Origin of the sequence: Thiothrix lacustris DSM 21227, assembly GCF_000621325.1 — a bacterium.
GTDB lineage: Bacteria > Pseudomonadota > Gammaproteobacteria > Thiotrichales > Thiotrichaceae > Thiothrix > Thiothrix lacustris.
Map to the genome: position 1 here is coordinate 1 of NZ_JHYQ01000013.1, position 55974 is coordinate 55974.

At 51.9% G+C, this 55974-nt stretch carries 61 protein-coding genes (1 of these 61 only partly in view); 42 read left to right on the forward strand and 19 right to left on the reverse strand.

The features are described from left to right. Positions 1-14 precede the first annotated feature (14 nt). Complete coding sequence (locus Q394_RS23060) at positions 15-152, forward strand: transposase (protein ID WP_084260302.1); 138 nt, start codon at positions 15-17, stop codon at positions 150-152. Between the two features lie 187 nt (positions 153-339). On the opposite strand, the gene Q394_RS0106625 is transcribed toward Q394_RS23060, so the two are convergent. Then, entirely contained in the window at positions 340-1113 is a 774-nt protein-coding gene (locus tag Q394_RS0106625) for an ABC transporter ATP-binding protein (RefSeq protein WP_028488587.1), read from the reverse strand. A gap of 278 nt (positions 1114-1391) precedes the next feature. Between Q394_RS0106625 and Q394_RS0106630 the strand changes: the two genes are divergently transcribed. The 14 genes from Q394_RS0106630 to ureG all read left to right on the forward strand — a co-directional run bounded on the left by Q394_RS0106630 (position 1392) and on the right by ureG (position 13074). Next, a complete protein-coding gene (locus Q394_RS0106630) occupies positions 1392-2066 on the forward strand; it encodes a TorF family putative porin (protein WP_028488588.1) in 675 nt (224 codons plus the stop codon). A 224-nt stretch (positions 2067-2290) separates the two neighbouring features. Then, positions 2291-3601: an urea ABC transporter substrate-binding protein gene (gene urtA / locus Q394_RS0106640; protein ID WP_028488589.1), complete on the forward strand. Its 1311-nt coding sequence runs from the start codon at positions 2291-2293 to the stop codon at positions 3599-3601. 105 nt (positions 3602-3706) lie between these two features. Next, positions 3707-5269 (forward strand): urea ABC transporter permease subunit UrtB, encoded by a 1563-nt coding sequence (urtB, locus tag Q394_RS0106645; protein WP_028488590.1) that lies wholly within the window; start codon positions 3707-3709, stop codon positions 5267-5269. 3 nt (positions 5270-5272) lie between these two features. Continuing rightward, positions 5273-6385, forward strand: coding sequence for an urea ABC transporter permease subunit UrtC (gene urtC / locus Q394_RS0106650; RefSeq protein ID WP_028488591.1), 1113 nt, complete (start codon positions 5273-5275; stop codon positions 6383-6385). Continuing rightward, complete coding sequence (gene urtD / locus Q394_RS0106655; RefSeq protein WP_028488592.1) at positions 6382-7173, forward strand: urea ABC transporter ATP-binding protein UrtD; 792 nt, start codon at positions 6382-6384, stop codon at positions 7171-7173. The genes urtC and urtD overlap by 4 nt, the downstream gene beginning before the upstream one ends. Next, entirely contained in the window at positions 7174-7869 is a 696-nt protein-coding gene (gene urtE / locus Q394_RS0106660; RefSeq protein ID WP_028488593.1) for an urea ABC transporter ATP-binding subunit UrtE, read from the forward strand. A 31-nt stretch (positions 7870-7900) separates the two neighbouring features. Then, positions 7901-8119, forward strand: coding sequence for a hypothetical protein (locus Q394_RS0106665; RefSeq protein WP_028488594.1), 219 nt, complete (start codon positions 7901-7903; stop codon positions 8117-8119). Beyond that, a complete protein-coding gene (locus tag Q394_RS0106670) occupies positions 8112-8948 on the forward strand; it encodes an urease accessory protein UreD (protein WP_028488595.1) in 837 nt (278 codons plus the stop codon). Before Q394_RS0106665 ends, Q394_RS0106670 begins: the two co-directional genes overlap by 8 nt. Before the next feature lie 14 nt (positions 8949-8962). Next, positions 8963-9265, forward strand: a complete 303-nt coding sequence (gene ureA / locus Q394_RS0106675) for an urease subunit gamma (RefSeq protein WP_028488596.1) — start codon at positions 8963-8965, stop codon at positions 9263-9265. A gap of 10 nt (positions 9266-9275) precedes the next feature. Next, entirely contained in the window at positions 9276-9584 is a 309-nt protein-coding gene (locus Q394_RS0106680) for an urease subunit beta (RefSeq protein ID WP_028488597.1), read from the forward strand. Beyond that, on the forward strand, positions 9581-11332 hold the full coding sequence (gene ureC, locus Q394_RS0106685) for an urease subunit alpha (protein ID WP_028488598.1): 1752 nt from the start codon (positions 9581-9583) through the stop codon (positions 11330-11332). Before Q394_RS0106680 ends, ureC begins: the two co-directional genes overlap by 4 nt. A gap of 8 nt (positions 11333-11340) precedes the next feature. Beyond that, complete coding sequence (ureE, locus tag Q394_RS0106690) at positions 11341-11787, forward strand: urease accessory protein UreE (protein WP_028488599.1); 447 nt, start codon at positions 11341-11343, stop codon at positions 11785-11787. After that, the gene (locus tag Q394_RS0106695) at positions 11777-12451 is read left to right on the forward strand and encodes an urease accessory protein UreF (protein WP_084260383.1); all 675 of its coding nucleotides are present in this window, start codon (positions 11777-11779) and stop codon (positions 12449-12451) included. Before ureE ends, Q394_RS0106695 begins: the two co-directional genes overlap by 11 nt. Positions 12452-12465: 14 nt before the next feature. After that, the gene (gene ureG, locus Q394_RS0106700; RefSeq protein WP_028488601.1) at positions 12466-13074 is read left to right on the forward strand and encodes an urease accessory protein UreG; all 609 of its coding nucleotides are present in this window, start codon (positions 12466-12468) and stop codon (positions 13072-13074) included. Between the two features lie 3 nt (positions 13075-13077). On the opposite strand, the gene ubiK is transcribed toward ureG, so the two are convergent. Further along, positions 13078-13341, reverse strand: a complete 264-nt coding sequence (ubiK, locus tag Q394_RS0106705; RefSeq protein WP_028488602.1) for a ubiquinone biosynthesis accessory factor UbiK — start codon at positions 13339-13341, stop codon at positions 13078-13080. Between the two features lie 283 nt (positions 13342-13624). Here ubiK and Q394_RS0106710 point away from each other — a divergent pair, with 283 nt between their 5' ends. From Q394_RS0106710 to Q394_RS0106720, 3 genes are all read left to right on the forward strand, one after another. Continuing rightward, complete coding sequence (locus tag Q394_RS0106710) at positions 13625-14293, forward strand: TorF family putative porin (RefSeq protein ID WP_028488603.1); 669 nt, start codon at positions 13625-13627, stop codon at positions 14291-14293. 63 nt (positions 14294-14356) lie between these two features. Continuing rightward, the gene (locus tag Q394_RS0106715) at positions 14357-14695 is read left to right on the forward strand and encodes a P-II family nitrogen regulator (protein ID WP_028488604.1); all 339 of its coding nucleotides are present in this window, start codon (positions 14357-14359) and stop codon (positions 14693-14695) included. 16 nt (positions 14696-14711) lie between these two features. Next, entirely contained in the window at positions 14712-16040 is a 1329-nt protein-coding gene (locus Q394_RS0106720; protein WP_028488605.1) for an ammonium transporter, read from the forward strand. Positions 16041-16115: 75 nt separating this feature from the next. Here Q394_RS0106720 and Q394_RS21345 read toward each other — a convergent pair whose 3' ends face one another. The 9 genes from Q394_RS21345 to Q394_RS0106765 form a co-directional block, all read right to left on the reverse strand. Next, positions 16116-16877: a type II secretion system protein N gene (locus Q394_RS21345; protein ID WP_028488606.1), complete on the reverse strand. Its 762-nt coding sequence runs from the start codon at positions 16875-16877 to the stop codon at positions 16116-16118. Further along, a complete protein-coding gene (gene gspM, locus Q394_RS0106730; RefSeq protein WP_028488607.1) occupies positions 16874-17353 on the reverse strand; it encodes a type II secretion system protein GspM in 480 nt (159 codons plus the stop codon). Before gspM ends, Q394_RS21345 begins: the two co-directional genes overlap by 4 nt. Next, positions 17350-18546, reverse strand: coding sequence for a type II secretion system protein GspL (gene gspL, locus Q394_RS0106735; RefSeq protein ID WP_028488608.1), 1197 nt, complete (start codon positions 18544-18546; stop codon positions 17350-17352). The genes gspM and gspL overlap by 4 nt, the downstream gene beginning before the upstream one ends. Then, positions 18515-19579 carry a type II secretion system minor pseudopilin GspK gene (gene gspK / locus Q394_RS0106740; protein ID WP_028488609.1) on the reverse strand — a complete coding sequence of 355 codons (1065 nt, stop codon included), beginning with the start codon at positions 19577-19579 and terminating at the stop codon, positions 18515-18517. The genes gspL and gspK overlap by 32 nt, the downstream gene beginning before the upstream one ends. Further along, complete coding sequence (locus Q394_RS0106745) at positions 19551-21485, reverse strand: transglycosylase SLT domain-containing protein (RefSeq protein ID WP_038140781.1); 1935 nt, start codon at positions 21483-21485, stop codon at positions 19551-19553. The genes gspK and Q394_RS0106745 overlap by 29 nt, the downstream gene beginning before the upstream one ends. Before the next feature lie 90 nt (positions 21486-21575). Next, the gene (locus tag Q394_RS0106750; RefSeq protein ID WP_028488611.1) at positions 21576-22079 is read right to left on the reverse strand and encodes a hypothetical protein; all 504 of its coding nucleotides are present in this window, start codon (positions 22077-22079) and stop codon (positions 21576-21578) included. Between the two features lie 251 nt (positions 22080-22330). Next, positions 22331-23242, reverse strand: coding sequence for a ribosome small subunit-dependent GTPase A (rsgA, locus tag Q394_RS19375; protein ID WP_051542965.1), 912 nt, complete (start codon positions 23240-23242; stop codon positions 22331-22333). A gap of 41 nt (positions 23243-23283) precedes the next feature. Further along, positions 23284-23562, reverse strand: coding sequence for a c-type cytochrome (locus tag Q394_RS0106760; RefSeq protein WP_028488612.1), 279 nt, complete (start codon positions 23560-23562; stop codon positions 23284-23286). 11 nt (positions 23563-23573) lie between these two features. After that, a complete protein-coding gene (locus Q394_RS0106765) occupies positions 23574-24818 on the reverse strand; it encodes a M48 family metallopeptidase (protein ID WP_028488613.1) in 1245 nt (414 codons plus the stop codon). A 48-nt stretch (positions 24819-24866) separates the two neighbouring features. Between Q394_RS0106765 and orn the strand changes: the two genes are divergently transcribed. Then, positions 24867-25412, forward strand: a complete 546-nt coding sequence (gene orn, locus Q394_RS0106770) for an oligoribonuclease (protein ID WP_028488614.1) — start codon at positions 24867-24869, stop codon at positions 25410-25412. 94 nt (positions 25413-25506) lie between these two features. On the opposite strand, the gene Q394_RS0106775 is transcribed toward orn, so the two are convergent. Further along, positions 25507-26289 carry an Lcl C-terminal domain-containing protein gene (locus tag Q394_RS0106775; RefSeq protein ID WP_028488615.1) on the reverse strand — a complete coding sequence of 261 codons (783 nt, stop codon included), beginning with the start codon at positions 26287-26289 and terminating at the stop codon, positions 25507-25509. A 171-nt stretch (positions 26290-26460) separates the two neighbouring features. On the opposite strand from Q394_RS0106775, the gene Q394_RS0106780 reads away from it, so the two are divergent. Genes Q394_RS0106780 through Q394_RS19380 form a run of 3 tightly spaced genes read left to right on the forward strand, consistent with a single transcriptional unit; the run spans position 26461 to position 30353 of the window. Further along, the gene (locus tag Q394_RS0106780) at positions 26461-27396 is read left to right on the forward strand and encodes an AAA family ATPase (RefSeq protein ID WP_028488616.1); all 936 of its coding nucleotides are present in this window, start codon (positions 26461-26463) and stop codon (positions 27394-27396) included. After that, a complete protein-coding gene (locus Q394_RS0106785; protein ID WP_051542970.1) occupies positions 27371-28351 on the forward strand; it encodes a DUF58 domain-containing protein in 981 nt (326 codons plus the stop codon). Before Q394_RS0106780 ends, Q394_RS0106785 begins: the two co-directional genes overlap by 26 nt. Beyond that, positions 28344-30353, forward strand: a complete 2010-nt coding sequence (locus Q394_RS19380; RefSeq protein ID WP_245606745.1) for a transglutaminase TgpA family protein — start codon at positions 28344-28346, stop codon at positions 30351-30353. The genes Q394_RS0106785 and Q394_RS19380 overlap by 8 nt, the downstream gene beginning before the upstream one ends. Here the strand turns inward: Q394_RS19380 and Q394_RS0106795 are convergent. Further along, a complete protein-coding gene (locus Q394_RS0106795; protein WP_028488618.1) occupies positions 30346-31302 on the reverse strand; it encodes a DUF808 domain-containing protein in 957 nt (318 codons plus the stop codon). The two genes, Q394_RS19380 and Q394_RS0106795, sit on opposite strands and share 8 nt — an antisense overlap. 30 nt (positions 31303-31332) lie before the next feature. Next, positions 31333-32067: a 1-(5-phosphoribosyl)-5-[(5-phosphoribosylamino)methylideneamino]imidazole-4-carboxamide isomerase gene (hisA, locus tag Q394_RS0106800; RefSeq protein WP_028488619.1), complete on the reverse strand. Its 735-nt coding sequence runs from the start codon at positions 32065-32067 to the stop codon at positions 31333-31335. Positions 32068-32125: 58 nt separating this feature from the next. Between hisA and queG the strand changes: the two genes are divergently transcribed. From queG to Q394_RS0106825, 5 genes are all read left to right on the forward strand, one after another. Beyond that, complete coding sequence (queG, locus tag Q394_RS0106805; RefSeq protein ID WP_038140784.1) at positions 32126-33175, forward strand: tRNA epoxyqueuosine(34) reductase QueG; 1050 nt, start codon at positions 32126-32128, stop codon at positions 33173-33175. A 575-nt stretch (positions 33176-33750) separates the two neighbouring features. Then, positions 33751-34386 (forward strand): pyridoxamine 5'-phosphate oxidase, encoded by a 636-nt coding sequence (gene pdxH / locus Q394_RS0106810; RefSeq protein ID WP_028488621.1) that lies wholly within the window; start codon positions 33751-33753, stop codon positions 34384-34386. Next, positions 34383-34847, forward strand: a complete 465-nt coding sequence (locus tag Q394_RS0106815) for a methyltransferase family protein (RefSeq protein WP_051542972.1) — start codon at positions 34383-34385, stop codon at positions 34845-34847. The genes pdxH and Q394_RS0106815 overlap by 4 nt, the downstream gene beginning before the upstream one ends. Positions 34848-34856: 9 nt before the next feature. Next, positions 34857-35684: a DUF3298 and DUF4163 domain-containing protein gene (locus Q394_RS21350; protein ID WP_051542975.1), complete on the forward strand. Its 828-nt coding sequence runs from the start codon at positions 34857-34859 to the stop codon at positions 35682-35684. Between the two features lie 9 nt (positions 35685-35693). Continuing rightward, the gene (locus tag Q394_RS0106825; protein WP_028488623.1) at positions 35694-36350 is read left to right on the forward strand and encodes a precorrin-8X methylmutase; all 657 of its coding nucleotides are present in this window, start codon (positions 35694-35696) and stop codon (positions 36348-36350) included. A gap of 3 nt (positions 36351-36353) precedes the next feature. Here Q394_RS0106825 and uvrD read toward each other — a convergent pair whose 3' ends face one another. Next, a complete protein-coding gene (gene uvrD / locus Q394_RS0106830; protein WP_028488624.1) occupies positions 36354-38585 on the reverse strand; it encodes a DNA helicase II in 2232 nt (743 codons plus the stop codon). A gap of 127 nt (positions 38586-38712) precedes the next feature. On the opposite strand from uvrD, the gene Q394_RS0106835 reads away from it, so the two are divergent. After that, a complete protein-coding gene (locus tag Q394_RS0106835) occupies positions 38713-39171 on the forward strand; it encodes a YaiI/YqxD family protein (protein ID WP_028488625.1) in 459 nt (152 codons plus the stop codon). Between the two features lie 2 nt (positions 39172-39173). Here Q394_RS0106835 and Q394_RS0106840 read toward each other — a convergent pair whose 3' ends face one another. Both Q394_RS0106840 and rrtA read right to left on the reverse strand, forming a co-directional pair. Then, the gene (locus Q394_RS0106840) at positions 39174-39842 is read right to left on the reverse strand and encodes a ComF family protein (RefSeq protein ID WP_028488626.1); all 669 of its coding nucleotides are present in this window, start codon (positions 39840-39842) and stop codon (positions 39174-39176) included. After that, complete coding sequence (gene rrtA / locus Q394_RS0106845) at positions 39839-40438, reverse strand: rhombosortase (RefSeq protein ID WP_051542977.1); 600 nt, start codon at positions 40436-40438, stop codon at positions 39839-39841. Before rrtA ends, Q394_RS0106840 begins: the two co-directional genes overlap by 4 nt. 55 nt (positions 40439-40493) lie before the next feature. Between rrtA and gspG the strand changes: the two genes are divergently transcribed. The 14 genes from gspG to Q394_RS0106915 all read left to right on the forward strand — a co-directional run bounded on the left by gspG (position 40494) and on the right by Q394_RS0106915 (position 55404). Continuing rightward, on the forward strand, positions 40494-40922 hold the full coding sequence (gene gspG / locus Q394_RS0106850) for a type II secretion system major pseudopilin GspG (RefSeq protein ID WP_028488628.1): 429 nt from the start codon (positions 40494-40496) through the stop codon (positions 40920-40922). A 7-nt stretch (positions 40923-40929) separates the two neighbouring features. Next, the gene (gspH, locus tag Q394_RS19390; protein ID WP_038140786.1) at positions 40930-41421 is read left to right on the forward strand and encodes a type II secretion system minor pseudopilin GspH; all 492 of its coding nucleotides are present in this window, start codon (positions 40930-40932) and stop codon (positions 41419-41421) included. Position 41422: 1 nt separating this feature from the next. Beyond that, positions 41423-41812 (forward strand): type II secretion system minor pseudopilin GspI, encoded by a 390-nt coding sequence (gene gspI / locus Q394_RS0106860; protein ID WP_028488629.1) that lies wholly within the window; start codon positions 41423-41425, stop codon positions 41810-41812. Then, a complete protein-coding gene (gene gspJ / locus Q394_RS0106865) occupies positions 41809-42450 on the forward strand; it encodes a type II secretion system minor pseudopilin GspJ (protein ID WP_028488630.1) in 642 nt (213 codons plus the stop codon). Before gspI ends, gspJ begins: the two co-directional genes overlap by 4 nt. A 143-nt stretch (positions 42451-42593) precedes the next feature. Beyond that, positions 42594-43700 (forward strand): efflux RND transporter periplasmic adaptor subunit, encoded by a 1107-nt coding sequence (locus Q394_RS19395; protein WP_051542982.1) that lies wholly within the window; start codon positions 42594-42596, stop codon positions 43698-43700. 32 nt (positions 43701-43732) lie between these two features. Next, positions 43733-47482, forward strand: a complete 3750-nt coding sequence (locus Q394_RS0106875; protein ID WP_028488631.1) for an efflux RND transporter permease subunit — start codon at positions 43733-43735, stop codon at positions 47480-47482. 18 nt (positions 47483-47500) lie between these two features. Further along, positions 47501-48475: a hypothetical protein gene (locus Q394_RS22845; protein WP_051542985.1), complete on the forward strand. Its 975-nt coding sequence runs from the start codon at positions 47501-47503 to the stop codon at positions 48473-48475. Between the two features lie 60 nt (positions 48476-48535). Next, entirely contained in the window at positions 48536-49159 is a 624-nt protein-coding gene (locus Q394_RS0106885) for a nucleotide-binding protein (protein ID WP_028488632.1), read from the forward strand. A 43-nt stretch (positions 49160-49202) separates the two neighbouring features. Then, positions 49203-49925: a tetratricopeptide repeat protein gene (locus tag Q394_RS0106890; RefSeq protein ID WP_028488633.1), complete on the forward strand. Its 723-nt coding sequence runs from the start codon at positions 49203-49205 to the stop codon at positions 49923-49925. 229 nt (positions 49926-50154) lie between these two features. Continuing rightward, positions 50155-50931: a methyl-accepting chemotaxis protein gene (locus Q394_RS21360; RefSeq protein ID WP_051542988.1), complete on the forward strand. Its 777-nt coding sequence runs from the start codon at positions 50155-50157 to the stop codon at positions 50929-50931. Positions 50932-50934: 3 nt separating this feature from the next. Then, a complete protein-coding gene (locus Q394_RS0106900; RefSeq protein ID WP_038140790.1) occupies positions 50935-52374 on the forward strand; it encodes a dynamin family protein in 1440 nt (479 codons plus the stop codon). After that, a complete protein-coding gene (locus Q394_RS0106905) occupies positions 52328-53413 on the forward strand; it encodes an FAD:protein FMN transferase (protein WP_084260375.1) in 1086 nt (361 codons plus the stop codon). The genes Q394_RS0106900 and Q394_RS0106905 overlap by 47 nt, the downstream gene beginning before the upstream one ends. A 294-nt stretch (positions 53414-53707) precedes the next feature. After that, positions 53708-54409: a hypothetical protein gene (locus Q394_RS0106910; RefSeq protein ID WP_156946762.1), complete on the forward strand. Its 702-nt coding sequence runs from the start codon at positions 53708-53710 to the stop codon at positions 54407-54409. 161 nt (positions 54410-54570) lie between these two features. Further along, positions 54571-55404 carry an Lcl domain-containing protein gene (locus Q394_RS0106915; protein ID WP_028488637.1) on the forward strand — a complete coding sequence of 278 codons (834 nt, stop codon included), beginning with the start codon at positions 54571-54573 and terminating at the stop codon, positions 55402-55404. Here the strand turns inward: Q394_RS0106915 and Q394_RS0106920 are convergent. Next, entirely contained in the window at positions 55401-55667 is a 267-nt protein-coding gene (locus Q394_RS0106920; RefSeq protein ID WP_028488638.1) for a FeoC-like transcriptional regulator, read from the reverse strand. The two genes, Q394_RS0106915 and Q394_RS0106920, sit on opposite strands and share 4 nt — an antisense overlap. Beyond that, positions 55624-55974 carry the 3' portion of a Fe(2+) transporter permease subunit FeoB gene (gene feoB / locus Q394_RS19410; RefSeq protein WP_084260376.1) on the reverse strand. It continues 1959 nt past the right edge of the window, so only the last 351 of its 2310 coding nucleotides appear in the window; its start codon lies beyond the right edge, outside the window; the stop codon is at positions 55624-55626. The genes Q394_RS0106920 and feoB overlap by 44 nt, the downstream gene beginning before the upstream one ends.

Consider the following 55974-nt stretch of genomic DNA (forward strand, 5'->3'; position numbering starts at 1 on the left):
CCACCGTCGAACCCGTGTTTGGGAACTTGCGCGGCAACAAACGCCTGCACCGCTTCACCTTGCGCAGCAAAGCCAAAGTGGACGGGCAATGGAAACTGTTTTGCCTGATGCACAACCTCGAAAAGCTGGCACATTACGGGTATGTCGCATGAAGGGGGAAATGATGCTGCCAAACACGCAAAAATGCACCGTATTGAGCGTATCAGGTGGCATTCAGGGCGTTATGGGGAAGCAGGAAGTCGGCAACGCTGAAAAAAACGCCCGGTCGTTTGGGATGTTCAAAAAAATGACTGCCCGATCTGGATGGGATGATCAGATTCGGGTTTTTCTACACCCTCGTTATTTGAGCTGGCTGGCGAGGAATTGCTGGCAGCGTTCGGATATCGGGTTGCCGAATACTTGTTCGGGGCTGCCTTGCTCCTCGATTTGCCCTTGGTGCAAAAAGATGACTTGTGAGGAGACTTCCCGCGCAAAGCCCATTTCGTGGGTGACGACCAACATGGTCATGCCTTCGTCGGCCAGTTGGCGCATCACGCGCAGCACTTCGCCCACCAATTCCGGGTCGAGGGCGGAAGTGGGTTCGTCAAACAGCATCACGGCGGGTTTCATCGCCAGAGCGCGGGCAATGGCAACGCGCTGTTGCTGCCCACCGGAAAGGTGATCGGGGTAACTGTCGGCTTTGCTGGCAATACCGACCTTATGCAGCAATTCCAGTGCGTATTCCTTGGCTTCGGCTTTGGGGATGCCGAGAACATGCACCGGCGCTTCGATAATATTGTCCAGAATGGTGCGGTGGCTCCACAAGTTGAAGCCTTGGAACACCATGCCCAAACGGGTGCGGATGTGGTCAACCTGCTTCTGGCTTTTAGGAATGGTTTTGCCGTGGCGGTCATGGGTCATTTCAATGCGTTCGCCCGTGACGTAAACCTCGCCTTCATCCGGGGTTTCCAGCAAGTTGATGCAACGGAGTAGGGTGCTCTTGCCAGAACCGCTAGAACCCAGCAGGGAGATGACATCGCCCTTGTGTGCGGTCAGCGAGATACCATTGAGGACAGCTAAATCACCGAAGCGTTTTTTGATGTTGTTGACGACGAGGGCATGTTCCGGGGGCATTCAGGCGTTTTCTCGCTAACAGAAGGAATGAATAGATCAAGCAATAAAACAATCAGGGCAAGAAAGCAAGCAATAGCTTGATCCCCATCATGAAATCACTTGAATTCACTGCTGGAAAACAGGCATAAAGGTATGCTGCCTTTTAATAGTGCAGTGCTGGTGAGTGGTGCACATTGATAGCGCTTAATTGTGTTTGTTGCGAATGTGGCACACATTTTGCTTTTATGCTTACCATTATGATAATTTTTTTCTTACTCATTGAATTGTTGAGGTGTCGTATGCGAAATACCCAAAAGATGTTAGCCACTGGTCTGGTTGCCCTGCTCTCCACGACTGTGTTAGTGCCTGCGGCTAGTGCTGGTGGTGGAGTGGATGTGTCGGCTTCCGCTGGTGTTGCCAATATGTATCTGTGGCGCGGTATGGATTTGGGTGATGGTGATGCAGCCATTTCAGGTGATTTGAAAGCAACCCATAATTCCGGTGCATACGCGGGCATTTGGGGATCTTCCGGTGATGCAAGCTGGGGTACTGAGTATGATCTGTATGCCGGTTGGGGTGGTAAGCTCGGCAATTTGGACGTGGATGCCAGCCTCTGGACTTATGCCTACCCGGATAAAGATGATACTGTCGGTGGGAATATTGCACCCGGTGAACTCATGGATGGCGTGGTTTCTGTAGGTTCTGGCCCTGTCAATGTCACCTTGTACGAAGCGCTGAAGGGTGATGATGACAACGCATACCGCTATGTTTCAGCCAAGTACACCAAAGACAAATATTCCGCGATGTATGGTCAGCATATGTATGAGGAAGGTGCTAGCCCCGGTCATATCCAACTTGGCTACCAATACAACGATAACCTGAGTTTTGCGGTTAGTCAGTTCGTGGTGGATAAAGAAGAGATGGATGATAATCCGAAGTTCTTGGTTAGCTATAGCTTGCCATTGACTAAATAACGCGGTTTACCCGTGTTTGAAAAAGGGATGCTACGGCATCCCTTTTTGTTTGCCCGCTGTTTGGCTTTCTGGTGATGCTTATCACGGTTATGGTTCATTTATACAGAAAACGTTGTTTTTTTGCATCAGATTGGTGCGCAATCGCAACAGATACTAATGCTGGCACGTTTTGTGCTTTGTCCTGAATAGGTTGACACGTTTTATCCATTATTCAGGAGTGACCCATGTTGTTTAAAGACGTTTTCAAACAAACCCTGCTAGTTGTAAGTATGGCGACGGCACTTGGTCTGTCTGGCCTTGCATCCGCTGCTGATGACACGATCAAGGTTGGCGTACTGCATTCCCTGTCCGGCACGATGGCCATCAGTGAAACCACCTTGAAAGACACCATGCTGATGCTGATCGACGAACAAAATAAAAAGGGTGGTGTACTGGGCAAAAAGCTCGAAGCCGTGGTGGTGGACCCCGCTTCCAACTGGCCATTGTTTGCCGAGAAAGCGCGTGACCTGATCGAAAAAGATAAAGTGGCGGCAACGTTCGGTTGCTGGACATCGGTTTCCCGCAAATCCGTCCTGCCGGTGTTTGAAGAGAAAAACAGCCTGTTGTTTTACCCCGTGCAATACGAGGGTGAAGAATCTTCCAAAAACGTGTTCTACACCGGTGCTGCACCTAACCAGCAGGCTATCCCCGCTGTTGATTACTTGATGAAAGAAGGTGAAGTGAAACGTTGGGTATTGGCCGGTACCGACTATGTTTACCCGCGTACCACTAACAAGATTTTGGAAGCCTACCTCAAATCCAAGGGTGTTGATGAAAAAGACATCATGATCAACTACACCCCGTTTGGTCATTCTGACTGGCAGTCCATTGTTGCCGACATCAAGAAGTTTGGTGGCGAAGGCAAGAAAACAGCGGTAGTTTCCACGATCAACGGTGATGCCAACGTACCGTTTTACAAGGAACTGGGCAATCAGGGCATTTCAGCGGAAGACATCCCGGTTGTTGCCTTCTCCGTTGGTGAAGAAGAACTTTCTGGTATCGACACCAAGCCACTGGTCGGTCACTTGGCAGCATGGAATTATTTCATGAGCGTCGACAACGATGCGAATAAAGACTTCATCAAGCAATGGAAGGCGTACACCAAGAACGACAAGCGTGTGACCAATGACCCGATGGAGGCACACGTTATCGGTTTCAATATGTGGGTAAAAGCAGTTGAGCAAGCCAAATCCACCGATACCGATAAAGTGGCTGAAGCCATGATTGGTCAGGAAGTGCCTAACCTCACGGGCGGTACTGCCAAAATGTTACCAAACCATCACCTCACCAAGCCCGTGCTGATTGGCGAAATTCAGGAAGATGGTCAGTTTGAAGTCGTCTCCAAAACGCCTGAAGTCGCGGGTGATGCATGGTCTGACTTCCTGCCGGACTCCAAAAATATCGTGGCTGACTGGACAGGTAAGGAAACAGACGGCAAGCCGTGCGGTAACTACAACACTGAAACCAAAAAGTGCTCCGGCCAAAAATATGAATAAGCGCGTTTAGAACAACACGTTTCCCCTAGAGGTATCTGCCATCACATCCTCTACCTCCATCCTCTCGGCAGATACCTCTCCCTTTCACGGTGTTCAGGTATATGTATGCTGAAAACTCATGATTTACCCCGTATTTTCCTGTTGAGCTTGTTGTTGTGGTTCAGTCCGCTGCTACAGGCTGAGCAGGAAAGTGCCGCCTTTACCCAAGCTGCCGCTTTGTTTGCGGAGGCTTCTTTCGATAAAACGGGTGAAGCCATTGACTTGCTTGCTGCCAGCGGCGACCCCGAAGTCGTGCCGTACTTGCAGGCATTGCTGGATGGCAAGCTGTACCAGCACGAGGAGCAAGGCACGCTGGTGATTGTTGCGGATGGCGCATCCACCGATGGGCTACGCAAGATTCCCACCAAGAACAGTTTGCGCCGCTCTTTGCGGGCTGCGATTGGGCAATTGAGCCTGAGCAGCCCGGATGCGTCGGTACGGCTGACGTCCGCCAATGGCTTGCTGGAAACCATTACGCCGGACATGGCTCCGCAATTGCGCGGCTTGCTGGACAAGGAAACCGACCCGGCAGTGCAGGAAGCTTTGTCGCTGGGCTTGGCCATGGCTGATTTGAATGCAGCCGAACAGCCAGTACGCTTGGCGGCGATTGCTTCACTGGCAGGCAATTTGAACCCCGGTGTGCGTAACCGCTTAACGACCATGACCACGGATAGCGATGCCGCTGTTGCTAAAGCCGCGCAAGCATCCCTGAAAGCGATTGAAGACCGGGCGGAATTATACGGTTATGCCGAAACCCTGTTTTTCGGCCTGAGTCTCGGCTCGGTGCTGGTGCTGGCGGCGATTGGGCTGGCGATTACCTTTGGGGTGATGGGCGTGATCAATATGGCGCACGGCGAGCTGATTATGCTGGGCGCTTACACCACTTACATTGTGCAGCAACTGATGCCCCAGGCTATTGATTACTCCCTGTTTGTGGCAGTGCCTGCGGCGTTTATTGTGTCGGGGTTGATGGGGATTCTGATCGAACGTACCGTGATTCGCCATTTGTACGGGCGTCCGCTGGAAACCTTGCTGGCAACCTTTGGGATCAGCCTGATCCTGCAACAACTGGTGCGCACGGTGATTTCGCCGCAAAACGTGCCGGTTTCCAACCCGTCGTGGATGTCGGGTTCGCTGGAAATCAACAGCGTGCTTTCCCTGACTTACAACCGTTTGTACATCGTGCTGTTCTGCCTGATGGTGTTTGCCTTGCTGTATTTCGTGCTGCGTAAAACCAATTTGGGTTTGCAAGTACGGGCAGTCTCGCAAAACCGGGCGATGGCACGGGCAATGGGCGTGCGTTCGGCGCGGGTGGATGCGCTGACCTTTGGTTTGGGCTCGGGCATTGCCGGTGTCGCGGGTGTTGCGCTCAGTCAGTTAACCAACGTCGGGCCAAATCTGGGGCAGAGTTACATTATCGACTCGTTCATGGTGGTGGTGTTCGGCGGGGTCGGCAATTTGTGGGGAACGCTGGTGGCAGGTTTGTCGCTGGGCGTGGTCAACAAGGTGCTGGAGCCGTGGGCAGGCGCGGTGCTGGCGAAGATTCTGGTGCTGGTGTTCATTATTTTGTTCATCCAGAAACGTCCACGCGGGTTGTTCCCGCAGAAAGGCCGGGCGGCGGGGGATTAAGCGATGTTCATCACACGTATTCTGCACAATGACCGGGGCGGACAAATCATGCTGGCGGTGCTGGCTGTGGTGCTGGTACTCGTTCCGGTACTGAATTTGCTGGTGCCGGAAGGCAATTTCCTGCACATGCCGACGTATCTCGTGACCTTGCTCGGCAAGTATTTGACCTATGCACTGCTGGCGATAGCCGTGGATCTGGTGTGGGGTTACTTGGGCATTTTAAGCCTTGGACACGGCGCATTCTTCGCCCTCGGCGGCTATGCAATGGGCATGTATTTGATGCGTCAGATTGGCGACCGGGGGGTGTATGGCAACCCGAACTTGCCGGACTTTATGGTGTTCCTCAACTGGAAGGAAATGCCGTGGTTCTGGCAGGGCTTTGACATGTTCTGGTTTGCAATGCTGATGGTATTGCTGGTGCCGGGCGTGCTGGCATTTGTGTTTGGTTGGCTGGCATTCCGTTCGCGGGTCACAGGCGTTTATCTGTCGATCATTACCCAAGCGCTGACGTATGCGCTGTTGCTGGCGTTTTTCCGCAATGAAATGGGTTTTGGTGGCAACAATGGCTTGACCGATTTCAAGGATATTCTTGGTTTCAGCCTGCAATCGGACAATACGCGCATGACGTTGTTCGTGCTGTCGGGGCTGGCCTTGGCGGGCGGGTATTTGCTGTGCCGTTTCATTATTAACTCCAAGTTGGGACGGATTGTGGTGGCGATTCGCGATGCTGAAAGCCGTACCCGTTTTGTTGGCTACCGGGTCGAGCATTACAAAGTGTGGGTGTTTATGGTGTCGGCGATGTTGGCGGGTGTGGCGGGGGCGTTGTATGTGCCGCAGGTGGGCATTATTAACCCCGGTGAATTTTCCCCGCTGAATTCGATTGAAATTGTTATCTGGGTGGCGATTGGCGGGCGTGCCACGCTGTACGGCGCGGTGATCGGCGCGATTCTGGTCAATTACGCCAAGACGGTGTTTACCGGGCTGATGCCGGAATCGTGGATATTCATGCTGGGGGCGTTGTTTGTGCTGGTGACGCTGTATTTGCCGCAAGGCTTGGCCGGGCTGGTACAAAACCTGAAGGACAGCCGCTGGTTTCATAAGAGGGTGCAAGCATGAGTGAAGGCGCACATTTACGTCACACCGAGGCCGGGCAACCGGATGCCAGTCACACAGCCATCCTGTATCTGGAGGATTTGAACGTCAGTTTCGACGGTTTCAAAGCGATCAATAACTTGACGCTGTACATCGACAAGGGCGAATTGCGCTGCATTATTGGCCCCAACGGTGCAGGCAAAACCACCATGATGGACATTATCACCGGCAAAACTCGCCCCGACAGCGGGCAGGCATGGTTCGGGCAAACGGTGGATTTGCTGAAACTGTCTGAACCTGAAATCGCCAATGCAGGCATCGGGCGCAAATTCCAGAAACCTACCGTATTCGAGTCGCACAGCGTCGCCGAAAATCTGGAACTCGCCATGCACGGCAACAAAAGCGTGTGGTACAGCCTTCGCGCCCGTTTGAGCGGCGAACAACAAGCCCTGATCGACGAAACCTTGCAGACCATCGGCCTGACTGACCATTACCACCAAGCCGCAGGAGCGTTGTCCCACGGGCAAAAGCAATGGCTGGAAATCGGCATGTTGTTGGTGCAAAAGCCCTATCTGCTGCTGGTCGATGAACCCGTTGCCGGGATGACCCATCAGGAAATGGAGCGCACCGCCGAATTGCTCACCTCGCTGGCAGGCAAGCATTCGGTGGTGGTGGTGGAACATGACATGGATTTCGTGCGTTCCATCGCCCATCAGGTCACGGTGCTGCACCAAGGCAGCGTGCTGGCAGAAGGTACAATGGACGAAGTACAAAACGATCAGCGCGTGATCGAAGTGTATCTGGGGGAATAAATGCTCAAAGTCGAACAACTCAACCAGTATTACGGCGAAAGCCATACGCTGTGGAATCTGGACATGCAGGTGCCGGAAGGCGAATGCACCGTGCTGATGGGGCGCAATGGCGTGGGCAAAACCACCTTGCTCCAGTGCATCATGGGCTTGATCAAAGCACGTGATGGCGTGATTCAGTATCAGGGGCAAAACCTGCTGGAGGTGGATGCGGAAAAGCGTGCCAACCTTGGCATTGGTTACGTACCACAGGGGCGGCAGATTTTTCCGCTGCTGACGGTGGAAGAGAATTTGCTGATTGGTTTACCAGCGCGGCGTGACAAAGTGCGCAGCATTCCGCCGTTTATTTTCGAGCTGTTTCCGGTATTGAAAGAAATGCTGGGGCGGCGTGGCGGCGATTTGTCCGGCGGGCAGCAACAGCAGTTGGCAATTGGGCGGGCATTAGTGCTCGACCCGAAATTACTGATTCTCGACGAACCCACCGAAGGCATTCAGCCGAATATCGTCGCGGAAATCGGCGACATCATCCGCAAGCTCAATAAGGACATCGGTCTGACGGTATTGCTGGTGGAACAGAAACTGCCGTTTGCGCGGAAAGTGGGGGATCGGTTCTGCATTCTGGATCGCGGGCAGCAAGTCGCACAGGGTGCGATGGCGGAACTGAATGAGGGGCTGATTCAGCGCTATTTAACGGTGTAATATGACAAAACCAACCTACAAGGAGAAAAGCGTGAAGTTTTTACCTATCCTGATCCCGCTCAGTTACTTGCTGCTGACAAATGTTTCTGCCCACTCCGGCATTCTGCCCCACCCGGAAACGGCTTCAGAGCCTAGCCATTTTATTGTGCATACCCTGATGCTGTTGCCGGTTGTGCTTGGCGCATGGTTGCTGTTTGCGGGTGTGAAACGTCTGCTTACTCAACGTATCCGTTCCCGCCAGCGTGATTGAAGCTGCCGCCATCACTCAAGGCGAGGGCTGGCAGGCTGAATTAACACTAGGCTTTAGTCGGCGTGGTGACAAAACCGTGTTGTCTTCACGCCGTCAGCGCGGCCCACTGGCGGTGCAACGCCCGTTTTACCCCGAAGGCGAAGTCTGCCACGCCTACGTGTTGCACCCGCCCGGTGGAGTAGTAGGCGGTGATGCATTGCACCTGCATTTCACGGTTGAGCCTGCGGCACATGCTTTGCTGACCACGCCGGGGGCGACCAAGTTCTACCGCAGTGCCGGATTGCAGGCGCAGCAACACCAGCATTTCCACGTTACGGATGGCTGTCTGGAATGGTTGCCGCAGGAAAACATTTTCTTCCCCGGCGCGAAGATTGCGTTGCGCAGCACCATCCATCTGGATACGGCAGCGCAATTCATCGGCTGGGAAATCCACAGCCTGGGGCGTCCGGTGATTGCTGAGCTATTCACGCAGGGCAGTGCCTTATTCAAAACAGCCCTGTACCGCGACGGCAAACCTTTGTTGCTGGATCGGCTGCTGATTGACCATGCACAGGCGTTGCATACCGCAGCAGGATTGCGCGGTCAGCCAGTGATGGCAACGCTGTTGGCTACCCCGGCCAGTGTTGCAACGCTGGAAGCAGTACGCCCGTACTGTCAGGGCATTACCGATGGCAGCGCAGGCGTGACCCTGCTCAATGGCGTGCTGGTGGTGCGTTATTTGGGTAACAGCACCGCACAGGCACAGCGCCTGTTTCGCCACATCTGGCAACATATTCGCCCGCTGGTCACGGGACGCCCCGCCGTACCGCCGCGCATCTGGAATACTTAGGAGGAGCACACGACATGGAACTCACCCCCCGCGAAAAAGACAAGCTGCTGCTGTTCACCGCCGGATTACTGGCCGAACGCCGCAAAGCCCGTGGCCTAAAACTCAACTACCCCGAAGCGATTGCCTACATCAGTTGCGCGATCATGGAAGGTGCACGCGACGGCAAATCCGTCGCCGAAATGATGGATTACGGGCGCACCTTGCTGAGCCGTGACGACGTGATGGATGGCATCGCCGAGATGATCCACGACGTGCAAGTCGAGGCCACTTTCCCCGATGGCACTAAACTCGTCACCGTTCACGACCCGATTGTGTAAGGAGCAAGCCATGATCCCCGGACAACTTTTTCCCGCTGATGGCGACATCGAACTCAATGCAGGGCGCGAAACCGTCACCCTCACCGTTGCCAACACTGGCGACCGCCCGATTCAGGTCGGTTCGCATTACCATTTCTTTGAAACCAACGATGCGCTGGCGTTTGAACGCGCCAAAACACGCGGTTTCCGCCTCAATATTCCAGCGGGAACAGCCGTGCGTTTCGAGCCGGGGCAAACCCGCGACGTTGAACTGGTCGCCCTTGCCGGAACTCGCGAAGTCTACGGTTTCCAAGGCAAAATCATGGGGAAACTGGCATGAAAATCAGCAGACAAGCCTACGCCGAAATGTACGGCCCTACCACCGGCGACCGGGTACGGCTGGGCGATACCGCCCTCATTATTGAGGTCGAACACGACCACACCGTGTACGGCGATGAAGTCAAATTCGGCGGCGGCAAAGTCATCCGCGACGGCATGGGGCAATGCCAGCGCAATGACGCCGAAGTCGTCGATGTAGTCATTACCAACGCCCTGATCCTCGATCACTGGGGCATTGTCAAAGCCGACATCGGTATCAAACACGGGCGCATTGTCGGCATCGGCAAAGCGGGCAACCCCGACACCCAGGCCGGGGTGAATATTCTGGTTGGCGCTGGCACGGAAGCGATTGCGGGCGAAGGCCACATCCTCACCGCTGGCGGGATTGATTCGCACATTCACTTCATTTGCCCGCAACAAATCGACGAAGCACTAATGTCCGGTGTGACCACCATGCTCGGCGGCGGCACGGGGCCTGCAACCGGCACGAATGCCACCACTTGCACCCCCGGCATCTGGAATTTGCACCGCATGTTGGAAGCCGCCGACAGCTTTCCCATGAACCTCGGTTTTCTCGGCAAAGGCAATGTCAGCCTACCCGACCCTTTGCGCGAACAGGTGGCTGCCGGCGCCATCGGCCTGAAACTCCACGAAGACTGGGGAACCACCCCCGCCGCGATCGACAATTGCCTGACGGTGGCGGATGAAATGGATGTGCAAGTCGCCATCCACACCGACACGCTCAACGAATCGGGTTTTCTCGAAGACACGCTGGCGGCGATGAAAGGCCGGGTGATCCACACCTACCACACCGAAGGCGCGGGCGGTGGGCACGCACCCGACATTATCAAAGCGTGTGGGCAAGCCAATATTCTGCCGTCGTCCACCAACCCGACGCGGCCTTACACCATTAATACGGTTGACGAACACCTCGATATGCTGATGGTTTGCCACCACCTTTCCCCCGCGATTGCCGAAGACGTGGCGTTTGCCGAAAGCCGTATTCGTCGCGAAACCATTGCGGCCGAAGACATCCTGCACGACCTCGGGGCATTTTCGATGATTTCCTCGGACTCGCAAGCGATGGGGCGGGTGGGCGAAGTGATTATCCGCACTTGGCAAACCGCGCACAAAATGAAAGTGCAACGTGGACATCTGGATGTTCCCTTCGGCTTCGCTCAGGGAACGGGTTCGGGTTCGTTGGCTGAGCGAAGCCGAAGCCAAGACCACGATAATTTCCGCGCTAAACGCTACGTGGCGAAATACACCATCAACCCGGCGATTACGCACGGTATTTCCCACGAAGTCGGTTCGGTGGAAGTCGGCAAACTCGCCGATCTGGTGCTGTGGAAACCGGCGTTTTTCGGCGCGAAACCCAGCCTGATCATCAAGGGCGGTATGATTATCGCCGCACCGATGGGCGACCCGAATGCCTCGATCCCAACACCGCAGCCGGTGCATTACCGCCCGATGTTCGGTGCATTTGGCAAGGCCAAACATGCCACGACCATGACTTTCCTCTCGCAAGCGGGCTACAACGCAGGTGTGCATCAGCAATTGGGGCTACAAAGCCTGATTGGGGTAGTGAAAAACTGCCGTAGCATCAGCAAAGCCAGCATGATTCACAACGATTACCAGCCGGTGATCGAAGTGGATTCGCAGACTTATCAGGTGCGTGCCGATGGCGAGTTGCTGATTTGCGAACCTGCGAGTGAATTGCCGTTGGCACAACGCTATTTCCTGTTTTAGGGGACATTATGCTGAAGATCGAACGTATTCTAGATAAAAACAACGTGCCACAGCGCCAGCCTTACCTGTCGTTAACCTTGCCGCACGAACGCCGCATTATCAGCCGCCAGCGCGTGACGCTGGACGATGGCAGCGATGCAGGCTTGTTCCTGCCGCGTGGTTCCAGCCTGCAACACGGCGATTACCTGCAAGGCGAAAGTGGCGAGCTGATCCGCATTCAAGCCGCGCCTGAAACGGTTTCCACCCTGTATTGCGATGACCCGTGGCTATTGGCACGCGCTTGCTACCATCTCGGCAATCGCCATGTGCCGGTGCAAATCATGCAGGGCATGATCCGCTACCAGCACGATCATGTACTGGATGATATGTTGCACGGTTTGGGCTTGCATGTAGTGGTGGAACAAGCGCCATTCGAGCCGGAAGCCGGTGCATATGGCGGTGGGCATGAGCACTGATCTGGCGCTGCTGCGGCTGCTGCATCTGGTTAGCCCGACTTTGCCGATAGGTTCGTTTACCTATTCGCAGGGGATTGAATGGGCGGTGGAATGTGGCTGGGTGACATGCCCCGCTGATTTGCGCGGATGGCTGGAAAGCCAGTTGCACGGCAGTATCACTCAACTCGATATACCCGTATTGCAACGGCTGTATCAGGCGGTGGAACAGCGTGATACCGCACGGCTGGCGCACTGGATCGACATCCTCAACGCCAGCCGTGAAACCAGCGAATTATTGCTGGAAGAAAAAAACCGGGGACGCGCCCTCACCGATTTGCTGATTGCGCTGGAGATACCGCACGCTGCCGCATGGAAACCCTTGTTGGCACAAAGCCAGTCCGCCGCTTTTGCCCTCGCGGCGGTGCATTGGCATATTCCCTTGCAGGATGCGGCAGGCGGCTACGTGTGGAGCTGGCTGGAAAATCTAGTGTTGTCAGCGGTGAAAATCATTCCGTTGGGGCAAACGCAGGGGCAGAAAATCCTGCACCAGATGACACCACTGATTCCCGCTGCCGTGGTGCAAGGCTTGCAAGTGGCGGATGACGACATTGGCGCGGCCTCGCCTGCCTTGGCGATTGCCAGTAGCCGCCACGAAACCCAATACACCCGTTTGTTTAGATCGTGAAAAAAGGAAACACCATGTCCAACCCCTTACGTGTCGGTGTCGGCGGCCCGGTCGGTTCTGGCAAGACCGCGCTGCTGGATGCCTTGTGCAAAGCCATGCGCGACACTTACGACATCGCTGTCGTCACCAACGATATTTACACGCAGGAAGATGCGCAATTTCTGATGCGTAGCGAAGCCTTGCCGGTCGAGCGCATTGTCGGCGTGGAAACCGGTGGTTGTCCGCATACCGCGATTCGCGAAGATGCTTCGATGAATCTGGCGGCGGTGGAGGATTTGCAAATCCGCTTCCCGAAGCTTGACCTGATTTTCATCGAAAGCGGTGGCGATAACCTGTCAGCCACCTTCAGCCCAGAACTCGCTGACTTGACGATTTACGTGATTGACGTGGCGGAAGGCGAGAAGATTCCCCGCAAAGGCGGCCCCGGCATTACCCGTTCTGACTTGTTGGTGATCAACAAGATCGACCTTGCACCTTATGTGGGCGCGTCACTGGAGGTGATGGAAAGCGATAGCAAGCGGATGCGTGGCGAACGCCCGTTTGTGTTTACCAACCTGCGCGAAAAGCTGGGCTTGCAGACGATTATCGACTTTATCGTCCACAAGGGTATGTTGCGAGCGTAAGCCTTACGCGCCAGCTTGCATCTGGGTTTGCTGGGCTTCGAGTTCAGCAAGCCGCTTTTCCAATGCCTCCAGTTTTTCACGGGTACGCAACAGTACCGCCGATTGAATATCGAATTCTTCCCGCGTGACCAGATTCATCTTTTGCAGGCCGCCTTCGAGCAGGCCGCGCATGTTCTTTTCCACATCTTCCTGCATGTGCCGTACCGGTTCGGGCAGCAGGGCTGATAGTTTCTTTGCCAGATCGTCAAGGTTGCCAAAACTTTGCATGGGGAATTCCTTAAAGTGAGTGAATGCCCCGGATTGTAGCAAATTCTGTAAAGGCAGGGTGTTTGTCGTGGCTATAGTGCATCAGGGTTGGCTAATGCACTTTTATGGTGCTTTTGTGCGGGAATGACCTAGGGTAAACGGTATGAATTGCTGCTTTTTTACAACAATGTATGTATTTACTTGTCTGTTTCAGTGATTTTTTAGGTTGGCACGTCGCTTGCAACTGTGTTCTACAAGACATTCAGACATTAAACGAGAAATTTATTTTCGAGGAGATTATGTGATGAAGAAGACGTTGTTAACCATGGCCGTGATGGGTTCACTGTTGGTTGTTTCCCAAGCTCAGGCGGGTGCTAGCGCAAACATCGGTGTAACCAGTGATTATATCTGGCGCGGTGTAACACAGACAGATGAAGGTGCGGCAGTACAGGCTGGTCTGGATTATGAGGCTGATAATGGCTTGTATGTGGGGACTTGGGCATCCAATGTGGATTTCCCAGATGTTTATAATGGTGCGGAAGTAGATGTGTATGCCGGTTACAAAAAAGACCTAAAAGGCGAGCTGAACTTTGACGTTGGCGCTATCCGTTATATGTACCCCAGTGAAGACATGGCGTTGGATGCGACTGAAGTGTACGCAAAAGCTGGCTTGAAAGGGCTGGAAGCTGAAGTGTCTTATGGTGTCGATACCGAGGGTACTGATACTGACGAGGGTAACTTGTATTACGGCCTCGGTTACAGCGGTGAATTCAGTAATGGCATTGGTTATGGCGCGAAAATTGGTCGTGTCGATTACGAGGCTGACGGTGCTAGCGATTACAGCCATACACAGCTTTCCCTGAGCAAAGGCTTTGATAAAGCCGGTGATGTGACGTTGGCCGTTGATGATTCTACGTTGCCTGATACGGATCCTTTGGTATCTGTTTCTTGGGCAAAATCATTCGATTTTTAAGTTTTTTCTGTGAGTCTTCGCTGTCAGAGCGGAGGCATCATTTATGAGCAAGGAGTTTGTTTTATGAAAATAGTGACAGCAATTATCAAGCCATTCAAGTTGGATGATGTACGCGATGCCCTCGGTGAAATTGGCATTAAGGGCATTACAGTCACAGAAGTTAAAGGTTTTGGACGTCAGAAAGGCCATACCGAATTGTACCGTGGTGCAGAATACGTGGTGGATTTCCTGCCAAAAATTAAGCTCGAAGCAGCGGTCGCAGAGTCGCAGGTGGATCAGGTGATTGAGGCCATCAGCAAATCCGCCAATACTGGCAAAATTGGTGATGGCAAAATTTTTGTGACCACAGTTGAACAAGTCATTCGTATTCGCACAGGCGAAAACGGCGTAGATGCACTGTAAGCGAGGGGGTTTTTACATGAATATTCGTTTAGGTTTATTGATGCTGGTGGCCTTGTTGGGCTTTTCCGGTATGGCGGGTGCGGATGAAGTGGCTGCGGCTGTTCCAGTACCTGATAAGGGTGATACAGCATGGATGATGCTGTCTACTTTGCTGGTTATCCTGATGATTGTGCCGGGCGTGGCACTGTTTTACGGCGGTTTGGTTCGTGCCAAAAACATGTTGTCAGTGCTGACACAGGTTATGGCGATTTTCTGCATGATTTCCTTGTTGTGGGCGATTTATGGTTACTCCTTGGCATTTGGGGATGGCGGTAGCTTGAACTGGATGATCGGTGATTTTTCCAAGCTGTTCCTCGCGGGGATTACGGCGGATAGCACTGCTGCAACTTTTACTGATGGTGTGGTTATCCCTGAACTGGTGTTTGTATCGTTCCAGTTGACCTTCGCGGCCATTACGGTTGCGTTGATTGTGGGTGGTCTGGCAGAACGGGTAAAGTTCTCGGCACTGATGGTGTTTGGCGCACTGTGGTTCACGCTTTCTTACCTGCCTATTACGCACATGGTGTGGGCAACGGGCGGTTATTTGTTTGAATCAGGCGATCTGGATTTTGCGGGTGGTACGGTTGTACACATCAACGCGGGTATTGCGGCACTGGTTGGTGCGATTGTATTAGGTAAGCGGGTTGGTTATGGTCGTGACCCAATGACACCACACAACTTGCCGATGACGATGATTGGTGCTTCTTTGTTGTGGGTAGGCTGGTTCGGTTTCAACGCTGGTTCTAACCTAGAAGCCAACGGTGGTGCTGGTCTGGCTTTCATTAACACGATTCTGGCGACTGCGGCTGGTGGTATGGCGTGGATGTTGACTGAGTCACTGTTGCGCGGTAAGCCTTCTATGTTGGGTGTGGCGTCTGGTGTGGTTGCTGGCTTGGTTGCCGTCACACCGGCGGCTGGTTTGGTAGGGCCAATGGGCGCTATCGTACTGGGAGCTATCGCAGGTGCAGCGTGCTTGTGGGGCGTGACTGGCCTGAAGAAGATGTTCGGTTATGACGATAGTTTGGATGTGTTCGGTATCCACGGTTTGGGCGGCATCATTGGTGCTATCGGTACGGGTATCTTTGTATCCCCTGCGTTGGGCGGTGTTGGTGTGGATGACTATGCGATGATGGGTCAGGTATTCACACAGGCTAAAGGTGTGCTCTTAACGGTTGTTTGGTCAGGTGTGGTCAGCTTTGTGTTGTTCAAACTGATTGATATGACAATGGGTTTGCGCGTATCGGAAGAAGACGAACGTCAAGGTTTGGATACAGCTTCTCACGGCGAGCGTGCTTATACCTTGTAAGCATGAGCTAGTCATTAACATTTTTGAGTCGATTGCTGGCGGGACTAACACTCCCGCCTTTTTTATGGGGGGGATTTAGGGCAGTTTCCCTTGCTCGCGTATCTGGAAAGTGCCATCCGGCTGTGGTGGGACAATGAAGCTGGCGAGGAATTGTTTGGTGCCTTCGTCGATGCTGCTACCCGGTTTCAGGTTTAATTCGCTTTTGTACTGGCCATCGGTTTGTAAGGTGATCGTGCCATTCAGGGAAAAAGCAGCGTCAGGGGCGGATGCAAGGCTGATTTGCTGGGCATCATTGGCAGCACCGTTAATAATGGCGGTGTAATTGCCGTAGCGTTGCGGCAGCATTTGCACGCCTGCTTCTTGCCATTCGCCGTGCCCACTGAGTTGCGGGAAGGTTTGCTGATCCCATTCCAGACTGCTTAGGTTGGCTTGGAAGTTGCCACTTAGCGGCGGAATCATTAAGTTTTGTAAGTAGGGCGCAAGCGCTGTTGCAGGTAAGTTGCTGATATTCAAAGGAGTGCAGCGGAGCGTGCCGCCAAGGTTAATGCTGCAAATACCATCGAATTGCCCGCCTTGTGCCAGCGTGCCACGCAAGTCTGCGGCGAGTTGCCCTTTTAAAAGGGGAGCGCCGTGTAGTTCCCATTGTAGATTTTTAATTTGCACGCCTTGGCTACTGAGGGATGTAGCGCCACCAGCCCATAGCGTTCCGTTGATGCCTTGTAATTGCACGGGGATGTCAGCGGGTAGTTTTGACAATACCAGACTGGCAGGGAGTTGGGCGAGGGAGGCGAGCAGGAAGCTGCTGACGCCTGCAATAATCAGGGTGCGTGTTTTCATTGTTCCAGCGTAATTTGTGCGTCAACCGTGCCGGGTTTGCCTGCGGGTTTCAGGGTCATGGCGGTGGTATTGGTGGCGTGTTGGGTTTCCAGCGTTGCCAGAAATTGCGCCAGAGTGTCGAAGGGCTTGGCTTCTAGTTTGAGGGTGACAGTTTTTTTATCTTTTTCTTCGGACGTTGTGCCAGCACCATCCAGTTGGAATTGTTTGAGTGCGGCAATCACGGTGGTGTGCAAACTGCCCTTTGTTGCAGCAGGTGAGCCAGGGGAGCCACCGCGCAACGCGAGAAGGCTTGCTCGCTGTTGTTGCATGTCAGTATAAGTGGCTTGTGCGTCTGCTAGATCTTGTTGTAATAACTGGTGGTGAGCCGTTAAGGGTTTCCAGATAAAGAGCCATAGCATGGTTAGACCAATGAGAATGGCGCCCCATGTGACGAGGCGGCGTTCAGAGGCTGCGAGGCTTTGCCACCATATGTTCATGATTTGCCTCCCATTGTGAGGGTTGCTTTGACGCTATCGGCAGTGCGTGAGGATTGTAGTTCCACTGAGCTACCAAGGGATTTTTCCAGTGTGTCACGTAAGGTTTCAATAGCTTGTTGCGTTTTGGCTTGTAGGTTGAGGGTGAGTTCGCCGTTTTGGGCACGGATATCTTCAACTGTTAGGTCGCCTGTGCTGCTCATGGCGGCTGCAAATGCAGAAAGTTGAGGCAAGGGGCTGGTATTGTTGCTGGAACTGCTGCCTTTGCCGCGTACCCGTGCTACTTCTGAGGCCAGCCTGTTTTTTAGGCTACGTGGGTCAACGTCGCTGACATCAGGAAACAGTTCGGTAAAGAGTTGCAGATTTTGTTCATCGATTGAATCCAGTTGCTGTTGCAGGCGGTAGCTTTCTACCCCATAAAGACCAACAGCCAGTATGGCGGAAGCCGCTGCTAACCCTGTCGCTAGCTTCCAGCGTTGCCATTGTTGGCGTAGTTGGGCACGGTTTTCGTCCTGCAAGCCTTGGAGTAGGTTGAGCTTGAGGGTGGGTTGTAGGCTGGCGGGTAGAAGTTGTTCTGCTTGTGCTTCTGGTGTGATTTCAAAACGGGGATCGCTTGCCCATGTGTCAGCTTGATCACTGTACAGTCGTAGGGGAACGGGTTCCGTTTTGCCCGAGGTTAGGCTGTCGAGCAGCAGTGGTAAGGCTGCGTGAGTACTCGCATAGCCAGACAGCTCGCTGGTTCTGACCCAGATGAATTCACCCTGTTGCCAGAGTGTGGGGGTGTCGGCTTCCCACGGTAGCGCGAATAGATCCGGCAAAATAACATTGGCGCGTAACTGATGCGTTTGTAAGGCATTGACCCATTCACGTAGGCGTTCGCGTTTGATGATGGCAACGTCTACTTGAGTGGAGTTTGGGTGGGTTTGCCACACAATGTGTTGATTGTCGAGGTCATCGGCAATGCTGTCTTCTAGTGAAAATGGCACCGCTTGTTGTAACTGTTTTTGGTTACGGGTGTTGACGTTGGTTTGGGTGAGTAGGACTTCCCGGCTGGGAATCAGCAACACTACATCTTGCCCACGTGTGGCAGGTAGTAGTTTTTCCCATGAACCATGTTGCCAATCAGCAGGCTTATTGGTGAGCACTGCCCAAGCAGGGTCAAGGTCATTCGGTGTTTGCAGACGTATTACTAGCATCGTTAGTCGTTATTGGTTGTTCGTTAACCCGGTCGAATTGGCGCATTATGACACGAACCCCCCCCTTTGCGTCACGCAATAACAGACTGTTGACGAAAACCCGCGCCCGGTTGATCTGTACTTCGCCAGTCAAGCGGAAATATTGGGTGGTTACGTCAAGGCTATTGATGAGCACGTCATCTTTACCGGGGGTAAAGGCCATCTCCTGATTGAACTCTGCTTTGCTGGTATACGCTTGTTTGAGTTTGCGTTTATCCAAAATCAGCGCGATTTGGGCATCACTTAGGCGCAGGGCTTTCAATACTGTTTTGTCGGCGGTATTGGGGTTGATCGTGGTTTTCTGGAAGGGTAGCACGGTCACAGTAGAGAGAAATCGATTCAGTGCTTTGTCCTTGAGGTCGGGGTCTTGTATTTCTAGCCGTAATAGGCGTACCTCGCTAGGGTCGGCAAATGGCATGTCAGCAGCAAGATAGGGGATAGAACCTGACAAGTAGTAATCACGTTCCGCCCCGTCAACACCTTGTGGCTGGGTATTACTGTCTAGCCAATCAGCAATAGCGTCGGTAAAACCGGGGGGTAAGCCTGCATCGGTGACGAAGGGTTTTAATTGGCCAATGGCCGCACCATCTAGTTTGCCGCGTTGCTCTCCTTCTTGGCTGACGAGATTGTTGAGATTGAAGCGCCCTTGCAGGTCTTCAATCTTGCCGCTGAAACGCACGATAGCCCCACTTTCCTCGGTGAGTGTTTGGGTAGGAAGGTTGTATGCCCAGCGGTCGGTAAGGGCATCATATTTATTATCTTGCGCATCGAGTTGCAGTTGCAATCCGGCGTATTGTTCCATCATGAACGCGTATTGCCACGCACGCTCCAGTGATTGAAAGTTGTCGGTTTGGCGTACTGCCCGGCTTTGGCGGGCAACAACGACCGCCGCTAGCGTGACAATGAGCACCGCAATGACCAACACGGACAGGATGGCGATGCCGCGTTGTTGGCGGGGTGATTTTTTAGGGTGTAGTCGTTGGTTTGGGTGCATTAGGTGCAATCGGTGGTAAACGTTCAGATAGGCGACGACCTTTGCCCGGATTCAGTTTGTCGTCGTAAATGGTGGTATAAGCCATGACAGCTTGTACGTAATCGCGTGTTTCAGTAAATGGAATGCTTTCTACCCATTGGTCTGCATTGATGGTTGTGTCGGGAGCCCATTGCGGCGGACGCCCCGGCCCTGCGTTGTAAGCTGCCGTGGCTTGGGCATAGTTACCGGAGAATTTTCCTAGCATGTCACGCAAGTAGGCACTCCCCAGTTGTATATTGGTTGGGGGGTGTAAAATATCATCTCGCCCTTTGATGTTTAGCCCTAGCTTGTTACCAACCGAGCGGGCGGTGGGGGGAATTAGTTGCATCAGGCCAAGGGCTTTTGCACCCGATTCCACGTTGGCATCAAAGGCGCTTTCACGGCGCATCACGCCCATGATCCACGCGGGTTGAATGCCTTGGTTACGGCCTTGCTCCATCGCCAGTTCAGTGTGTACTAGGGGGAAGCGTAAGTTGATTTCATCCCACTCCTTAGCCTTGGCTACTGTCAATATGGCAAGGCTTGGGTCACCGGAGCGCGTTGCTAAGTCGGCCATGGCTAATACGCCATCTTTATCCATGGCTTTGAGGGCACGAAACCATTCCTTGCGCCCTTGCTCGCGTTTGCCTAGCGCAAACCATTCAAGTGCCCGTTGGATGGCCGCTATTTTTTGCAAACCAGCAACCCGCTGGCTGCGATCAATCGGTTTGATTTTTAAGCTTTCATAATCTTGCCCCAAATGGTCGGCGGCGAGAAAGCCGTAAAATGTCGCTTGTGGCGCAATTTTGGTGTAAAGCGAGGTGGCTTCGCGTTTTTTGCCCGTTTGTTCAAGCGCCCGAGCCTGCCAGTATTGCCAGCCTGCGGCATCGCGGGCGTTGTCGAATTTAAGCTGGCGAGTGGCATCCAGTAGTTTTTCCCAATCACCCGTTCGAGCAGCGGCGCGTGCCATCCATAGATTACCCTCCTGACTACGTTGTGCGGAGGGAATGGCGGCAAGCCGGGGTAGGGCGGCCGGGTCACGGCGTAAGGCTTGATACATGCCTAGAGCACTTTCGACTTTGGCGTTTTCTTCTGACGTATATTTGAGCTTTTGGCGAGCAGTCGCCCACAAGGTTTCGGCGAGTTGAGGCTCTTTTCTGGCAAGGCGTTCCAACCCATAGCCGATGGCATCACGCAGATAAGGCGTATCGGGTTGTTGGATGGCATTGGGTAATGCCTCTGCGGGACTTTTGCGTATTTGTATCCATGTATCGATGGCATTGCGTGCTTCGACGGGTAAATCAGCGGCTAGTTGTGAGGCGAGTGTGATCTGGTTTTTGTCGAGTGCGGCGCGGATGCGTTCCCAGTAATCGTTGGTGGAAAGTTGTACATGGCGACGTAGCAAATCCGTGACAGGGGTACAGGCATTAGAAATGCCGTTAGTGATACTCATCCAAGCTTGTTTACCAGTATCCAGTGCCGCTTGTTTTTGACCGACCGCCATGAGCGCTTGGGCGCGGTAGCATTGGGTGTCAGTATTATCGAGGTCAGGCGGAATGGTACTTAGCAGTTTTTGCCAGTCTTGTTTGCCTGCTAGCCGTTTGCTTAATTGCGTGTACAGTGCATCTGACATGAGGGAGTTTGGATTACGCTCGGTAAAAGCCAGTACCTGTGCATCAGGCGTCGTTTCAAAGTTTTGTTTGAGATAGCCGTATTCCAGCCACGGGTGGAGTGGGTATTGCTGCATCTCAGTTGGTGAGGTGGTGAAGCCACTGGTGTCACCGGCTTGCTGTTTATTATACGCTTGTAAAAAGAGTTCGCGCTGGTTTCCCGGCAACTCCGCTAAGGCTGGCGGGATGCAGGATAAGGCGCAATATGTAACGGTCAATAAAAGTCGGCTCATTAAAACAGGCCATGCTACCAATAATGCGCCAAGAGTCTCATAAATACGGTCAAGGGTTCAAATGTAATGCAGCATTCAAGCGGCAGATTCTTTTGGAATCAGTAGGTTGCTGCGGAATAATAAATACCCGTAATGTTTGGCTTTGCCGGTTTTGTCACACGCGGTGAAGCAGATGCCTGCGAAAATTTCACGACCGTCATGGCTGGGTTGGATTTCCAGCATGATAATGTCACGGACTATCCCGCCACGTTGTACGCCAGTTGGGTTGCTGTAGGCAATGTCACCGAATTCGATACCGTGGGTGGGGGCAAATTTGACAGCGGGGATGCCGTTGCTCAGGTGGCTGTTGGGGCCGGTGGAGATGAAGGCTATCGTGACGTGGCGGAGCATGAGATCAGGCCAGGGGTTGGATATTTCGATGCTTAAGCGTTCATCTGGCATTCCTGTCATACGGCGGCGGTGCATTCTGACTTTTGGCCAGTAGCGGGTGACGCTGGGATCGGGGGATGCTTCGCACGGGGTGCATTCTTGCAAGTCGCTATAAAAGCTGTCGGGAAGATGTAGTTGATGGACATTCATGGTGTTACCTCCAATTGGCTTAGGGTGATTCCTAATGAAACTGTTTGCTCACGTTATTGACTTTACTGGAAAATATTGAGAATTAACGTGATAGTGCTCACTTCCCTAGCAGATTCTAGGGTTGATTAGCCAGTTTCTATCTGTGCCTTATTTTTGATTAATCTGAGTGGATTATAGTTCCGTTGCACTTAAACAACGGATGAACCCTGACAGGCGATCCGATCTACGGTATGTAAGGTGGTGTTTGGCTGTTATTGGCCTTGCAAATCCGCGAGCAGATTGAGGTAACGCGCAAAGCGGCGGGGTGGAAGTTGCCCAGCTTTGACGGCGGTTTTAATCGCGCAGCCCGGCTCGTGGTTGTGGGTGCAGTTGTGGAAGCGGCATTCACCCAGAAACGGGCGGAATTCCGGGAAGCCCGTTTCCAGCGTGGCAAAGTCCATACCGGTCAGGCCAAAGTCACGCACACCGGGGGAATCAATCAGCGAGCCACCCAAGGGTAAGCGGTACAGGGTAGCGGAGGTGGTGGTGTGACGGCCTTCGCCGTTATCAGAAATCGTACCGACACGAATATCGGTGTCAGGCAGCAATTGCGCGGCGATGGATGATTTACCCACCCCAGATTGCCCAACCACAATAGCAGTGCGCCCTTGAATCGCGGTAAGAATCGCGGCAATTCCCTGTTGCTGATCAGCCGAAACGTGCAGGATCGGACAACCAATGCTGGCGTATTCTGCTAAACAGGCTTCTGCTTCGGCACTGGCATGAGTGCTGCGCAGGTCAGACTTGTTCATGACCAGCAATACATCAGCTCGCAGGCGGTTGGCAGCAATCAGGTAACGGTCGAGCATTTCCCACAGTGGTGCAGGTTGCCAACTGGTGACGACGATCAGTAGATCAATATTGGCGGCAACCGGGCGTAGTCTGCCCCGGAAGTCAGGGCGTTCCAAGACATTGCGGCGGGGCAACATGGCCGTGACAGCAGCATTACCTTGTGCTTGGCCTTCCCACTGTATGCGGTCACCGCAAGCGAGGTTATCGAGTTTGCGCCGCGCCGTGCAGCGTAACAATTCGCCTTGCTCGGTTTCGATGAGAAAGTCAGCACCAAAGCGGGTAATAACCTGCCCAGCGCCTGAAGAAATGAGTTGAGATGTGTTTTCCGTCATAACGTCCTATTGTGACGGAAAACAACGACGTTGCCCACGTATTACTGAAGTTTGTAATACGCCTGATTGAGGTAAGCGACGACATCCTTGATTTCGTCGTCAAACCAGTTGGTGTCGAGGTTGGCATCACAACGACGCACTTGGCTTTCCAGTGCGGCGAGGTCGTTGACCTTGCGGTCGGCTTTGGTGAAGGCATCGGTGCCGTGACAGTTCAGGCACTGCGAAGCGGCAAACAGTTTTTGTCCGTTTACCGGGTCAGGCTCGGCCACTGCTGTCTGCATCAGCAATAGGCCAGTACAGAGAATCAACATAGCTTTCATTTCACTACTCTTTAATCAGTTTGTTGTTGTAAATGCGCAATCCGTATCGCGGCTGGCGGATGCGAGTCATAGAACGCTGAGTACCAAGGATCGGGTGTCAAAGTACTGGCATTCTCCTTATAAAGACCCACTAACGCGGCAATCAGTTCCGTCCCACTGGATTGTTGTGCGGCAAACTCATCGGCTTCAAACTCATGTTTGCGTGACCACCACGCCATGATCGGGCCAATGAAGAAGGTGAAGGCAGGGCTAACCAGCACAAACAATAACAACGCCATGTAGGTGGAAGATTGGCTGATCCCCAATGCAGTATAGAACCATGTTTGCCCCATTAACCATGCCAGTACGGCAAAACCGGTTAACGTCATGATCATGGATAGTGCCATGCCTTTGACAATGTGCTTACGTTTGAAATGCCCCAGCTCATGCGCCAATACCGCTTCCACTTGCGCCGGGGTCAGGTGCTTGAGCAGGGTGTCGAAAAATACGATGCGCTTGTTTTTACCAAACCCGGTGAAATAAGCATTGCCGTGGGCGGAACGGCGCGAACCATCCATAATGAACACGCCTTTGCTGTTGAAGCCGGTACGTGTTAGCAGCGCGTTGAGACGGTCGGCGACTTCACCTTCTTCCAACGGGCTGAATTTGTTGAACAGCGGCGCAATGAATTTGGGGTATGCCCACGTCATCAGCAGCGAAAACGCGGTCAGCGCTGCCCACGCATACAGCCACCACAGGCTGCCCGCCGATTCCATCAGCCACAGGATCAGCATCACCACTGGAATGCCGATCAGCAGTGACAGTGCCGCGCCTTTCAGCAAATCCATCAGGAAGGTGGCGGGCGTCATTTTGTTGAAGCCAAAGCGTTCTTCCAGCACAAAGGTGCGGTACAGCGACAGCGGCATGTCCAGTAGGCTGCCGATGAGTATTAGGCTAATGATGACGGCCGTGCCAGTATACAGGTCGCCCCAGCCGAAGCTGCGCCATTGCTGATCCAGCCATTCCAGTCCGCCACCCAGTGTCCACGCCAGTAAAACAACCAGACCGATCAGCAGGTCGATGCGCCCCACGCCGCCTTTGGCGAGGGTGTAATCGGCGGCTTTCTGGTGTTCATCCAGCGTGATTTTGTCGGCAAACGGGGCAGGAACGGCGCTGCGGTGGGCGCTGACATGCTGCTTCTGGCGCAACGACAGGTAAATTTGTACCAGCGTCGAAGCCAGCAGGAAGGCGAGGAAAATGTAGGTAAAGGTTTGCATGATGTCTGTTATATTCCAGATTCCCTAAAGTAATTACAGTGTAACCGAATGAGCATGAATCAGGAAAATTTGATCTGGATCGATCTGGAAATGACCGGGCTGGATACGTTCAACGATGTCATTATCGAAATTGCCACCGTCGTCACCGACAAAGACTTGAACGTGTTGGCGGAAGGCCCGGTGATCGCGATTCACCAGCCGGAGGCGACGCTGGCAAAAATGGATGACTGGAACCAGAAACAACACGGTGGTTCCGGCCTGATCAAACGGGTACAAGCGAGCACTTTGTCAGAAGCGGATGCGGAACAAGCGACGCTGGCTTTCCTCAAGCAATACGTGCCAGCGGGGGCATCGCCGATGTGTGGTAACAGCATTTGTCAGGATCGGCGCTTCCTCGCCCGTCAAATGCCGGAACTGGAAAGGTTTTTCCACTACCGCAATCTGGATGTGAGTACCCTGAAAGAATTGGCAAACCGCTGGAAGCCGGGGCTGGCGGCAGGTTTCAAGAAAGAATCACAGCATCTGGCGCTGGCCGATGTGCATGACTCGATTGATGAGCTGAAGTATTACCGTGAGCATTTTATTGTGCTTTAAGCCTTTAAAAGGGGCTGCGATGACAGCCCCTTCATTAGATTATTTTTTGTCACTGACTTGGTTTTATTATTTTTTGTCATGCGTTTTCTTACTCTTATTGACGTACTAAACGCACATAGTTGTAACTACTATTGGAGTGAGCTTGTGCCCGGTTGCCTTCTTTCAGCGAGAAGCTGACAGCTTTCCAGAAGCCTGTTGACGATACCTCAGAGCTCCAATAACCGCGTACTGAACTACCGAGTGTTTCGGGGTCGGTCGCAGTGCTGCCTAAAGCGGAGTAAATGAACGGTGCGCTGGTACGCGTAGTGTCCATGATTCCAAGCAATTCAGTAGTGGTAGGTAAGCGCCAGTTGGTGAAACCACATAAACCTTTGCCACCATTCATGGTGTTGACGGCATTAATGTAAGCATTGGTGTTACAACTGGTGAGTGCAGTTCCTGACTGTTGGCAAGGGAATGAACCTAACACACTTGCTGTTGCCGCAGTACCTGCGGGTAAACCCACGGAGCCGCTTTGGCCATTGTACCAATTATAGCCATAGTCCTTGTCACGAAAGTCTTCGCCTTGCTGGGTTAACCCAGCAGCCTCGTCGCTTTTGACTTCCCAAACCAATTGAGTCGTGTTGTCTTTGGTGCAAGCAACGCTATCAATACCCGCCGTAATGTTGGTGTCACCCGCCGCATTCATGCTAGTAAACGTTTTAGCAACAGTAGTGGCAGTGATGACGGGGGCTGTTGTATCAGGAATAATGACATTTTGCGCAGTAGTGTCACCGCCACCACCGCATCCTGATAATAATGTAATGCTTGATAAATATACAGCAATGGCTGTTTTGCTTAAATTAAGAGGAGATTTTAAGGGCATGTTCATAGACATAATGATTACCTGATATTGCAATAAGCCCTGTATATACCATACGGAACTGCAATGAATCAATAAATTTATGTAATGACTTATGGGTGCAGTCCGTCGCTTTAGGGTAGGTAATGCTGAGGCGATCCTGTAAAATTTCCCCCAAACCTCATCAATAACAATAACGGATAAACGATGACAACCGCAGCCCCCCAGCTCATTCAGGCTACGCTTGCGCAATTAAATAAAGTGATCCACGGCAAAGAGCAGCAAGTGCAATTGGCGCTGACCTGCCTGCTGGCGAATGGGCACTTATTGTTGGAAGATTTGCCAGGCATGGGTAAAACCACTCTGGCACACGCGCTTGCTCACGTGTGCGGGTTGGAGTACAAGCGAGTGCAATTCACCAGCGATTTATTGCCTGCCGACTTGATTGGCGCGTCAGTATTTGAGCAGCAGTCAGGCCGTTTCCGTTTTCACCCCGGCCCAGTCTTCAGTCAGGTGTTTCTTGCCGACGAACTCAACCGCGCCACTCCCAAAGCGCAAAGTGCTTTGCTGGAGGCGATGGAAGAACGTCAAGTGAGTGTCGATGGCACAACACACCCCTTACCCGCCCCATTTTTTGTGATAGCCACCCAGAACCCGCAAAGCCAGTCGGGAACCTTTCCTTTGCCCGAATCGCAGCTTGACCGTTTTCTGATACGCCTTTCCCTTGGTTATCCCAACCCAGAGGCTGAACGTGCTTTGTTGAAAGGCCGCAATGGGCGTGTGTTGTTGGCGAGTATGCAGCAGGTATTAAATGAAAGCCGCTTGAAAGCCCTGCAATCACTGGTTCCACAGGTGAAAATGACCGATAACCTGCTGGATTACGTGCAACGCCTGATTGCTTATACCCGTCAAACCGAGGTGTGCCATCTGGGGCTATCACCACGTGGAGCGTTGGCGCTGGTTAAAAGTGCGCAAGCCTGGGCACTGTTACAGGCTCGCGGGCATGTATTGCCAGAAGACGTGCAAGCGGTTTTCGTTGCGGTGGCGGGGCATCGCATTATCGGGCGGCAGGAGTCGCAAGGCGAACAACTGGCGAGGCAAATTCTCGGCAAAGTCGATGTCGTCGGGGGCGGACGTGGCTAATGCCTTGCAGGCGCAACTCGATGGCTGGTTACGGCAGCGTTTGCCCAGCGCCCGCGCAACCACCCTCAACCAGCGTAAAATATTCATTGTTCCCAGCAAGACCGCGCTAGGGTTGGTGGGGGTGATTGCCCTGCTGTTCTTGCTGGGTATCAACTTCCAGAATTCGCTGGTGTACATCATCAGCTTTTGGTTGCTGGCCTTGCTGTTGCTCAATATTTTTTACACTTGGCGAAATCTCGCCGGTCTGACGCTGACCGCGATGGGGGTGGAACCCTGTTTCGCCGGGGAAAAAGCCGTGCTGGAAGTGGCGCTGAGCCGCCCCGTTAAGCAGACGAAATATGCGTTGGAACTGGCGTGGAAAGGGGAAGATCAGGTACAGGTCGATCTGATTTCCGCGCAAACCTTGCGGGTGAAACTGTCGCACAGCACCGAGGGACGCGGCTATTTCAAACCGCCCCGCTTGCAGGTTTCCACCCGCTACCCGACAGGTCTCGCGGTAGCGTGGTCGTATGTGTATCTGGATGTGCAAGGGCTGGTCTACCCCAATCCGGTGGAGAAGGCTTTTCAACCGATAGGTCAATCCCACGGTGGAACCACTGATGACGGGCTGGAAATTGCCGGTGGAACCAGTGATTTCAGCGGGGTTCGTGACTATCAGCACGGCGATGGTCCGAAACGTATCCATTGGGCTAAATTTGCCCAGACCGGCAAGCTGTACACCAAAACCTTTGTCGATTACGCCAGCCATGACTTGTGGCTGGATTGGGATGAATTGCCCATGCCGGGGATCGAGGTGCGTTTGTCGCACTTATGCCGCAAGGTGCTGGATTTCCACCAGGAGCAGCGCCAATACGGTTTGAAACTGCCGGGTAAAGTGATTGCACCGGGCAAGGGCGAGGCACACAAAGCCCGTTGTTTGCAGGCACTGGCCTTGTTTGGGGTGGTAAGTGAATAAGCAGATTACCTATACCGGCATGATTTGGTTGTTGGCAGCGCAATTGGTGGTGATGTTGCCATTTTTGTTCGACCTGCCGCTGTGGTTGTTACCCGTGTTGGTGGTGGTGGCGTGGTGGCGCTTACGGGTGTTGGCTGGCGCTGCCTCGCAACCGGGAAATGTGGTGAAGTTGCTGCTGATCGGGTTGGGCGTGGGGGGCTTATTGTTGAGCGGTTTACGCTTCCCGTCGTTGGATGCGATGGCGACGTTGTTGTTGCTGGGGTTTGCCTTCAAGTCGTTGGAAGTGGTGCAGCGCCGCGATGCGATTGTGGTGATTTTCATTGGCTATTTTCTGGTGGCGTTGCATTTTTTGTATACGCAATCGTTGACGGCGGCCTTGTACGGGATGGTGTCGATGGTGGTGCTGACCGGTGTATTGGTCGGCGTGCAGCAGGCGATAACTGAGTTTTCGACGGGGCAAAGTGTGCGTTTCAATCTGCGATTGGCGGTTTTTATGCTGCTGCAATGCTTGCCGTTGATGATGGTGATTTTTGTGTTTGCACCACGTATAGCGCCGTTATGGAGTATTCCTTTGGCTAGTGGGCAGACGCAGACTGGCATGACGGATCGCATGGCTCCTGGCGATATTGAGAAGCTGGGTAAGTCGGATGAGCTGGCTTTTCGGGTAACGTTCAAGGGCAAGCGCCCGGCACAGCATGAGTTGTATTGGCAGGGTTTGGTACTGAACCATTTCGATGGGCATGAGTGGCGGCAGTTTGATCGCGATTACGATGTGTACCAATTGAAAACCGCTTTGATGAGTCATTATCGCTGGCAACCTGAACGTATGCAGGTGCAGGGCAATCCGGTAGCGTATGAGGCGGTATATGAAACCTCAGGGCAGCCGTGGCTGTTTACCCTCTCGCCCGCAGTGGAGGTGGAAGGCGATGTGTTGCGTGGCGCGGATTATCGGGTGATGGCGCAAGAGGCGTTGCAAGCGCCCTTTCTGTTGAAAGCGGTGAGTTACCCGGCGACACAGCGCGATGTGGTATTGCCGGAGTATTTGCGCACTTTGGCCTTGGGTTTGCCGTCAACAGGGGATCAGCGTAGCCGTGAATTGGCGCAACGTTTGCGGCGTGAGGCGGGGAGTGAACAAGTTTATATTGATAAGGTGCTGGCACGTTTCCATGATTTGGCGTTCGAGTACACCTTGAATCCTCCGACCTTGGGTGATAAGGATACGATTGATGGCTTTCTGTTCGATTCAAAACGTGGGTTTTGTGCACATTATGCCGGGAGTTTTGTATTTCTGATGCGGGCGGCGGGGATTCCCGCGCGAGTCGTGGTGGGTTATCAGGGGGGGGAATGGAATGCTGCTGGGCAATATTTGGCGGTGCACCAGTACGATGCTCATGCGTGGACGGAAGTGTGGTTGGCGGGGCGCGGTTGGGTGCGGGTTGATCCGACCACAGCGGTTGCGCCTAGTCGGGTCGAACAAGGGCTGGAAGCGGCAGTGCAGGCAGAAGGCAGCTTTTTGGCGGATTCGGTATTGTCTGCCCGCAAAATGCCGTGGTTGAACGGGGTGCGTCAGCAGTTTGATGCGGTGCAATACGGCTGGCGGCGTTGGGTGCTGGGTTATGACCGCGAGGAACAGGCGGCGCTGTTGAAGTCTGCGCTGGGTGATTTATCCGTGGGGAAAGTGGCTTTGTTTGCGGGCGGTTTGTTTGCGGCGATTGGTCTGTTTTGGTTGCTGGCCTTGGGCATGGCGCAGCGCAGACAACCGGAAGCGCCCGAACATCGGCTCTACCGGCGTTTTTGCGAGGCATTGGCAAAGCGTGGCGCAAGGCGTGAACCGGGCGATGCACCGGGGGCGTTTGCCCATCAAGCAGCGGAACATTTGCCTGCTTTGGCAGAGGTGATTCGCGAGTTTACGCAGGTGTATGAGGGGATTTGTTATGCGCCGCCAGCCGACGGGCGTGTGGCTACCCGACGGCTGAAAACGTTGTTGGGGAAGATCAGGTAGTCTGTTTGAACTTGCCGATCAGTGCAGTGGCGGGGGTGACGATGGCGAGCACAACTGCCCCGGCGAGGATGCCGAATACACCACTTAGCAAGGTGGGGGCGATGGCTTTCAGAGCATTGCCTGCCCAGCCAGCCTGTTGCACGAACAGTTCCGCGCCGTGGGTGAATTCGTGTGAATGCGGGATACCGTGCAGCAAGATGCCGCCACCGACCAGAAACATGGCGGCTGTTCCCACCACGGACAAGGTTTTCATTAGCCACGGGGCGAACCACAAAATACCGCGTCCCAAGGCTTGGCGGAAGCTGGTTACACCGCTTGCTACGCGCTCTTTGAGTAGGTGGTAGCCGAGATCATCCAGTTTGACGATACCCGCTACCAGCCCGTAGACACCAATGGTCATGACGATGGCAATCGCAGAAACGGTCAGCGCTTGCATCATGAATGAGGCCGTTTCTACCGTGCCTAACGCAATCACAATGATTTCAGCCGAGAGGACGAAATCGGTACGGATAGCACCTTTGATTTTGTCCTGCTCAAACGCCACCATGTCGATGTCGGGGTTGTGGGCAGCAGCGAGAAGCTCATGAGCTTCTTCGTGTTTCTCTGCACTGTTGTGCATGAGCGCGTGGAAGATTTTCTCGAAACCTTCGTAACACAAATACGCACCACCGATCATCAGCAACGGGGTAATCAACCAAGGGGCAACCGCGCTGATCAGCAGGGCAGCAGGCACTAGAATCAGCTTGTTGAGGAATGAACCTTTGGCAACTGCCCACACCACGGGCAATTCGCGCTCGGCTTGTACCCCGGTTACTTGCTGGGCATTTAAGGCGAGGTCATCGCCCAGCACGCCAGCGGTTTTTTTCGCTGCTACTTTGGTCATGAGGGCAACATCGTCCAGTACGGTGGTGATGTCGTCGAGTAAGGCTAAAAGGCTTCCACCTGCCATGCAAAACTCCTGGTTATAATGATTTTTTATTTATGACTGTTGGTCGACGTAGGCTTGGGCTGCCGCCAGATCAATTGTACCCTCGTAAATCGAGCGTCCCAGAATTGCACCCATGATACCCTGATCTTCTACGGCACACAGTGCTGTGATGTCATCCATATTGGTAACACCACCCGAAGCGACCACCGGAATTTTGATACTGGCGGCGAGCTTGGCGGTTTCTTCCACATTCACTCCTTTCATCATGCCATCGCGGGCAATGTCGGTGTAAACGATCGCGCTTACGCCTGCTTGCTCGAATTGCTTGGCCAGTTCTATGGCTGACACGGCTGATACTTCTGCCCAGCCATCGGTGGCTACCATGCCGTTTTTCGCGTCAATACCGACGATAATGTGGCCGGGGAATTGCTTGCACAGGTCAATGACGAATTGTGGCTCTTGCACCGCTTTCGTGCCGATAATGCAATATTGTACGCCCGCATCCAGATACGCCGCGACAGTTGCTGCATCGCGAATGCCGCCACCAATTTGTACCGGGACATTCGGGAAACGTGCCGCGACAGCGCGAACCACGTCGCCATTTACAGGTTTGCCTTCAAACGCACCGTTCAAATCGACCAGATGCAGGCGGCGTGCGCCCGCGTCTACCCAGCGTTGCGCCACCTCGACGGGGTTGCTGGCGAATACCGTGGTGTCTTCCATGCGGCCTTGGCGCAGGCGCACACATTGGCCGTCTTTCAAATCAATGGCGGGGATCAGTAGCATAGTCACATCCTTGGTTGAGTTGCGGTATGCTACCGCAAAACAGGAGGTTCTGGGGAGTATGATCGTTGACAAACTTCAGGCGCTAGGCAAGGCGTTGGGATTTAACGCTGTCGGTATCAGTAATATCAACCTGTCGGTTGCCGAGCAGCGTTTGCTGGATTGGTTGGCGCAAGGCTACCACGGCGATATGGCGTGGATGGCGCATCACGGCAGCAAACGCAGCCGCCCCGCCGAGTTGGTTCCCGGTACGTTGAGCGTTATCAGTGTGCGCATGGATTATTTCCCGCCCGATAGTGTGGATGCTGAAATGCTGCTGAATCACCCCGAACGTGCTTACATCTCCCGTTATGCGCTGGGGCGTGATTACCATAAGGTGCTACGCCAGCGCTTGGAAAAATTTGCCCAGCAATTGCAGGCCGAGATCGGTAGTTTCGGTTATCGGGTCTTCACCGACAGTGCGCCAGTGCTGGAAAAGCCACTGGCAGTCAAAGCCGGGCTGGGCTGGATGGGTAAACACACCAATATTCTCAGCCGTGAAGCGGGTTCGTGGTTTTTCCTGGGTGAGATTTATACGGATTTGCCGTTAGAAGAAACCGGCAGTGTTTCCGATCACTGTGGGCAATGCCGTGCCTGCATCGACGTATGCCCTACGCAAGCGATTCTTGCCCCTTACACGCTGGATGCGCGGCGCTGCATTTCTTACCTTACTATTGAGCATCAGGGCAGTATTCCGCTGGAATTGCGCCCGCTGTTGGGCAATCGCATCTATGGCTGTGACGATTGTCAGCTTATTTGCCCGTGGAATCGTTTCGCGCAAACGTCGCCGGAGGCTGATTTTGCGGTGCGTAACGGTCTGGATAGCGCCCGTCTGAGTGAGTTGTTCCAATGGCGTGAAAGTGATTTTATGCGCAAACTGGAAGGCTCGCCGATCCGCCGTATTGGTTATGAACGCTGGTTGCGCAATATCGCGGTAGCGCTGGGGAATGCGCCTGCTAGTGCGGCCACTTTAGCCGTGTTACAAAATAGGCTGCTAGAGATCGAGAGTGTGTTGGTGCAAGAGCATATTGAATGGGCTGTTGATCAGCAAAAACAAGGTATTAGCAGTTAGTCTTCACGCTTTATCCTAGTTTTGCATCCGTGCATCAGTATAATCTATGAATGCGCATTTGTTTTGGGCATGATGAGCACATCACAAACCCAAACCCTGAATAACACAATGAAAATAAAAAGAGTGAGTGTGGTGTGGGCGCTACTAGTGGTAGCAATATTGCCCGGTTGCGTAACCGTACAGGACGACCCATTATACAGTATGTGGCAAGAACGCGCCTATAGTGCCTACGGTATGTCAGCTCCGCCTGCTACCAGTAGCCCCTTTATGAGTGCTGTCATGCCTTACCGACCTGCACAAAGTGAATCATCCAATATGGTGTCAGCTTCGTTGCTTAATGTGTCACATGCGCTTTCAGCGCAAGAAGAAATGTTTATCTCTCAATATTACTCATTGCGATAGTATGGTATAAAGCCTATTTGTTAGCCCCTGGAGTCCAACGCGGACTCCACTTTGACGCAAAGGTCTTAGCCCTTCCTTTGTGTCTTTTTAGCCAGACCCGCTATTTTGGGTCTGGCTTTTTTATTTTCAGGTAAAATCCACTCAAACCACTGGAAATCATTGGAAGTTAGAGAATGGATATTGCATCACTACGTAACGATTACACTCAAGCTGGTCTGAGTCGTCATACACTAGACCCTGATCCTTACCAACAGTTCAGTCTATGGCTGAAGCAGGCGATAGACGGCCAAGTGCTGGAACCAACCGCCATGCAAATTGCTACTGTATCAGCAGCAGGCAAACCCACTTTACGCACGGTATTGCTGAAATCATTTGATGCCAATGGCTTTGTGTTTTTTACCAATTACCACAGCCAGAAAGCGCAGCAAATGGCGGAGAATCCGCAAGTGGCACTCCTGTTTTTCTGGAAGGAACTGGAGCGTCAGGTGGAAATCACTGGGCGAGTTGAAAAGGTTTCAACACTGGAATCCTTGCGTTACTTCACTAGTCGTCCGCGTGGTAGCCAGTTAGGTGCGTGGGTTTCCGCGCAGAGCTCCATTATCACCTCGCGCAAGTTGCTGGAAATCAAGCTGGATGAAATGAAACGTAAGTTCAGTGCGGGAGAAATTCCCTTACCCGATTTTTGGGGGGGCTACCGCATCGTGCCAGATACTATCGAATTTTGGCAAGGCCGCCCCAGCCGTCTGCATGACCGTTTTGAATACCGCCGCAATGGGGAAGGGTGGGATATTGAGAGGTTAGCACCATGAATGCGTTGCAATTGAAGATTCCACCACCGGTTTACCTGCTGGCCTTTGCGGGCATGATGTGGGCAGCAGATCAGTGGTTGCCGCTGCTTGAGCTGATTGCTTCGCCGTGGAACCGGCTGGGCTTGGTGCTGATCGCTGCTGCGGTGCTGATGGACTTCTGGTCATTGGGTTTGTTTTTTCGTGCACATACCACCTTTAACCCGATCCACCCCGAACGTACTCAGGCTTTGGTGACACAAGGTCCGTACCGTTATACCCGTAATCCGATGTACGTGGGTATGTTGATTATCCTGCTTGGTTGGAGTATCTGGCTGGGTAGTATTAGCCCTTTTCTGCTATTGCCGCTATTTGTGTGGGTGCTGACTAAGCAGCAAATCATTCCCGAGGAAAAAATTCTGGAACAAACCTTTGGTGACGCGTATCTTGCTTACAAAAGGCGGGTTTCCCGCTGGTTGTGGTGAGGAATGTTCATGTTAGCAAGAGTGACGCTGTTGGCAGTGAGTGTACTGCTAGTATCAGGCTGTAAGCTGGAACTCCCTATCTTAGGGGGGAGTAATATCAGTGGGCCTTTACAAGTAGAAAACGTGGTGTTTGAGCGAGCAGGTGGGCCACAATGCCCCGGTGCAACGGAGACAACCCCGGAAAATGTCCGTTGCGCGAATTTACGGCTGACTTATCCCAAGGTTTTAACGGCAGGAAGCCCACAAGCGGCAGCAGCGATTAACCAGTTTATTCAGGAACAGGTGCTGGAGTACAGCGATCCACAAGGTAAGGCTCCTACGACTCCCGATGAATTTTCCAGTATGTTCGTTAATGATTACAACGAAGTGCCAGATGCCATGGGCGTATGGGAAATGGAGCGTAAAGTTGAGGTCAGTTTTGCATCGGATCATTTGCTTACTCTGAATTTTAGCGAATCGGGTTATACAGGTGGTGCGCACCCTTTTAGCGGGCAACGCTACTTTGTATTGGATCTGGATAGCGGCAAGCATTTGGCACTGAATGCGTTATTGGCACCGAATTATGAAGCCGAGTTAAACAAAGTCGGTGAACGTGCTTTTCGTAAGGAACGCAATCTGCCTGAGGCGGCAAGTCTTGAGGAAGCAGGTTTCTGGTTTGCCAATAATAGCTTTAAGGTCAATACTAATTTTGGCGTGTTGAAAGATAGCCTAGTGTTTAACTTCAATGCTTATGAAGTAGCGCCCTACGCGATGGGACCGACTGAATTCACCGTGTCTTATGATGACATTAAGGCATTCATTCCTGAGGCTGGTTTATTGGCAGCCGTTGCACGGTGAGAAATGTGAATGATTGAGTATTTACGGGATCCAGAACGTATCCACCAGCAGAATGAGCTGCTGCTCCGTGAGCAGTTAGTGCTGGATGCCTTTACCGATGAACAACAGCAAGTTGTGATCCAAATGGTGATGGCTTATGGCGATCCGTCGTTAGTGGAATCTATCCGTTTTAGTGAACGGGCGTTGCCCGTTGCTCGTAAGGCGATTAAACAGCGCAATAACCTGCTGTATGACGTGGAACTCGTGAATCATGCGTTGAGTAAAAGGTTGCTGTATCAAGAGCCGTTCGGCTTTCTGGGCAAGGCATCGGTTATCTCCCAAGCGAAAAGTACTAAGCAGACCCGCGCGATGACGGGGGTCGACTGCTGGAAACGTTACATGGCGGATAGCATCGTGCTGATTGGGCAATCGGGCACGGCTTTATTTCGCTTGCTGGAAATTCTTAAGGAAGGCGCACCGCCGCCCGCCTTGGTCATTGCCTCGGCGCGTGGCTTTGTGAATGCTGAAGCCGCCAAACAACTGCTCTGGAAACAGCACAAAGATTTAGGGGTAGAATGCATCGTGGTTGAGGGCACGCGTGGCGGTGGCGTCTTGGCCGCCGCAGCACTGAACAGCCTGCTGGCCATGCAGCAGAATAAACTCAGCCCGATGATAGATCCTCTTTAAGTGCTACAGCTTTTCCAGATTGGCATACCCTAATACTAGCCACTTAATCCCGGCGCTTTTGAAATTGACCTGCACCCGAGAATGAGCGCCTGCCCCTTCTGAATCCGTGATAACGCCATCGCCAAATTTCGCATGACGTACACGTTGCCCGACACGATAACCTGTTTCATTGAAATTGGTGGTACGGGTAGCGGGTTTTGGTGCAGGCGTGACAGAGCGGTAAGGGTTGTTGCCACCAAAACCTGTTGTATAGGTTTTTACCTTGGGACGCACTTCTTCTACCAGTTCCTCCGGCAGTTCGCGCAAGAAGCGGGATGGCGGGTTGAATTGCGTGCGCCCGTGCAACTGGCGCTGCTCGGCGTAAGTCATCACCAGTTCTTTTTCGGCGCGGGTAATACCGACGTAGCAGAGGCGGCGCTCTTCTTCCAGCCGTGCCGGGTCATCGGCGGACATCTGGTGCGGGAACAAGCCTTCTTCCAGCCCGGTCAGGAAAACCAGCGGGAATTCCAAGCCTTTGGCGGAATGCAGGGTCATCATTTGCACGCAATCTTCGCCCGCTTCGCCTTGGCCTTCACCGGCTTCTAATGCTGCGTGTGACAGGAAGGCGGAAAGCTCGTCCATTTCTGGTGGGTCTTCTGCACCTTCGCTCAGGGGGCGGTTGAGTGTGTTCAGGTCGAAGCCTTGCGCGGCGGTGATCAGTTCGCTGAGGTTGTCGACCCGTGTCTGGCCTGCTTCGCCTTTTTCCTTGGCGAGGAAGTGCGGTTTTAGCGCGGCAAGCTCGATGACGATTTCAACTTGTTCCCTGAGGGGCAGGCTGTTGATGTCGCTTGCCATGCGCTGGATGAGTTGGACGAAACCTGACACGCTATTGGCGGCACGCGGGGTAAATTCACCAATATCAGCGACTTGCTGGGCGGCTTCCCACAGGGAAACATTCATGGCGCGGGCGTGGCTGCGCAGGATGTCGATGGTGCGTTCGCCGATGCCGCGTGGCGGGTGGTTGACGATGCGTTCAAACGACGCGTCATCCTGATGGTTGGCGGTGAGGCGTAAATAGGCCAGTGCATCCTTGATTTCAGCCCGCTCGAAGAAGCGTAAGCCGCCGTACACCCGGTAGGGAATGCGGTTTTCGTTGAAGGTGCTTTCAAATACGCGCGACTGGGCATTGGAGCGGTACAGAATGGCAATATCGCGACGCATTCCACCCTGTTCCTGCCATTTCTGGATGCGCCCGGCGATGAAACGTGCTTCGTCGATTTCGTTGAAGGCGGCGTACAGGTGCAGGCGTTCGCCATCCTTGCCGTCCGTCCAGAGTTTTTTGCCCAAGCGCCCACGGTTATTGTCGATCAGGGCGTTGGCGGCTTTGAGGATATTGGCGGTGGAACGGTAATTCTGTTCGAGGCGGATGGTTTCGCAGCGTGGGAAATGTTTGGTGAAATTGCGGATATTTTCGATCTTCGCGCCGCGCCAGCCGTAAATCGACTGGTCGTCATCGCCGACGGCGAATACCGGATTTTCATCGCCTGCCAACAGGCGCAGCCAAGCGTATTGCAGAGCATTGGTATCCTGAAATTCGTCGACCAGAATGTGGCGGAAACGCTTGCGGTAATGCAGTTGCAATTCCGGGTTGTCACGCAGCAGTTCCAGCGAGCGTAGCAGCAGTTCGGCGAAATCGACCACGCCATTGCGCTGACAGTTTTCTTCGTAGACTGTGTAAATGCGTACCAGTTGGCGCTGATTGAAATCGCCTTTGTCTTCAATGTGGTGCGGGCGTGAACCTTCATCCTTGCGAGCATTGATGAAGCTGGCAACCTGACGCGGCGGGAAGCGGGTTTCATCCAGTTCCAGCGCTTTGAGGATGCGTTTGACCATGCGCAACTGGTCTTCGGAATCGAGAATTTGGAAGGTTTGGGGCAGTTTCGCTTGCTGCCAGTGCAGGCGTAGCAGACGGTGCGACAGACCGTGGAACGTGCCGACCCACATGCCGCCGCTGGGGACTTGCAGCAAATCCTGGATGCGCCCGCGCATTTCGTTGGCGGCTTTATTGGTGAAGGTCACGGCGAGGATGCTGAGCGGTGAAACATTTTCGACTTCAATCAGCCAAGCGATGCGGTGTACCAGCACGCGGGTTTTGCCGCTGCCCGCACCCGCCAGTACCAGAATGGGGACGGGGGGCGCAGAAACGGCTTCGCGTTGCTGGGTGTTCAGGGGGTTGAGCAGCGGTGATATATCCATTTGGGTGATTGTAGCGGAAAAGCAGGTGACAGGTGGAGACAGTTATCAGGTGATGTATCGCTTCAATTGACCTTGGTTTGAGTAGCGCCAATACTATGTGGATGAATTTATGTCCGAAGGAACCACTATGCAAATCTGGGTTGATGCTGATGCTTGTCCGAATGTGATCAAAGAAATCCTGTTCCGTGCTGCCGAACGCTTGCAAATTCGTACCACTTTGGTGGCAAACCAGCCGTTGCGTATTCCACCGTCGTTATATATCAAAACGATTCAGGTACCTGCTGGGTTCGATGTGGCGGATAACCGCATCGTGCAGGATCTGGAGGCAGGCGATTTGGTGATCACTGCGGATATTCCGCTGGCGGCGGAGGTGATTGAAAAGCAAGGCCATGCGCTGAATCCGCGTGGGCAGTTTTATACCCCGGAAAATATCCGTGAACGCTTGCGTATCCGCAATGCGATGGAAGAAATGCGTAACAGCGGCATGGTGACGGGGGGGGCTCCGGCACTGAATCAGAGTGATCGGCAGGCGTTTGCTAACCAGCTGGATCGTTTCCTTACCCGTTATGCGCCCAAGCAGGTGTAGTGTTAATCCTGGGTTTGGGGTGTGAAAATAGTGCGGGCGCATGACCAGATTTCGACATGTTCGACACCGTTAGCCAGCAATAAGGCTGCTAGTTCGCGGGCAGTTGCGCCAGTGGTGATGACATCATCGAAAATGGCAATGTGTCGGTAGGGTGTGGGGATGTTTAGTTGAAATGCTTGCTGCAAATTGTGTTGCCGTTGCTTGGCGTTGAGCTCGGTTTGCGGCAAAGTGGCTTTGTTGCGGGTAATGGTGCGGGTTAATAGGGGGATGTCGAGCTGTTTTGCTAACGGGCGAGCCAGTTCCAGCGCTTGATTGAAGCCGCGTTTGTGTAGGCGGGCATTGTGCAACGGCACGGGTAGAATCGCGTCGGGTACTTTCTCTAGTTGTGGCAAAATGCCTGTCGCGGTCAGCTCGCCCAAGGTCGCTAGTTCACGCAGATTTTTACCAAATTTGATGCCAAGTAACAGGTTGCTGATGGGGGCTTGGTAAACAAAAGCGCTTAAACTGGCGGGGCAACCGCTTAGGGGGAGATTTTGTTCTGGCTGTAACCACGGTAATGCTTCGTGGCACTGGGTGCACAGTGGGTAGCCTGCTATACGTGATAAGCCGCAAAAAGCACAGTGAGGCATAATGGTTTGCTGAAAAGCTTGCCAAAGTGCGCTGGTATTCATGGTTTACGGTGCTGCTGGAATAGGTTGAGTATTCCCAATAAGAGGCTGCCACTCATGCCGTACAGGTGGGCTGCATAGAGAACTGGCGCTTCGATCAGTGCAGAGGTAGGAGATAAACCGCCTTGTTGCCAATCCCATAGGGTTTTGCCACAAATGCCCAGTAAGATGAAGCCTGCCATTAGCCAGTCTCGCTGAAATAAGAGTCGGATGCCACCCAGCATAAATAGGCCGTAGAGAATGCCAGAAAAGCCTACATACCAAATCACACCGGGGCTCATGAACCATATGCCTAAGCCAACGCAAGTAGCCAGCCAGGCGATTTGTAACAATTGCACGAGCTTGCTGTCGTTTGAGGGGGTGATGAATACTAGCAGCCAGATACCCGCAAGATTGAGGGTTAGGTGCCAAAAATTGGTGTGTACGAAATTACCTGTCCATAGACGCCAGATATCGCCTGCTTCGATCAAATAACGCTGATAAAAAAATTGATCATGAAAAAACTGTAATAATGGCAGTAATACCGTGAAAACAATGGCGATGAAACAAGTGTTAACGCATTTGCCGGGCAAAGTAGTAGATTCTCTGGTGTGCAACATGGCTGTCAGTATGCCAGAATCGTTGTGATGAAATCTTGTTTAGAGGATAAAATGCATGAGAAGAAGTAAATCGGCACGACATCAATCGGGGCAGGCGGGTTTTTCCCTAACTGAGTTGATGATTGTTATCGTCATTATCGGCATCCTGTTGGGGCTGGTATTCAGTAACTTGAACGTGATGGGGGATGCTCAAAACCTTAAGGCTAAGAAGGAAGTGGGCGATCTGAAAATCAAGCTGGAAATGTATCGGGCTGATAATGGTACCTTCCCAGCTTCTGGGGCGATGACTGCGTTGATCACGAATCCTGGTAATGCGCCGCGCTGGCGTCAATACATGAAGGCGCTGCCGAAAGACCCATGGGGCAACGACTATCGTTACTTAAATCCAGGTACGCACGGTGGCGAAATCGACATTTACAGCATTGGGCCGGATAAACGTGAAGGCACAGAAGATGATGTGGGTAGCTGGCAGCTGGCGGAATAGGCAGCGTATGCAGCGAGGGTTTTCCCTGCTGGAAATGATGATCGTGATCATGGTGATTGGGATCTTGTACTCGCTGGCAGGTTCGATGTTGAACCTGTCAGTTTCCGATCCGCTGAATGAGGAGGTGGCGCGTTTGCGTGAGCGCGTGACGATGGCTCAGGATGAAAGTATCGTGCGTTCACAGGCGCTGGCATTGGGGTTTGGGGAATCGGGCTATGCCTTTTTTGCCCAGAATGACCAGCTTCAGTGGGATCCTATCGACAAGGATGGCTTGTTAAAAACGTATGAGTGGGTAGGGCAGTATGAGTCTGTGCTTTACCTGCAAGGGCAGGCGGTGAGCTTGCCCAAAAACAAGGATATTCAACCGCAAGTATTCATTTTGCCTACCGGTGAGATGATGCCCTTTGAGTGGCATTTGCGTAATAAAGATGAGCGTGAAAGTGTGCTTAAGTTCGATAATGTAGGCCGTTTGGTCGATATGGCAGCGGAGTCTGGTTGATATGCGTCAGCAGCAAGGCTTTAATCTGATCGAAATTATGTTTGCCTTGTTGCTATTGGGGTTAGTGATCACGGTGAGCGTGGAAACCAGCAGTGGTGATATTGCCAGCTATAACCGCATGAAAGAGACAACCTTGGCGCGTTGGGTGGCATTTAATCAGCTTGCGGTGGTGCAGACAGGTAAAGGCTTTCCTGCGATCGGTAAGGCGGAGGGTAAGGTGGAGATGGGAGATGTGCCATGGCAATGGCAGCAAGAAATCTCGGCAACCCCTGATGCTGACTTGCGTAAGGTGAAAGTGAGTGTGTTTCGTGAGGGGCAGGCGTCACAAGTTCTGGCGGTTGAATTGGCTTACGTGGCGAATCCGCAACCTAAGCGGAGGCTTGGACAATGAGGAATGTGCTGAGGCGGCATTCACGCGGCTTTACGCTGGTTGAGCTGATGATTTCATTGGCGATTTTTTCCTTGATGATTTCCTTGGCCTATCAGTCGGTGAGTGTGCTGATGGATACAGGGCGGCAAGTGGAACAGCCGCAGGCTGAATTCCAGCAATTACAACGTGCCTTGGTTTTTGTGGAGCGAGATTTGCACCAGCTTACGCTGTTACGCCCGACGAGTACGGTTGTGTATACCACCGATACGGGACAACGTGAGAATAACAGCATTACCCGGCCTGATGAGATGGGTGTCTTGTTGGAGTTTACCCGTGGTGGCAACCCGGATGTGGCGTGGCAATTACGGTCTTCTGGGCTGATGCGTAGTGGTTTGCAACGGGTGCGTTATGTGCTGGATAATGGCAAGTTGTTACGTCAGACATGGAATTTGGTGGATCATGTCGACGATGAGAAGCCCGTTTCGTTAGTGTTGTTGGATGGGGTGGAGGGTGAGCCAAGCTTCCGTTTTCTGACAGCGCGTGGTGGGAGTTTTAAGGATGATTTGCCCAAGGATAAGTCGATGTTGGTAGCGGTGGAGTTTTCCCTGAAACATAAGCGTTTTGGGGATATTCGGCGTGTTTTCACCGTATATTTATAAGGATTTACTAATGCTCTAGAGTGAGCGACTGGAATTTGATGTATTTAAACGATATAGTTCTGCCACGCCTTTCGGCGTCACGCCGCTTCGAGGAAACCGGAACACCGATGAGTATAAGAATAAATACACTGAGGTTGCTGCTAATGCTATGGAGTATTGGTTGGTTGCCTGCTGTGCATTCTGCTGAGATTGTTAGGGTGGAAGCCGTTCCTTCTTTGTCCCGTTCTGTCTTGGGAAGTACTGTTATTCCGTATAAGGAAGTGACCCTTTCTGCTCAGATTTCTGGGGCGGTGAAGTTTGTTGCGGGAGAAGCCGGGTCAAGTTTCCAGCAGGATGATGTGATTATTCAGGTGGATGAGTCGCAATTGATGGCAAAGCGCAATGCTATCTTGGCGCAAATTTCCATTGCGCAGGCGTCTGTGAGAAATTCTCAAGCACAATATACCCGTGAATTAGTGTCTCCCCGTAGTAAAGATATTGGTGGAATGCCTGGATTTGGTTTACCTGCCATGTTTGATATGACGATGGTGCAGCCTTTTGCTAATTCCATGATGGGTAATTACGACTCTGATATGGGGCGTTATAGCGATTTGATGAGTAGCGCGACAGGCGTATCGCAGGCGCAGAGCAATTTGCAGCAGGCGATGTCGCAATTGCAGGAAATTGACGCGGCCTTGCGTGACGCTAAGTCGGTGGCTCCCTTTGAGGGTATCGTGCTGGAAAAAATGGTGGAGGTGGGCGATACTGTCCAGCCTGGTCAGCCTTTGATCAAATACGGTTACGTCAAGTACAAGCGTTTGCAAGCCGATGTGCCATCAGGGTTAGTCAGTAACTTAAGCGTTGGTATGATTGTCCCTGCCAAAATTGACAGTGATGCCACCACAATGGTGAAAATCACCCAGATTTATCCGGTAGCTGATCCTAGCCGCCATACCGTTACGGTGAAATTCGATCTGCCTGTGGATGCTGTGGCTGCTCCGGGAATGTATGCCGAAGTGTATTTGCCAGAATCCAAACAAGGGGATACCAAAGTGGTGGTTATCCCGAAAACAGCATTGCTGAGGGGGCGTAGCCTACCTAGCGTACTGATTATAAATAATGATAATACCTCGGAGTTGCGCTTGGTAAGGCTCGGCGCAGAGCAAGAGGATGGTAAGGTTGAGGTGGTGTCTGGTTTGAGTGATGATGAGCGTATTATTGACGATCCGCCCAGCACTGCTTCTTCCGGTTGGATGCCCGATGCAAAATAAATATGATTTTCCCGCTAGGAATGTAAGTAATTATGACTGATTCACCACATAACACACCCACTCCCCAGCAGCATAATTTGGGTATGGCTGGCTCTATGGCCAAGGCATTCATTACCTCGCCACTTTCCTTGCTGTTGCTCTTGGCATTTTTTGCCGTCGGTGTATTAGGGATGTGGGTAACGCCCCGTCAGGAAGACCCACAGATTTCCGTGCCAATGGTGGATATTTTTGTCCGTTACCCCGGTGCTTCAGCGCAGGAAGTGGAAAACCTCATTTCCCGCCCGCTGGAAAGCATTATGTCGGAAATGACCGGGGTGGATCACGTTTACTCCTATTCTGCTCGTGAACAGTCAATGGTAACGGTACAGTTCATTGTTGGGCAGCAGCTGGAGCAGTCGCTGGTTAAGTTGTATGACAAGCTAGCCTCGAATAAAGACCGTATGCCGATAGGGGTGCAAGAACCTTTAGTCAAGCCGAAAGGGGCTGATGACGTTCCATTGGTGACGCTGACCTTGTGGTCGAATCAGGTCGATGATGCCAACCTGCGCTTGGTTGGGTTAGATGTGTTGCAAAGTCTGCGTGAAGTGGAAAACACCAGCCAAAGCTTCATTGTCGATGGCCGCCATGATCAGTTGAAGGTGGAGATCCTACCAGAGCGTTTGGCAACATTTGGGGTGTCGCTGGAACAGGTGGCGAATGCGATCCGCATGGCCAATTCTGAGCGCAATACCGGTTCCGTGGAGCCGGATGAACGGGTATTCCGAGTTTACAGCGGTGCTTTCCTGAGTTCTGGGGAAGATGTCAAACGCTTGATGGTGGCAGTGATTGACGGGCGTCCGGTTTATGTTCGTGATGTGGCAACTGTGACGGAAGAACCGAGTGATGCGGGTCGTTCAGTTGGGTATTACACAGGTTCTGGTGATGTTGACGGAAAGGAACAAGCCGATAATGCACCGGCTGTCACCTTGGCCATTGCCAAAAAACACGGTACGAATGGGGTGGATGTTGCCAGCGAGGTATTGAAAAAGCTGGAAACCCTCAAGGGTCGAATTATTCCCGATAATGTCCATGTGGCGGTGACCCGTAACTACGGCGAAACGGCTAAGGCTAAGGTTAATGAGCTGATTTTCAAACTGTTCGTAGCAACCGGTATTGTGACGATACTCGTCTGGTTCTTCCTCGGTTTGCGTGCCGCTGGGGTCGTTTTGATTGTTATTCCAGCAGTTATTACCACCACAGTGTTTGCCGCATGGCTGATGGGCATGACGATTGACCGGGTGAGTTTGTTCGCCCTGATCTTCTCCATTGGTATTTTGGTGGATGATGCCATCGTGGTGGTGGAAAACATTTACCGACGCTGGTTGTTGATCGAAGACACTGATGTTGAAACTGCTGTGGATGCGGTGCGTGAAGTCGGCAACCCGACCATTCTAGCAACGGGCACGGTTATCGCAGCCTTGCTGCCAATGGGTTTCGTCAGCGGTATGATGGGGCCTTATATGTTGCCAATCCCTGTGTTGGGTTCGGTGGCGATGGTCATTTCCCTGTTTGCTGCGTTCGCGTTTACGCCGTGGCTAACTAACCGTTTCAAACCTTCCTTGAAAAGCCTGCATGACGCAGCAGAAAAAGAACATAAACAAGCAGCGCGGATGGAAAAACTGTTCCGTGGCCTGATAGTGCCTTTGGTGACCAACAAGAAAAAAGGCTATGCCTTCCTGTTTGGGATTATCATTGTGTTTTTTGCTTTCATGCTGCTGTTCTACCCGCTCAAATCGGTGCGGGTGAAAATGTTGCCGCTGGATAATAAGCCTGAATTTAACGTAGTGCTGAATATGCCGGAAGGTACAGCACTGCCCGTGACAGCCAATATGTTGCACTCGATGGCAGCCAAGCTGAAAGAAATCCCGGAAGTGACGGCGCTGCAAACCTATACAGGTAGTGCATCACCGTTTAACTTTAATGGTTTGGTGCGCCATTACTACCTGCGTCAGGAAGCATGGCAGGCAGACATTCAGGTGCAATTGACCGATAAGCATGACCGTAAACGCACCAGCCACCAGATTGCGGTCGAGGCGCGTGCTTTGTTACAACCCTTGCTGAAAGATTCAGGTGGTAAGCTGCAAGTGGTGGAAATGCCGCCAGGCCCACCGGTATTGCAATCGGTGGTGGCTGAAATTTACGGCCCAGATGCGAATACCCGCCGTCAGGTTGCTGCTGATATGACCAAGTTGTTTGAGCAGGCTGAAAACCTTGATGACGTGGACAACCTGATGGAAGAGGATCATGAAATCCTGCGTTTCATCGTTGACTCCGATAAGGCACAGCGTAACGGCATCACGGCTGAAGATGTCAACCGCACGCTGGAAATGGCAATGGGTGGCTACATTCTGGGCGACATCAAGAAAAATGCCCTGATTGACCCGACGCGTATTGTGATGCAAGTGCCGTTGAGCGCCCGTTCACAGATTTATCGCCTCTCGCAATTGCCAGTGACCAATCACATGGGGCAATTTGTGCCGTTGCATGAACTCGGCACGTTTGTGTTCGACAAACAAGATAAGCCGATTTACCGCAAGGATTTGCGTGCGGTCGAATACGTTACGGCTGAAACGGTTGGGCGTTTGGCAGCACCGGTGTATGGTCAAGGTCAGGTGGAAAAACTGTTGGCCGAGGCCAATAATGGCAAAGGCTATATAACACCTGATGGTACGCGCTTGCTGGATGAAGCCTACTGGCTGAAATCACCGCAAAATGTGGAGAGTAAATCCGCCTTTGAATGGAGCGGTGAATGGACGGTAACGTGGGAAACCTTCCGCGACATGGGGATTGCGTTTGCTGCGGCCTTGGTGTTGATTTACATGCTGATTGTGGCGCAATTTGGTAACTTTACTTTGCCCGCCATCATTATGGCGCCCATCCCATTGACCTTGATCGGTATTGTGCCGGGGCATTGGTTGATGGATGCTGAGTTTACCGCGACGTCGATGATCGGTTTTATTGCGTTAGCGGGGATCATCGTGCGTAATTCCATCCTATTGGTGGATTTTGCTCGTGAAGCGGTGCTCAACGGTGAAACAGTACTTGAAGCAGTTATCCACTCCTGTGAAGCGCGTACTCGCCCAATCATCATTACAGCGCTGGCGCTATTTGGTGGTTCGATGGTGATTCTGTCTGATCCTATTTTTCAGGGAATGGCGGTATCACTCATCTTCGGTGGTGCGGTCGCAACATTGCTGACATTGCTGATTATTCCGTTGGGCTGTATCAGTGCAGGTGACTCATTGGGTGGTACTCCGAAAGGAAATAATGGGGGTTCCTCTGGACAGAAGGGAGGCGCTTCTGGTTCGGCACACACAGCAGGTGTGAAGCCTGATAAGGATGTGGGCACTGTTACAAAGAAGGCAGTAGGTTATACTGGGATGTATATCATCTCCTTATTGACCAGTGTACTGAGTGGCATAATGGGTTTGTTTTCAGCTGTAAATAAACGCATGAAAAAGAATAAGACCCAAGGAGGCAGGCCGCAAGCTAAGGCGGCTCCTGTCACCAAGGTCACTGATACACAGAAGACAGTAACGCAGCCATCTGTGAAAACAGTTGCTGATGAAGTTGATAGCAGTGCACAACAAGAACAATTGAGTGAGGTTGTCGAGGCTGTTAAGGTCGTTGACGATTCTCAGGACAATGCATCACAAAATAATATGCCGCTCGGCTCTGGAGATATCCAAGAACGGAAGAAGTCCTCAGGAAGGCGTGGCATAAAACTTAAGACGGACATTTAATCTGGAAGGAAGACTAGCATGACTATATTTAACAAAAAGCAACTGGCGACAGCGGTTGCCACAGTGGCTACTTCTGCTGCCGTGGTATTGTTGAGCGCTAATGTCTGGGCTGAAGGTGCTGATTTACCACCACCACCACCAGGACCATTTGTTGTTGAAGCAGCAGGCGCATCAGCGACTGCAACGCAAACGGATGTTCCTGCCGCGCCAGTCGCATCAGCTGAAGCCCCAGTGGCTTCTGCGGAGCCAGTAGCTCCTGAAGCGCCGGTAGCACCTGTAGCTGCCGAAGCACCTGTAGCTGCCGAAGCACCTGTAGCTGCTGAAGCACCTGTAGCTGCCGAAGCACCTGTAGCTGCTGAAGCACCTGTAGCTGCTGAAGCACCTGTAGCTGCCGAAGCAAAAGCTGCTGAAGCACCTGTAGCTGCCGAAGCAAAAGCTGCCGAAGCACCTGTAGCTGCCGAAGCACCTGTAGCTGCTGAAGCACCTGTAGCTGCCGAAGCACCTGTAGCTGCTGAAGCACCTGTAGCTGCCGAAGCACCTGTGGCTGCCGAAGCACCTGTGGCGCCAGAAGCGCCAACTGCACCGGCAGGTCTTGAAGCAGCATCGAAAGATCAAGCAGAAGCTCCAGCAGTGCCAGCACAGCCAGAAGTACCGGCACAGCCAGAAGTACCGGCACAGCCAGAAGCACCAGCACAGCCAGAAGCACCAGCACAGCCAGAAGCACCGGCACAGCCAGAAGCACCGGCACAAGCGGTAATGCCTCAGCCTCCTGTTGGCTATTACTACCTGTATGCGATTCCAATGCCTCAAGGTTATAGTGGTGGTGCTGTTACGCCTCCACCACAGAACATGATGCCGCAAATGAAAAGCCAGCCGATGCCACAGCAAATGCAGCAGCAAATTCAGCAGCAGATGCAACAGCATATGCAACAAGCAGCACCACAAGGCCAAGAAGGCACTCAAGCTCCGCAGCAACCACCTGTACAGCAATAAACCTGATACAGCCCACCCGTTAGGGTGGGTTTTTGAATAATTAGATGAAGTGAGTCTTGAATGATTACGCTGATTGGCAACCTCAAAGGGGGAACCGGTAAAAGCACCATAACGTTTAACTTAGCGTTGTGGGTGGCTACCCGTCACAATAAACATGTGATTGTGTACGACCTTGATCCGCAAGCGACTACGGCAGATGCCTTTGAAATTCGTCAAGAAGAAGGTTTCTTGCCCGCTATCGTGCCTCAAACTTCGGTTGTTGATTTGGGTGCTGAAGACAGCAAGTCTGAAATTTTAGTGGATATGGGGTTGGCTGATATGGCGGCTGTGGAAGCGTCTATCAGTAAAGCTGACCGTATCGTGGTACCGGTTGCACCTAGTCAGGCAGATATATGGTCTACTCAACGTTTCCTGAAAATGATTGAGGAGATTCGTGGTGGACGTGCCGTTGAAATCCTAGGGATTATCAATCGTGCGGATACTCACCATGCCGTTAGAGAAACCGGTGAGGCCGCTGAAGCGATGCAGATGTTACCTGGCATAAAATTGCTGGAGCCGCGTCTGTATATGCGTACTACATACCGTCGCTCTTTCAGTGAGGGATTGGCAGTATTTGAAATGGAGCCACGTTCTAAAGCAGCCTTGGAAATGGATGCTTTAGGACGTGTTTTGTATCCAGTCTAAACAGAGTATTTTTAATAAATCTGGGGTTTTAAAGGAGATTCAGATGCATATTTTACGTTGGTTAATGAAACATCCGATTTTGCTGGCATGGTTGCTAGCCGTTGTCGCGATTTTGTTGAATTTTGGTATTGGTAGCAAGCCAAGTGAGGAGGGGGCACATACGGTTGCTAAACATGATGCTCGAGCGCAGCCAGTAGCGCAAGTTGCTGAAGTTCCTGCGCAGCCAGTAGCGCAAGTTGCTGAAGTTCCTGCACAGCCAGTAGCACAAGTTGCTGAAGTTCCTGCACAGCCAGTAGCGCAAGTTGCTGAAGTTCCTGCACAGCCAGTAGCGCAAGTTGCTGAAGTTCCTGCACAGCCAGAAGCACAAGTTGCTGAAGTTCCTGCACAGCCAGAAGCACAAGTTGCTGAAGTTCCTGCACAGCCAGAAGCGCAAGTTGCTGAAGTTCCTGCTCAAACTGATACTGCTGCACCGGCTGATTTGTTACGTTCTGCTCGTGAAGCTTATTGGGCTAACGAACTAGATCGCGCTGTTACGTTGTATAGCGATTTACTGAAGCAATCCCCAGAATCAATTGAGTTCAAAGGGGAGCTAGCCAATGTTTACTGGAAGCAGGGCAATTCACAAGAAGCTGCTAAATTGTTTACAGAGGTTGCTCCGCAGCTTGCTGCTCAAGGCCGTACTACTGAAGCTTTAAATATGAAGTTATATGTGGATATGGTTAGCCCAGAGCTGGCAAAAGAAATTGATGCGGCGTTGGATAAATAAATCTGCCAGTATGTATGGCGTGAGTGGTGTGGCAGGCTCAAGGTATTTGTAAGATCTTGACCTGCCTCATTACGTGAAAAGATTAAAAAGAATAAAATTTAGATACCAAAGGTTATGTTGGAGAGTATGTTATGAAAAACGCACCAGATAAGGCGTGATACGCATTCACAGTAGCCAGTGGGTTGTTTAGGGAGATAGGCAGCACACTGAAAAATTAGGAGCCATATTGATGAACACGAATGATACGTCCTCAGGGACTAATAACATTGGGCATGAGTTGCATAATGTTGAAGATGAGTTACAGCAGTTTGAAGAGAGGCAAGTCAATGTAACTCGTACTTTGCAGATGATCGTTTACCCAGCAATGGTGGCTTTCATTATTCTTTCTGCCTATGGCTTTTATTTAGTTCAATCGTTGACAACAGATGTTCACACACTGACGCAAACCATTTCTGATATGAATCGAACTGTCGATACTAATATGGGGCGCATGTCAGGCAACCTAGATACGATGACCGGACAAATGGGGCATTTGGTGCAATCGACAGGCGAGATGACCCATAATATTGTAGGCATGAATAGTAGTACGCAGGATATGGCTGGCAATATGCAGCAAATGAATGCATCTACTCAAAATATGGCTGTTTCCACTTATAATATGCAGCGCGATATGTGGAGTATGAATAAAAACATTTCTGGTCCGATGAAAATGTTTAATAAGTTCAGTCCATTCGGTAATGATAATACCTCACCTTATGTCGTGCCCCCACCCGCAGTAGCAACACCCTACTATAATTATTACACATTGCCGCAAAGCGGTGTTACTCAGCCTCCATTATCACCACCTACTGCTGCTATGATACCAGTACAGCCAGCCGTTGGTGTTTTACCACCAGCAGCGATGCCGCAACCCATACAGCCCAGTGATGCAGAAACCGCAAAAGATGGGCATAGTTCCGTGGACAAGGATGGCGACCAGTTTGTCGCTATGATGATAAAGGGATAGATTATGACACCAGCCAAGCGAATGGAGCAACGCCTCAAGCGGTTGCAAGAACACCTCAAACGTGAGAACCCCGTTCTCGTCGAGGCAGTTAATCAGTATCGAGAGCTTGATGCCGTTGCCCAAAAGCTTGGTTTGCTGAGTAGCAATGAATCCTATGCTACTCAGATTTCATGGTGGCCGATGATCTCTATTTTGGGGACATTTTCAGCCGGTAAATCCAGTTTTATCAATACGTTTTTAGATCTGGATTTACAGCGAACCGGCAATCAGGCGGTGGATGATCGCTTTACGGTGATTACCTTTAGTCCTGATGAGGAAGTGCGTACTTTACCCGGTTTGGCTTTGGATGGTGATCCACGTTTCCCCTTCTACCAAATTAGTGAAGAAATCGAGCACGTTTCCAAAGGCGAAGGCGCCAAAATAGATAACTATCTTCAGATGAAAGTCGCGCCTAGTGAGAAACTACGCGGTAAGATTTTGATTGATTCACCCGGGTTTGATGCGGATGAGCAGCGTAAGGCGACACTGCGGATTACTGACCATATTATCGAGTTATCTGATTTGGTTTTGGTGTTCTTTGATGCTCGCCACCCGGAACCGGGTGCTATGCAGGATACCTTGGAACACTTGGTGAAAGGCGCATTACGTCGTAATGACAGTAGTAAGTTTCTGTTTATTCTCAATCAGATTGATACGTCCGCTCGCGAAGATAATCTGGAGGATATCGTCTCCTCATGGCAAAAAGCGTTGGTGCAACAGGGATTATCAGCCGGTAGTTTCCATATCCTTTTCAACGATAAGTTGGCAGTGCCTGTCGCGAATGAAAGTGTGTGGGCGCGTTATGTTTCAAAACGTGATGCGGATTATCAACGCATAATGGCGAGAATAGAAGGGGTAAATACGGGGCGTGTCTACCGTATTATTGGTGCCATAGAGTCGCAGGCTAATGAGATTGAACAACAAGCGATTCCACGCTTACGCCAAGCTTTGCAGCGTTGGAAAAAACAAGTATTGATGGCTGATGCTTTAGCGTTTGGTTTATTGGCTATCGTATTGGTGACTATGAGTATTGAGTTTGGATATTGGGAAGGTTTTTTCTTTAATCCTCCATGGCTAATGTCACTGATGGGAAATCTTTGGGCGACAGGTGCGGTGATTGCAGCGGTTGCATGTCTGGTGTTAGGGATACATTATTTGATTCGTAATCGCCTAGCTAAACGCATCGCGGCATCCCTTAGTCGTGATGATTCGTTTGGTAATTTGTCTGCTGCGTTCCTCAAAAGTACTAAATTCTGGCGTAGTATTTTTCAAAGTACACCGGCAGGGTGGGGTAGTCGCACTCGCAAGCGTTTGGATGTGATTCGCCACGCCACTGATCGTTTTGTCCAGTATTTGAATGATCGTTTTACTAGTCCATCCGGTGTTAAAGCAAAGTCTTCTTAATAGACTAAGAGGCAAAACATTGGCGTTTGGGTTGGTGTTTTGCTTCGGGGTATTGTTTTTAGCTGCTTGTGATAAAAGTAGTCAGGCAGGGGTGCGTCTGGAAGGAATGCAGGGAACTGCTTTGTGGCATGTCACTGTGACGCATTCACCTGTTGGTATTAGTGAGGCTGAGCTTCTGGCCGGTTTAAGTAAGACGTTTGCTGATACTAATCAGTTATTGGCAACGTGGGATGACACGTCGGAAATAGCCCGCTTTAACCATTATCAAAGAACTGACTGGTTTAGCATTTCACCAGAACTGGCGAAATTGCTGGATTTGACCTTGAACATTAGTCGGCAAAGTGGTGGTGTCTACGATGTCACGGTTGGGCCATTAATTAAGTTATGGGGATTTTCCTCTCATGATGTGGAGAGGGATGCTGTACCCGCTAAAGCTGAGATAGATCAGGCTTTGGCTAAGGTGGGGTATCAGAAGCTTCAGGTACGGTTTGATCCACCTGCTGTGCGTAAGTCGCAAGTTGATCTTCGGGTGGAGTTGGCGTCGGTGGCGGATGGCTTTGCAGCTGATCAAGCCGGTTTGTATTTGGAATCGTTGGGTATCCATGAGTACATGGTGGAAATAGCCGGTGAGGTACGCACGCGTGGTCTTAGTCCACGGGGAGATCCTTGGCATATTGCTATTGAAAAACCGGTGGAAGAAGGGCGTATTGTACAAAAAGGTTTGCATCTACAGAATTCAGGTTTGGCGACTTCTGGGGATTACCGCAACTATTTTGTGCAGGGCGGTAAACGTTATTCACATACCTTTAATCCAGTCACTGGCACACCTGTCACACACAATCTTGCTTCTGTATCCGTTGTGTCCGAAGAGGCTACACTAGCCGATGCTTATGCTACTTTATTTATGGCATTAGGCGAGGAAAAGGGTAAAGCTTTTGCAGAGGCTCATGCAATTAATGCCTATTTTATTTGGCGAACAGATGATGGCTTTGAAACAGCTAATACCGTTGGGTTTCAACGTCTTTTCACTGAGGACTAATGTGATTATTTTGCCTAGTGATATTTATGTATAAAAAATATATAGAGTAATTGTTGGTCAGGTTGATTTTTGACCTTATCATATCTTGTTGTTATTAATGTAAAAATTCCAATTGCCAACCCTCTGTTGTTAAAATGTCCCGGTGATTTTTCTGTGCTGTGCTATAACCTTTTTTAGCCTCAATCATTATGGCTGAAATTTCATTGTTTAGAATAAATTAGGGTAATAGCTATGTCAGACGTTTTCGCTTCTAAAGAAATCCCGGCACTTAAAACAAGCGGCCTGGTTCTGGCCATGGTTTTGTGTGCTTCTCTGTTAAGTGCCTGTGACTGTGATGGTGACTGTAGTGTAGGGACTACTGCGAGCAGTGGTAGTACACCAACGACACCAACGACACCAACGACACCAACGACACCAACGACACCAACTGTTGCAAAGTGTGCGGATCTGCGTTTCTGTAAATATGATAGTACTGGTACGATGCTGGATGACTCCGCTACTTCATGGTCATGTGTCAATGACAAGCTTCTTGGTACTTTCTGGGAAGTGAAAACGACTGAAGGTTTGCGTAATAAGGATTGGACTTACGCCTACGATCCTAATGTGGGAGCTTGTGGAGCTACCGTAGCTGGCTGTACACCTGATGCGTATGTGGCAGCAGTCAATGCATCGGCTACTAAGCCTTGTGGTGCAGCAGCACCCGTTTGCCGGATGCCTACCCATGCAGAATTGATTTTCCTCAGTTATCCAGCTGCTTACTTCCCTACCGGTGGGAAATTCACGCCAGCTACTGATACTACTTATGTGCCACCGGCAGCATTCTTCCCGGATCATATGACAGATGCTTATTACTACAATACAAGTGAGGTGGGGCGTCAAGTCGATTATAGTGCTGTTATCCCAGCAAATAGCAGTGTTGATGCCATTAGCCTTCTTGGCATGGCGCCATCACTGGGAACTAATGTCGCGGGCCATGTTCGCTTAATTTGTCAGTAATTTTGTGTGAGGGGGAGGGTTCATCTCCCCTTCATCATAAAAAATATTGCGTCTGTATTAAAAAAAACTGCATTTCTTTTCATCTTGTACTATAAATATAGCTGTTGCCTCAAAGAGGTAATATTTATATCAATTTTTGTTTATAGGGCAGGATAACAGCTATGACAACGACTCAATCTAAAAATACATTCAATCTGTTCCGTAAGACTGGCATTTTCTTGGCAGTAGCCATGTCAGCATCCTTGCTGACAGCTTGTGGCGGCAGTAGCAGCAGTACTACAGATACGACTGGTACTACGACGACTGACACCACTACCGGCACTACTACTACCGGCACTACTACTACCGGCACTACCACTACCGGCACTACAACTACCACTGCAAGAACCTTCACCAAGCTGAATCTCACTGGCGCAGCCTATGTTGCTGATGGTGTTGCATCGATCGGTTGTGTACAAGACTCTAAAGATGGCAAGTTCTGGGAAGTGAAGACCAACGCAGCTGATACTACAAAATCAGACTTCCGCGATGTCGACTATGGCTATTTCTGGGGAACTAACGTGGGTTCTACCGCTGGGACTCCTGATGGTTCTCTTGCCACCATCGCGACTAGTTCATGCTCAGGTTCTGGTTCAACATTGACCAAGTGTAATACAGATGCTTATGTTGCAGCGGTGAATGCGATGAATGCTGGCAAAGGCTTGTGCAACAAAACCACATGGCGTTTGCCGACCTCGGCTGAATTGTTAGGTTTAATGGATACCACTAAGACAGCGCCTCCTTATATTTATAGCGATTTGGGTAGCACTTCTTTCGATGCCGCTGATACCGATGGCCGTCCATTTGTGTATGCTTACTGGTCTGCTACACCTGTTACGGGTAATACTGCACAACGTCAAGCGGTAAGCTTCACTAATAAATTGGCCGATGGTCAAATCAAAGCTCACAATATGGTGGATCAAATCAACGATCAAATTCGTCTGATTGCTGACTAAGATTTGAGTGGGAACCACTGAAGCGGCACAGCCCGCTTCACCCATTCGTAGTTCGTGGCGGCCTTAGTGCCGCCACAACTTTTTCCGCCACACCCGCCAGAGCCACAAGCACCCGCCGCTAATTCACGGATTTTGCCCTTACGTTGCCAGTAGTTCAGCGCGAACTGCGCCGTATCCTGGGTAATGTCGAAATGGGTCGCCACATCATTGAGACTAGCACTACCGCGCTGTTGCAGGTAGTCGCGGATTTCCCCCAACATCATGTTGATTGCCTCCTGCCAGATAAAATGCGTAAACAGATGCTGTAAAGCTGCCAAGTACGATCACTGCCCACAATAAGGACTGCACGGGATGTTGGCTGATCGTCGCAAGCTGATAGAACAACGTTGCTGCCCCGTAACCTAAGCCCGTGCTCCATGCCACGCCCAGTGTCGCCCAGCGTGCCCCGACTTCCCGGTACATCGCCCCGGTTGCTGCCACACACGGAAAATACATCAGGATGAATAACAGGTAGGCAAATGCGCCGATCTTACCGTCAAAATACTGATTCATGGCACTGAAGGTGGCATT

What these genes read in the sequence shown, in the direction of transcription:
- Q394_RS0106815 (WP_051542972.1), top strand. Translation starts at nt 34,383, where the DNA reads ATGAATGCGTTGCAATTGAAGATTCCACCACCGGTTTACCTGCTGGCC.
- Q394_RS0106765 (WP_028488613.1), bottom strand. Translation starts at nt 24,818, where the DNA reads ATGCAAACCTTTACCTACATTTTCCTCGCCTTCCTGCTGGCTTCGACG.
- orn (WP_028488614.1), top strand. Translation starts at nt 24,867, where the DNA reads ATGAGCATGAATCAGGAAAATTTGATCTGGATCGATCTGGAAATGACC.
- Q394_RS0106710 (WP_028488603.1), top strand. Translation starts at nt 13,625, where the DNA reads ATGAAGAAGACGTTGTTAACCATGGCCGTGATGGGTTCACTGTTGGTT.
- queG (WP_038140784.1), top strand. Translation starts at nt 32,126, where the DNA reads ATGATCGTTGACAAACTTCAGGCGCTAGGCAAGGCGTTGGGATTTAAC.
- Q394_RS0106775 (WP_028488615.1), bottom strand. Translation starts at nt 26,289, where the DNA reads ATGTCTATGAACATGCCCTTAAAATCTCCTCTTAATTTAAGCAAAACA.
- ureA (WP_028488596.1), top strand. Translation starts at nt 8,963, where the DNA reads ATGGAACTCACCCCCCGCGAAAAAGACAAGCTGCTGCTGTTCACCGCC.
- gspM (WP_028488607.1), bottom strand. Translation starts at nt 17,353, where the DNA reads ATGAACATATGGTGGCAAAGCCTCGCAGCCTCTGAACGCCGCCTCGTC.
- Q394_RS0106920 (WP_028488638.1), bottom strand. Translation starts at nt 55,667, where the DNA reads ATGATGTTGGGGGAAATCCGCGACTACCTGCAACAGCGCGGTAGTGCT.
- Q394_RS0106915 (WP_028488637.1), top strand. Translation starts at nt 54,571, where the DNA reads ATGACAACGACTCAATCTAAAAATACATTCAATCTGTTCCGTAAGACT.
- Q394_RS21350 (WP_051542975.1), top strand. Translation starts at nt 34,857, where the DNA reads ATGTTAGCAAGAGTGACGCTGTTGGCAGTGAGTGTACTGCTAGTATCA.
- Q394_RS22845 (WP_051542985.1), top strand. Translation starts at nt 47,501, where the DNA reads ATGACTATATTTAACAAAAAGCAACTGGCGACAGCGGTTGCCACAGTG.
- Q394_RS0106825 (WP_028488623.1), top strand. Translation starts at nt 35,694, where the DNA reads ATGATTGAGTATTTACGGGATCCAGAACGTATCCACCAGCAGAATGAG.
- uvrD (WP_028488624.1), bottom strand. Translation starts at nt 38,585, where the DNA reads ATGGATATATCACCGCTGCTCAACCCCCTGAACACCCAGCAACGCGAA.
- ureG (WP_028488601.1), top strand. Translation starts at nt 12,466, where the DNA reads ATGTCCAACCCCTTACGTGTCGGTGTCGGCGGCCCGGTCGGTTCTGGC.
- Q394_RS0106715 (WP_028488604.1), top strand. Translation starts at nt 14,357, where the DNA reads ATGAAAATAGTGACAGCAATTATCAAGCCATTCAAGTTGGATGATGTA.
- Q394_RS0106835 (WP_028488625.1), top strand. Translation starts at nt 38,713, where the DNA reads ATGCAAATCTGGGTTGATGCTGATGCTTGTCCGAATGTGATCAAAGAA.
- Q394_RS19395 (WP_051542982.1), top strand. Translation starts at nt 42,594, where the DNA reads ATGCTATGGAGTATTGGTTGGTTGCCTGCTGTGCATTCTGCTGAGATT.
- ureC (WP_028488598.1), top strand. Translation starts at nt 9,581, where the DNA reads ATGAAAATCAGCAGACAAGCCTACGCCGAAATGTACGGCCCTACCACC.
- Q394_RS0106680 (WP_028488597.1), top strand. Translation starts at nt 9,276, where the DNA reads ATGATCCCCGGACAACTTTTTCCCGCTGATGGCGACATCGAACTCAAT.
- Q394_RS0106785 (WP_051542970.1), top strand. Translation starts at nt 27,371, where the DNA reads ATGTCGTCGGGGGCGGACGTGGCTAATGCCTTGCAGGCGCAACTCGAT.
- Q394_RS0106875 (WP_028488631.1), top strand. Translation starts at nt 43,733, where the DNA reads ATGACTGATTCACCACATAACACACCCACTCCCCAGCAGCATAATTTG.
- Q394_RS0106750 (WP_028488611.1), bottom strand. Translation starts at nt 22,079, where the DNA reads ATGAATGTCCATCAACTACATCTTCCCGACAGCTTTTATAGCGACTTG.
- gspJ (WP_028488630.1), top strand. Translation starts at nt 41,809, where the DNA reads ATGAGGAATGTGCTGAGGCGGCATTCACGCGGCTTTACGCTGGTTGAG.
- gspH (WP_038140786.1), top strand. Translation starts at nt 40,930, where the DNA reads ATGCAGCGAGGGTTTTCCCTGCTGGAAATGATGATCGTGATCATGGTG.
- urtC (WP_028488591.1), top strand. Translation starts at nt 5,273, where the DNA reads ATGTTCATCACACGTATTCTGCACAATGACCGGGGCGGACAAATCATG.
- pdxH (WP_028488621.1), top strand. Translation starts at nt 33,751, where the DNA reads ATGGATATTGCATCACTACGTAACGATTACACTCAAGCTGGTCTGAGT.
- Q394_RS0106720 (WP_028488605.1), top strand. Translation starts at nt 14,712, where the DNA reads ATGAATATTCGTTTAGGTTTATTGATGCTGGTGGCCTTGTTGGGCTTT.
- Q394_RS0106905 (WP_084260375.1), top strand. Translation starts at nt 52,328, where the DNA reads ATGATCGTTTTACTAGTCCATCCGGTGTTAAAGCAAAGTCTTCTTAAT.
- Q394_RS0106780 (WP_028488616.1), top strand. Translation starts at nt 26,461, where the DNA reads ATGACAACCGCAGCCCCCCAGCTCATTCAGGCTACGCTTGCGCAATTA.
- Q394_RS0106890 (WP_028488633.1), top strand. Translation starts at nt 49,203, where the DNA reads ATGCATATTTTACGTTGGTTAATGAAACATCCGATTTTGCTGGCATGG.
- urtD (WP_028488592.1), top strand. Translation starts at nt 6,382, where the DNA reads ATGAGTGAAGGCGCACATTTACGTCACACCGAGGCCGGGCAACCGGAT.
- Q394_RS0106795 (WP_028488618.1), bottom strand. Translation starts at nt 31,302, where the DNA reads ATGGCAGGTGGAAGCCTTTTAGCCTTACTCGACGACATCACCACCGTA.
- rsgA (WP_051542965.1), bottom strand. Translation starts at nt 23,242, where the DNA reads ATGACGGAAAACACATCTCAACTCATTTCTTCAGGCGCTGGGCAGGTT.
- Q394_RS0106760 (WP_028488612.1), bottom strand. Translation starts at nt 23,562, where the DNA reads ATGAAAGCTATGTTGATTCTCTGTACTGGCCTATTGCTGATGCAGACA.
- Q394_RS21360 (WP_051542988.1), top strand. Translation starts at nt 50,155, where the DNA reads ATGAACACGAATGATACGTCCTCAGGGACTAATAACATTGGGCATGAG.
- Q394_RS0106630 (WP_028488588.1), top strand. Translation starts at nt 1,392, where the DNA reads ATGCGAAATACCCAAAAGATGTTAGCCACTGGTCTGGTTGCCCTGCTC.
- urtE (WP_028488593.1), top strand. Translation starts at nt 7,174, where the DNA reads ATGCTCAAAGTCGAACAACTCAACCAGTATTACGGCGAAAGCCATACG.
- hisA (WP_028488619.1), bottom strand. Translation starts at nt 32,067, where the DNA reads ATGCTACTGATCCCCGCCATTGATTTGAAAGACGGCCAATGTGTGCGC.
- gspL (WP_028488608.1), bottom strand. Translation starts at nt 18,546, where the DNA reads ATGCTAGTAATACGTCTGCAAACACCGAATGACCTTGACCCTGCTTGG.
- Q394_RS0106900 (WP_038140790.1), top strand. Translation starts at nt 50,935, where the DNA reads ATGACACCAGCCAAGCGAATGGAGCAACGCCTCAAGCGGTTGCAAGAA.
- ubiK (WP_028488602.1), bottom strand. Translation starts at nt 13,341, where the DNA reads ATGCAAAGTTTTGGCAACCTTGACGATCTGGCAAAGAAACTATCAGCC.
- Q394_RS0106885 (WP_028488632.1), top strand. Translation starts at nt 48,536, where the DNA reads ATGATTACGCTGATTGGCAACCTCAAAGGGGGAACCGGTAAAAGCACC.
- gspG (WP_028488628.1), top strand. Translation starts at nt 40,494, where the DNA reads ATGAGAAGAAGTAAATCGGCACGACATCAATCGGGGCAGGCGGGTTTT.
- Q394_RS0106840 (WP_028488626.1), bottom strand. Translation starts at nt 39,842, where the DNA reads ATGAATACCAGCGCACTTTGGCAAGCTTTTCAGCAAACCATTATGCCT.
- ureE (WP_028488599.1), top strand. Translation starts at nt 11,341, where the DNA reads ATGCTGAAGATCGAACGTATTCTAGATAAAAACAACGTGCCACAGCGC.
- Q394_RS0106695 (WP_084260383.1), top strand. Translation starts at nt 11,777, where the DNA reads ATGAGCACTGATCTGGCGCTGCTGCGGCTGCTGCATCTGGTTAGCCCG.
- gspI (WP_028488629.1), top strand. Translation starts at nt 41,423, where the DNA reads ATGCGTCAGCAGCAAGGCTTTAATCTGATCGAAATTATGTTTGCCTTG.
- Q394_RS0106625 (WP_028488587.1), bottom strand. Translation starts at nt 1,113, where the DNA reads ATGCCCCCGGAACATGCCCTCGTCGTCAACAACATCAAAAAACGCTTC.
- rrtA (WP_051542977.1), bottom strand. Translation starts at nt 40,438, where the DNA reads ATGTTGCACACCAGAGAATCTACTACTTTGCCCGGCAAATGCGTTAAC.
- gspK (WP_028488609.1), bottom strand. Translation starts at nt 19,579, where the DNA reads ATGCACCCAAACCAACGACTACACCCTAAAAAATCACCCCGCCAACAA.
- urtB (WP_028488590.1), top strand. Translation starts at nt 3,707, where the DNA reads ATGCTGAAAACTCATGATTTACCCCGTATTTTCCTGTTGAGCTTGTTG.
- Q394_RS0106910 (WP_156946762.1), top strand. Translation starts at nt 53,708, where the DNA reads ATGGTTTTGTGTGCTTCTCTGTTAAGTGCCTGTGACTGTGATGGTGAC.
- Q394_RS21345 (WP_028488606.1), bottom strand. Translation starts at nt 16,877, where the DNA reads ATGAAAACACGCACCCTGATTATTGCAGGCGTCAGCAGCTTCCTGCTC.
- urtA (WP_028488589.1), top strand. Translation starts at nt 2,291, where the DNA reads ATGTTGTTTAAAGACGTTTTCAAACAAACCCTGCTAGTTGTAAGTATG.